Consider the following 51,465-nt stretch of genomic DNA (forward strand, 5'->3'; position numbering starts at 1 on the left):
ACGGGTTTCGCGGTTCTTCACGCTGGAGCCGTCCCACAACAGCAGCTCCTCGCGATGGCACACGATCTCCTCGCCCTCCTCACCAAGCTCGGCGTGACCGGCGCTGTACAGTCCCAGTTCGTAGCCCCTGGAGAGTTCCTCGATCGTCCACCGGTAGAGCCCGTTGCCAGAGGGGATCCCCCCTTTCAGGTGATGGGTCACCAGGGTGAGGAAGGTAGGGGCTTCCTTCGGTTTCGGTGAGGCCCAGACGGCAGAGAGCAGGTAAGCATCCACGAAGTCACTCCTCTTAGCAGCTCCAGGATCTTACGGTAACATGGATTAATCCATCTAGTTGGAATATCTGATAGATATGATTCTATCCGACTCACACGATGCGCGGGGAGTTCGATGGCTCAGGTGAACATCCGGCGGCACCGGCTCGGCCGCAAGCTCGCTGAGATCCGCAAACAGGCGGGATACACACAGGCCCAGGTGGCCGCTCTCCTGGAGACTCTCCAAGGATCCTTCGCACGCTACGAACGAGGCGAGCGCATCCCCAAGCGCACGGTGCTTCACCAGCTCTTCAAGATCTACGAAGTCTCGGACGACGTCCGGCAGGAGGTCATGTCACTCTTCCGTCTCGCGGAACAGCCGAGTTGGTGGCATCCCTACCGCGACCTCCTACAGCCCGAATACGCGGCCCTGTTGGACCTGGAAGTGGACGCCTCGGAGATCCGGACCTATCAGGTGATCGTCCCGGGGCTCTTGCAAACCCCCGAGTACACGCGTCAGATCCTGCTGTACGGCCCGCAGGAGCTCGACGATGAAGAGGTTGAGCGTCGCCTTGAGCTACGCATGGCACGGCGGCAGATCCTCTCCCGTGAGGAAAGCCCTCGCCTCTTGGCTCTCATGGACGAGGGTGCGTTACGCCGAATCGTGGGGAACGAACAGATGATGCGAGATCAGGTCCAGCACCTTCTGAACGTCTCAGGCCAAGCACAGACCTCGGTACAGATCGTGCCGTTCTCCGCAGGCGCCCACCCGGCCGTGGTAGGGGGCCTGACCCTGCTCGTCTGTGACGATCGTCGAGTGGTCTACGTGGAGACCACCGTGGGCGAGCTGTTCTTGGACAAACCCACCGAGGTCACCACCTCCGCACGCGCTTTCGAGAGCCTGCTGGGCTTCGCGTTGAGTGTGAAAGAATCCCGTGAGCTGATGGAGAAGTACGTCGAGGAGTACTCGTGAGGATCAAATCGAGCTTCAGCGGGCAGCAAGGGGATTGCGTGGAGGTGGAGCGGGTTGGCGACGAGTTCCACGTCACGGACAGCAAGCACCCCGAGCGTCCCGCCCACGTGTACACCCGTGGGGAGTGGCGTGCGTTCCTCCAGGGTGCACGTAACGGCGAGTTCGACTTCGACGTGTTCGATGAAGAGGGCGTTCAGGCCTGACATCCGGACCGAACAGGGCGGGGCATCCGAATAGGTGCCCCGCCCTCGTCTATCTCACCGCGAGGTAGACGACGAAGTTGTACCAGCGGAACACTTCGTCCACCCGGGAGAACCCGGCTTTGAGCAGTGCGTCGCGATTCTCCGAGACTCGGTACGGAACGAGGACGTTCTCCAGGGCTTCGCGCTTCTTGGCGATCTCGGTCCGGGAGTAGCCGCTGCGCTCCTTGTAGTCGTGGTAGAGGTCGATGTAGACCCGGGAGAGGTCGTTGTCGTCCCCGAGCACCTTCTCCCCCAGCAGTAACGCCCCGCCTGGTTCGATGGACGCACAGATCTTCGCCAGGACCGCGTCACGCTGAGGCGGTCGCACGAATTGCAGAGTGAAGAGCATGATGACGACTCGTGCCCCGGGAAGATCCGGCAGACATTCCACCGAATCCTCAAGGATGTCGATCTCGTGGCCGAGGCCCTCCGCTCGGATCTTCTCCCAACACCGTGCCCGCATCGCGGCTGAAGGCTCCACACCCACGAACCTCACTCGTGTCTTCGGGGATATCGCCTGCATCAGTCGAAGCAATGTGTTCCCCGTGGAGGAACCCACGTCATAGACGGTCCCACCCTCCTCTTCGAGAAAACTTCGGCTGAGCTCAACGGACATCCTCTGGATCTCTTCGTAGAACGGGATGCTGCGGTCCAGCATGTCGTCGAAGACGTCCGCCACACCCTCATCGAAGACGAAGTCGCCCACCCGGGTCCGGTCCACGAAGATCTCGTCACGCATCGCGCCCCCTCTCCAGGACCATGACCAGGAAGTACGGGATGCGGCTCGACTTGTCGAAGATGACGGGATCTCGTTCCGCGATCAGCTCGTCGGGCTCCGGTTCCAGTACTCGACGCATGAGAAACCCCTGGCCGATGAACTCTTCGAAGTACCTGGACAGCGTCCGGTGGTGCGTTCGGATCCCTTGGATCCTGACCTCGCCGTGCCGGTCCTCTCGATCCTTCAGGCATTCCCCCTCGACGAAGTAGTCATCGACGACGTAGTGCCGGTACTCCCACCCTTGTGGGCCGGGGACCTTGTACCAACCGCCGCGATCCTTCATCGGATGTGGGATCGACAGCACGAGACGGCCCCCGGGTTTGAGTGCTGTGCGAAGACTCCGAACACTGGCCGGCAGATCGGCGATGTGGTCCAAGACGTTGAGGCAACAAATGGTGTCGTAGCGTCCTTCAGCCTCGATGAGGACCTCCAGACCGGCGCGGTGCACCTCAACGCGTTCCCCCCACCCTTGGACACGGTCACGAAGGATCCGCTCCATCGCCCCATCTGGCTCATAAGCGTCAACGTTCGCTCCCAGAGCCACGAGTCGGTCCGTGACCTGACCGGAGCCCGCGCCGACGTCCGCGACCCAAGGTGAACGTCGGCCGGACGGTCGGCGGACAGTAGAACGATGTCCGATCGCGCGGCCACCCGTCCCGCCAGATCGGAAGAAGTGAACGATTCGGGGATCGTGACTACTTCCAGATCCGAACGGAGTTCAAGCAGCCTTTCCGCCGCGACGTCGACCTTGAGTCGGCCGACGTCCTTCTCCTTGAAGAGCGTTTGCCGGGTGAGGTTGGACAACTCCACCACGTCACCGTCCGACATCACCAGACGTCCGACCCCGGCGGCGGCCAGATGCGTCGCCACATGGGTACCTATTCCACCCATACCCACCAGACCCACCGTGACCTCGGAGAGCCGCTCCTGCGCACCCTCGTCGACCCCCATGAGCTGAAAGAAAAGACCGTGGCGGTCGTACCGGCCACGGTCTTCGGGTGCGGGGACAAGGACACGGGCCTGTTCCAGGTCAGCGATCACCGCTGTGGATTCGGCCCGTGTCCAGCCGGAAAGCTCGGCTGCCGCCTCTACCAGTCCTTCACGCTCCCTTGGCCGAATACAGCCTTGGAGCAACGAGATGAGGAACTCGGGTGGCTCCTCAAGGTGCCACGCGTTCGGTGGAAGGGTCCCTATGCGGAGACCACCATCGGTTCGACGAATCGAGAGGTAGGGCGGCAGCCAAAGCTTCATTTAACTCCCTTTTTTGTCTCCCTGAGGGATGACCGTGCGGATGTGCACGTCACTCAACTGCTTCTCCGAGACGGCCGCCGGGGCGCCCATCATCAGGTCCTGGGCGTTCTGGTTGAGCGGGAAGGCGATGGTTTCACGGATGTTGGGCTCATCGGCCAGCAACATGACGATCCGGTCGATGCCGGGAGCGATGCCACCGTGGGGCGGAGCACCGAACTTCAGGGCCTTGAGCATGCCGCCGAACTCGGCTTCGACGGCGTCCTTGTCGTAGCCGGCGATCTCGAACGCCTCGTACATGATCTCGGGCGAGTGGTTCCGGATCGCGCCGGAGGAGAGCTCCACACCGTTGCAGACGATGTCGTACTGCCAGGCCAGAATGTCCAGCGGGTCCTTGTTGAGCAACGCGTCCATCCCGCCCTGTGGCATGGAGAACGGGTTGTGGCTGAACTCGATGTCGCCCTCGTCGGAGCGCTCGAACATCGGGAAGTCCACGATCCAGCAGAAGCGGTAGACCTTCTCCTCCGCCAGGCCCGCGCGCTTACCGGCCTCGACACGGACCGGAGCCATGATCCGGTTGATCTCGGCCTCGTCCTCACTGGCGCAGAAGAACAGGCCATAGCCGGGACCGGCGCCGAGGGTGGTCAACAGTTCGTCGGAGATTTCGGTGACGAACTTGGCGATGGGACCGGTGAGTTCGTTGTTCTCCCCGACCTTGAGCCAGGCCAGTCCCTTGGCGCCCTGTTCGACGGCGAAGTCGCCGATGCCGTCGTAGAACTTGCGCGGCTGCCCGCCCACGTCCGGCACGGCCAGGGCACGGACCTTCTTGCCGGCGAAGGCGCGGAAATCGGTCTTGTCGAAGAGCGCGGTGACGTCGAGCATCTTCATCGGCACTCGCAGGTCCGGCTTGTCGGTGCCGTACCACTCCAGGGCATCCCGGTAGGCGATGCGCGGGTAGGGAGAAGTGATCTCCCAACCCGTGGAGAACTCGCGGAAGACGTCGGTCATGACCTTCTCGATCACCTCGAAGACGTCCTCCTGTTCGACGAAGCTCATCTCGACGTCGAGCTGGTAGAACTCACCGGGCGAACGGTCCGCGCGGCTGTCCTCGTCACGGAAGCAGGGGGCGATCTGGAAGTATCGGTCGAACCCGGCGATCATGAGTAGCTGCTTGAACTGCTGCGGCGCTTGGGGCAGGGCGAAGAACTCACCGGGGTGAAGGCGCGAGGGGACCAGGAAGTCACGAGCGCCCTCAGGGCTGGAGCTGGTGAGGATCGGGGTCTGGAACTCGTTGAAGCCCAGGTCCGTCATCTTCTTACGGATGGCGGCCACCACCTGCGAACGCAGCATGACGTTGCGGTGCATCCGCTCACGACGCAGATCCAGGAAGCGGTAGGTCAGGCGACGCTCTTCGGAGGTGTTGTCCTCGGGGAAGACCGTGAGGGGAAGCTCCTCGGTCGTTCCAAGGATCTCCACCTCCGCCGCCTCGATCTCGATCTCACCGGTGGGCAGGTTCGGGTTGACGTTCTCGGCGCTTCGCGCGGAGACCTGACCCGTGACCTGGATCACCGACTCCTTGGAGATGCGGCTGAGTTCCTCGAACACCGGGGATTCGGGGCGAGCCATGAGCTGCGTGACGCCGTAGTGGTCGCGCAGGTCGACGAAGAGCAGACCACCGAGATCCCGGCGGTTGTGCACCCAGCCAGAAAGGCGCACCTGCTGCCCGACGTGCTCCTTACGGAGCTGACCACACGAATGAGTCCTGTAACGATGCATGAGTTACCAAGTCCACTAACTACACGGCTGGGTGAGGATGCCGGGGAGCCCGCGGCCGGGCCCGGCTGAAGGCATGGCATGCCCTTGAACAACTGGGATCCTACCGCCAACCACGCCCCCTGGCCTCCTGGTTCGAGTGGCACACGGACCCCCGAAGGCTCGGGGCCCGATCCCGGCCGCTAGTTGGCGACCACGGTGGTGCTGCCCTTGACCTTGCGGACCGGGGTCATCGAGATACGGCGCATGCGGCTCTCCTCCGACTGTCTCGAACACCGCCGGGATCGAGCGAGGCGTAAGACCGGGTCAACCGGCGATATCGCGCAGGTAGGGGTTGGTGGCGCGCTCGCGCTCCACCGTGGTGGCCGGGCCGTGCCCGGGCAGGATCCGGGTGGCGTCGGGGCGGTTCAGAACGGCGCTGCTCAGGCTGCGGTTCATCGCCTCGGTGCTGCCGCCGGGAAAATCGGTACGGCCGATGGATCCGGCGAAGACCAGATCACCGGCGAACATGACCGGCTCCCCGTCCTCGGCGGTCACCGTGTAGACCACCGAGCCCGGGGTGTGGCCGGGGGTGTGCTCGACACCGAACTCCACCCCGGCCAGGGTGAGGCTCTGACCGCCCTCGACCTCACGCAGGTCGGCCGGGACCGGATAGGGCCCCGGGCCCAGCAGCATCTGCAACTGGGCGGCGAAACCGGCGTCCACTCCGGCTGCGGGCTCGGAGAGCAGACCGTGGTCGTCGGCGTGCAGGTACACCGGGGCTCCATGGGTCTCACCGAGTTCGGTGGCCGACCACACGTGGTCGAAGTGCCCGTGTGTGAGCAGGATCGCGGCCGGGGTCAGGTCGTGCTCGGCCAGGACCTTGTCCACCTGGGCGGTGGCCCCCTGGCCGGGGTCCACGATGACGCAATCGCCGCCCGGGGCCGGTGCGAGCACGTAGCAGTTCGCGGCGAGGGGCCCGGTGGGGAGAGCGGCGATGAGCACGGCGGTGGTCGTCCTGTTCGTGGAGCGTTCGTGGTCTGTGCGTGGTCGGCCCGGACACGGGTGCCACGGACCTGTCCAGGAGAGCCTACCGAGAGCGAGGAGGGGCGGCGAACCGAAAAGCACATATGAGAAGGCGTTTGATCACCATTCGATCACCCCGCACGCCCGGGCTCTTTGCCAAAGCGCGTGGTAATGCCATATTGGTCACCGTCGTCGTGTCGTGTCGGGCCGCGCGACCTGCGTCTCTTTTCCGAGGCGGCGGGATCGGACCGACCGGACGAGGACGAAAGCAGACCCGAAAGATCTGCTCACACGTTGAACACGGCGCGTCGTTGTCCGCCGGAGCGTGGGGATATCGTGCAGGACACGGTGGCCTTCCCCTCACGCAGAGGCCCGGACGCCGCCGCGACGACCCGAACCCGGCCCCGCCCGGCCCGGTTCACGACAGCAGGAGGACACGGTGACCACGGACCCTTGGGGCCGCGTAGACGACGACGGCACGGTCTATGTGCGCACAGGTGATGGCGAGAGGGTCGTCGGATCGTGGCAGGCGGGTGCTCCGGAGGAGGCTCTCGCCTTCTACCGGAACAAGTACGACGCCCTGGTGACCCAGGTGGGGTTGCTGGAGAAGCGGCTTCGCAGCACCGACCTGTCGGCCTCCGCCGCGATGAGCAGCATCGACAAGCTCCGTGACTCGATCAAGGACGCCAACGTCGTCGGTGACCTGGACTCGCTGATGAAGCGCCTGGACAAGCTGTCCGGCCGCGCTGAGGAGCGCAAGGTCGAGCAGAAGCAGGCCCAGGAGCAGGCCCGCGGCCAGGCCCGCCAGGTCAAGGAGCGCATCGTCGCAGAGGCCGAGCGCGTCGCCGCCGAGACGACCCACTGGAAGTCCGGTGGCGAGCGCATGCTCCAGCTGATCGAGGAGTGGAAGAAGGCCCCTCGGGCCGACCGCCCCACCGAGCAGGCGCTGTGGAAGCGCATGTCGGCGGCACGCAACTCCTTCTCCAAGCGGCGCAAGGCCTACTTCGCCAACCTGGACCAGCAGCGCGAAGGGGTGCGCTCCGACAAGGAGCAGATCGTCGCCGAGGCCGAGGCTCTGTCGAGTTCCACCGAGTGGGGGCCCACCGCCCGCGCCTACCGGGACCTGATGCAGCGTTGGAAGGCCAGCGGCCGCGCCGACCGGACGAGCGAGGACAAGCTGTGGGCGCGTTTCAAGGCCGCCCAGGACACCTTCTTCGACGCGCGCAACGCCACCTTCGCCGAGCGTGACGCCGAACTGAGGGTCAACGCCGACGCCAAGGAGAAGATCCTGGCCGAGGCCAAGGCGGAGATCCCCGGCATCTCGAACCCGCGTCGTGCACGCGCCCGGCTGCGTGACTTCCAGGAGGCCTGGGAGGAGGCGGGTGAGCTGCCGCGCGACACCCGCGACAAGTTGGAGGGCGCTTTCCGGCAGATCGAGGACGGTGTGCGCCGGGCCGAGGAGGCCGAGTGGGACCGCACCAACCCCGAGGCCCGCGCTCGCGCCAAGGACACCGTCGACCAGCTGTCGACGGCGATCCAGGGCCTGGAGGCCAAGCTGGAGAAGGCTCGGGCCGCCGGTGACGAGCGTCGGATCAAGGAGAACGAGGCCGCCCTGGAGGCACGTCGTTCCTGGCTCGCCGAGGCCGAGAAGGCCCTCGACGACATGAGCTGAGGCACCTCACCGCGAGGACACGCGAACGGGCCGCGCCCCCTCTCACCGGGGGTGCGGCCCGTTCTCGTTTGCGGTGTTCGGGAAGCGTTCTCTAGTCGCGCTGCTTCTCGGGGCCTCGACGGCGTCCCAGGAACATCGCGCCGATACCGGCGACGGAGGTCAACAGCCCGCCCAGTGCCGGGATCGCCACGGAGGCTCCGGTCTGTGCGAGAACCGGCTTCTCCGGTTCGGGCTCGGGCTCCGGCTCCGGTTCGGGCTCCGGTTCGGGCTCCGGCTCGGGCTCCGGCTCGGGCTCCGGCTCCGGCTCGGGCTCCGGCTCCGGCTCGGGCTCCGGCTCGGGCTCCGGTTCAGGCTCGGGCTCGGGCTCGGGCTCGGGCTCCGGTTCAGGCTCGGGCTCCGGTTCAGGCTCGGGCTCGGGCTCCGGTTCAGGCTCAGGCTCCGGTTCAGGCTCGGGCTCGGGGTAGTACCCCTCGTAACCGCCGTCCCCGTTCTCTTCCCGACTCTCTTTTTGGGCGCCTTGGGACTCGGAGTCCCGCACCGAGCGATCGGTTTGAAGATCGTCCGGTTCCGCCTCGACCGATTCCCGCTCTGGGAACGTGTTCGCGGTCTCCGAGGGTGACTCGATCCGAACCCGGTCCAGGACGTCCTTCTCCACCGGGTCCAGTGGTCGGGTACTCGGCCGCTCGACATACTCGACGTCGTCGGCGAGCACCGGGGTCGTCCCCCACAAGAGGGGTACGACGATCACGGTGCCGACGGAGACGGCCGCCATTCGGATCAGACTGCGAGCACCAACCGTGGTCTTGAACGCCTCGGACACGTACTTAGAGCAACAATTCATACACAGATCGTGCTATATCGACTACCCAGAGCAACGACCATTCGGTCAAGCGTACGGAAAACCGGGTAAATCCATCGATCGGTTCGCCCCACCCCTCAGCGGTGTGAGTCCAGGTGGAAGACGGGCGCGTGGCCGGGGGTGGTCCCGACCTCGGGTGTGGGCTCCGGGGTGTGGTCGTTGGGCGGTTCCGGTTCGACCCGTGGCCGGCGTGTACCCCGGTAGCGCAGGTAACCGCCGACGCCCGTGGCCAGGGCCACCACCAGCGCCACGCCGGCGGCCACCCAGACCGGGGGCGGCTCATGGTGCACTCGGTGGACGCTGGCGGTACAGGAGGCGAGTCGCGCGTCGGCGGCGGGGCGCATGCAGACGGTGGAGACCGGTTGTACGCCACGCTCGGGCAGGGCGGTGACCTCGGCGGTCACGGTGAGGACGTCGCGCTGTCCCGGCTCCAGTGGACGCTCCCACACGGCCCGGCCCTCCTCGACGCCTTCGGGGGCCCCGGAGACGTAACGCAGCGACTTCGGTAGGAACTGCACGATCTGGGCGTCGGGTACGGCCTCGTAGCCGGCGTTGCGCACCCTGATGGTGTACTCGACCCGGTCACCGACCTGGAGTCGTTCCTCGGAGCGCTCGCCGACGGTGACGTGCAGACTCCCCGCTCCGGGCACCGGCCCCTCCTCGTCCGGGGCCGGTTGCCCGGGAAGAGCGATCAGTGCGGCCAGTCCGACCGCGGACACCGCCGATGACACGGCCATGGTGTTCTCCCTCGCGAAGCATCACGTCGATGACTCAAAGCACCTATTTTGTAACACTGTGTAGTCGTCGAGTGTGGGAGGCATGCAGGGAAATGTCCGCGGACGCGACGAGGGGGCGTGTGACCGCGACCGGTCACACGCCCCCTCGGGGAGCCCTAGGCGCCGACGAAGGACCGCAGCGCGGCGGCCCGGTCGGTGCTCTCCCAGGTGAACTCCTTGAGCTCACGGCCGAAGTGACCGTAGGCGGCGGTGTTGGAGTAGATCGGACGCAGCAGGTCCAGGTCGCGCACGATGGCGGCCGGACGCAGGTCGAAGACCTCCTTGACGGCCTTCTCGATCAGCTCCGGGGCGACCCGCTCGGTACCGAAGGTCTCCAGGAACACGCCGACCGGGTGCGCCTTGCCGATCGCGTAGGCCACCTGGACCTCCACGCGCTCGGCCAGTTCGGCGGCGACGATGTTCTTGGCGACCCAGCGGGTGGCGTAGGCGGCCGAACGGTCCACCTTCGACGGGTCCTTGCCGGAGAAGGCGCCGCCTCCATGGCGGGCGTAGCCGCCGTAGGTGTCGACGATGATCTTGCGGCCGGTCAGACCGGCGTCGCCCATCGGGCCGCCGATCTCGAAGCGACCGGTCGGGTTGACCAGGAGGCGGTAGTCGTCGGAGTCCAGGCCGTAGGCGGCCACGACCGGTTCGATGACGTGCTCCCGGATGTCCGGGGTCAGCATCTCCTCAAGGTTGATGTCGGCGGAGTGCTGGCTGGAGACCACCACGGTGTCCAGCCGGACCGGGGTCTGGCCCTCGTATTCGACGGTGACCTGGGTCTTGCCATCGGGGCGCAGGTAGGGCACCGTGCCGTCCCGCCGAACACTCGCGAGCCGCTCCGAGAGCGCGTGCGCCAGTTTGATGGGCAACGGCATGAGCTCGGGGGTCTCACGGTTGGCGTAGCCGAACATCAGACCCTGGTCGCCCGCGCCCTGACGGTCGAGGGCGTCCTCTTCGTTCTCGACACGCGCCTCGTAGGCGGTGTCGACGCCCTGGGCGATGTCGGGGGACTGCGCGTCGATGGAGACGTTGACCCCGCAGGAGTCACCATCGAACCCCTTGGCGGAGGAGTCGTATCCGATCTGGAGGATCTTCTCGCGCACGATGGCGGGGATGTCGACGTAGGTCTGAGTGGTGACCTCACCCGCGATGTGGACCTGACCGGTGGTGATCAGCGTCTCGACCGCGACCCGGCTGCCGGGGTCGGTGGTGAGCATCGCGTCGAGGATCGCGTCACTGATCTGGTCGGCCATCTTGTCGGGATGGCCTTCGGTGACGGACTCGGAGGTGAAAAGGCGGCGGGACACGTTGCGTGACTCCTTGCAGCGGCTGCTGGCTGACATGGTCGGTGCGGTCCGGCTCGCCCCGGCTTCGCGCCGAGGGCGGTCAATGCCGACCGACGGGGTTGGTTATTCGTCCACTGTAACGGGACCAGTGGGGACGGTCGCCCGTTGGTCGACCTGGCAGGTCGCACACAGGGCCCGTTCGAAGTGTGACGTACTCGGCGGTAGGAATCTAGCGTAACGACATGGGGATTTTCACGCGTCCACCTCGAAGGAGACCGGATTCCCACCGGTGTTCGAGCACGCCCTCTCTCAGGGGGTCCGCCCCGGCGAACGTTCCACCACCAGGTCCCACACACGGTCGGCGAGGTCCTCCTTGGGACCGGTGGGGATGTCCACCACGGTGCCGTCGGCGCCCAGGACGGTCGCCTGGTTGTCCTCGGTGCCGAAGGCGCGTCCACCACCGACCTGGTTGACCACGAGCAGGTCGCAACCCTTGCGGGCCAGCTTGGCGCGGCCGTTGGCGATCACGTCGTCGGTCTCGGCGGCGAACCCCACGATGGTCTGGTCGGTGCCCTCCCTCTCCCGGGTGGTGACCAGACCGGCGAGGATGTCGGGGTTCTCGACCAGTTCGAGCGGGGCCGGGGCCGCGCCGGACTTCTTGATCTTGGACGCGGCGCTGTCGACCGGACGGAAGTCGGCGACGGCCGCGGTCATCACCACGATGTCCGCCGCCGCGCGTTCGGCCTCCATGGCCTCGGCCAGTTCCAGCGCCGAGGACACCCGCACCAGGCTCACGCCGGCCGGGTCGGGCAGGGAGACGTTGGCGGCCACCAGGGTGACGTCGGCGCCGCGCGCCGCGGCGGTGCGGGCCAGCGCGTAGCCCTGCCGTCCCGAGGAGTGGTTGCCGATGAAGCGCACCGGGTCGATGGCCTCGCGGGTACCGCCCGCGGAGATGAGCACGCGGCGACCGGCCAGGTCGGGTTCGGCGGTCCCACGACGCAGGACCAGGCGGGCGGCCTCGAACAGTTCGGCGGGTTCGGGGAGTCGACCTCGGCCGGTGTCGACGCCGGTCAGTCGGCCCACGGCCGGGTCGAGGACGATGGCGCCGCGCGAACGCAGCGTGGCCACGTTGGCCCGGGTGGCGGGGTGTTCCCACATCTCGGTGTGCATCGCCGGGGCGAACACGACCGGACAGCGGGCGGTGAGCAGGGTGTTGGTCAGCAGGTCGTCGGCGATCCCGGCGGCGGCCTTGGCCATGATGTCGGCGGTCGCCGGGGCGACGAACACCAGGTCCGCGGACTGGCCGATGCGCACGTGCGGAACCTCGTGCACCCGGTCCCACACACCGGTCTCGACGGGCTGCCCGGACAGGGCCGCCCAGGTGGGCTCTCCGACGAAGCGCAGGGCGGCTTCGGTGGGCACGACACGGACTCGGTGGCCGGACTCGGTCAGTCGGCGCAGGAGCTCGCAGATCTTGTAGGCGGCGATGCCACCGCCGACGCCGAGGACCACCTGGGGAACGTTCTCTGTGTCACTCACACCAGTTGTTCTACCAGGAGGCGCCCGTCGCACGCCCCTGGCGGGGTGTGCGACGGGCGCCGTGGTACTCGGGCACGTACTCGGGTCAGATGCCCTCGTAGGGCTCCGCGGTGAGCAGACCGGACTTGACCTCGCGCAGGGCGATGGACAGGGACTTCTCCTGGACCTGGGTCTCCACCAGCGGTCCGACGTACTCCAGCAGGCCCTCGCCCAGCTGGGCGTAGTAGGCGTTGATCTGGCGGGCCCGCTTCGAGGCCATGGTGACCAGGCTGTACTTGCTGTCCACCAGTTCCAGCAGGTCGTCGATCGGCGGGTTGGTGATGCCTTCGGCGACGGGCTCGGTACCAGCCACTTTGTTACCCCCAGGGACGGTCTCCGGCTCGTCGACAAGCCGTGACGTTGATTGGATGGAATGGTTCTCGGGGCCCGGTGAGGCGGGTGTGCGCCACCACCGATGTTCGGCGCGGCCGCTGTCACCCCAATTATCACACCTTGGGCGCGGTCATCAACGCTAGCAGCTCGTCGCACACGTCCTGTACGGACGTGTTGACCAGGGTCGTGTCGAATTCCTTCTCCGCGGCGAGTTCGACCTTGGCCACCTCCAGCCTGCGCTGGATGACCTCCTCGCTCTCGGTGCCGCGACCGGAGAGCCTGCGCACCAGCTCCTCCCAGGAGGGCGGGGCGAGGAAGACGTGCAGGGCGTCGGACATGGACTCGCGGACCTGTCGGGCGCCTTGGAGTTCGATCTCCAGCAGGACGGGGGTGCCGGAGTCCAGGCGTTCCTGGACCGGGCCACGCGGGGTGCCGTAGCGGTTGCCGGCGAACTCCGCCCATTCGAGCAGTTGGTTCTCGGCGACGAGGCGGTCGAACTCCTCGTCGGAGACGAAGTGGTACTGGACACCGTCGTGTTCGCCGGGGCGGGGGGCACGGGTGGTCACCGAGACCGACAGCCACACGTCGGGGTCGACCTCTCGCAGGTGCGCGACGACGGTGCTCTTGCCAACGCCCGAGGGTCCGGACAGCACGGTCAGCCGTTTCGCGACGGGGCGGGCGGGGTCCGCGTTCTGCGCAGGCATGTAGATCAGGATTCCATTCGGCGTGTTCGCCGCGCGGTGGGCCACCGGTCCGCCGGGACCGGCCAGGTCCGGCACGGTACCGCGCGGGCGGCTCACGCGGCCGCCGGTGGGCGGGCCGCGTACGGTCGCGGGAGATCCCTTTATACCACCGAGGCCGCGGCGCGATGGACGGAGTGTGACCTGGGGTCCACTCCTTGCCCGTCGGCCGCGGCCTCGGATCACGCTTCCCACCGATGAGACCCCACCGGATGCGGGGGCTCGTCACGCGTCTGTGGGGGACGCGACGTCCGGTGTTCGGCTATCTGCTCCGTACTTCCGAGCTACTTGGTGAGGTCACCGAACTCGCTCTCCAGGGCGGCACGCTGGTTGGTGCCCAGACCCCGGACACGGCGCGACTCAGCGATGTTGAGCCGCTCCATGATCTGCTTCGCGCGGACCTTGCCGACACCGGGGAGGGATTCCAGCAAAGCCGAAACCTTCATCTTGCCGATGACGTCGTCCTTGAGGCCGTTGGAAAGCACCTCGGACAGCGAGATGCCGCCGTTCTTCAGCTTGTTCTTGACCTCAGCGCGCTCTTTTCTGGCCTTGGCGGCTTTCTCGAGAGCCGCGCTGCGCTGCTCGGGTGTGAGGGGAGGAAGGGCCACGCCGGGTCACCTCGGATTTCTACTCGTTTGTAGAGGGCGGACGCCTGCGAAAGTTAGTAGGTCCGACCCCTGTTAGGCAACGTAAAGTGCCCTTTCAGAGGCTATTTCGTTGAAGGAACTACCCAGAGTAGTCGACCAATTGCGTGCAGGTACGAAAACCAGGACTTTCGTCCCGATTGCCGAGCAGGCGAAGCGCACGACCAGCGCAGGTCACACAGGGGTGACCCGGGTCACTCTTCGCCACGGCAATGGGGTTTCGGACACGCCTATTTGATCACCGTCTGTGACCCGCAACTGTGCGTGATGGGACGAATGCGAAGATCCGGAGGGCGATCCGTGCGGCCGGTTCCGGATCCGCGCAGCACAGCGGTTCCGGGACCGGCCACCGGATTTCAGACACGGGCCCCGGCACGCCGTACGGCCGCCGCGATGGAGGCCGCCGCCGCACCGGGGTCCGCGGCACGGGTGATCGGGCGACCGATGACGAGAAGGTCCGCCCCTGCCTCGATCGCCTCCTCCGGAGTCGCGACCCGGGACTGGTCACCCTTGTCCGCACCGGCCGGGCGCACGCCCGGCGTGATGAGGGTGATGTCCGGGCCCACCTCTGCGCGGACCGCCGCCACTTCCTGAGGCGAACACACCAGTGCGCGCGCTCCCGCGCCCACCGAGAGCGCCGCCAGGCGACGGACCGCGTCCCGTGCCGGACCGAGCAGCCCCACCTGCTCCAGATCCGTCTCGTTCATGGAGGTGAGCACCGTCACCGCCGCGATCTTGGTGTCCGGGGCGGCCTCGACCGCCGCTCGGACCATGTCCGCTCCCCCGCTCGCGTGCACGGTCAGGATCGAGGGCCGCAGCCCCGCCACGCTGCGCGCCGCACCGGCCACGGTGGCGGGGATGTCGTACAGCTTCAGGTCGAGGAAGACACCGACGCGGTTGGCCCCGCGTACGGCGCTGATCACCTCGGGCCCGTAGCGCAGGTACAGCTCCAGGCCCACCTTCACCGTGCTGACGTGCGGTGCGACGGCGGACGCCCAAGTGGCCGCGGTCTCGATGTCGCCGGCATCGATCGCGACGGCGATGGGCGCGGAAGGAGCGGTCATGTCGGTCTCTCCAATCGTGTGACCCGGCCGGAGCCCGGGGTCCGGCACTCGTCCGCCGTTCTTACGAACGTGCTTACGAATGCACATCCACTGTCATGTGCACACCGCATGGTGTGCGATTCCCTGGATCGAGCGCTTCATGCACCCGACCCGCGTCACTTCCCCGTAACGGCCTTCCAGTCGGCCGTAGGCGGCTGTTCCCCCTGATCCCTGCTCTGGATGCCGGGCGCGCCCGTTCAGCCACACAGAGCCATCTCAACGCTGTTCAGGCCGGTCAGGGCCTTGCCGCCCGGTGACCCGCGGATCACAACCCCGAGCGGTGCGCGGCGCCCACCAGATCCGAGGCCTTGGGCACCCCCAGAGTCTCCAGCGTCTCGGTGAACTCGCGCAGGACCCGAGTGCACGCGGAGGGGTCCGAGAAGTTCACCGTTCCCACCGCCACGGCGCTCGCGCCCGCCGCCATGAACTCCAACACGTCGGATCCGGTGCGCACACCCCCGACACCGACGATGGGCACGTCGGGGAAGGCCTCGTGGACCCGATAGACGCATCCCACGGCCAGCGGACGGATCGCCGGTCCGGAGAGTCCGCCCATCCCACCGGTCACCGCGGGACGCAACGTGCGGGTGTCCACGCTCATGCCCCGCAGGGTGTTGATCATGGTCAGTCCGTCGGCCCTGGCGCCGACGCAGGCCTCGGCCAGCTTCAGCACGTCCGGGACGTCCACCGCGATCTTGGCCAGCACGGGCAGATCGGATCGGGCGTGCGAGCGCACCGTCTGCACCACCGCGGCGGCCTGGGCCGGGTCGTCGGCGAAGTGTCGTCCGGCGGGGTCGGTCGGGTCGGGGCAGGACAGGTTCACCTCGATGGCGGCCACCCCTTCGGCGTCCGAGACCCGGCGGGCCAGCTCACCGAACTCCCCCACCCCCGAGCCCGCGATGGACACGATCGCCCGGCCGCCCCGGGACAGCAGCCACGGCAGGTCGCGTTCGAGGAACACGTCCACGCCGGGCCCCTGAAGGCCGATGGTGCTCAGCATCCCGCTGGGGGTCTCCGCCATACGCGGGGCCGGGCGGCCCGCCCGCGGCTCCAACATCAAGGACTTGGTGGTGATGGCGCCGATCTCCGCCACGTCGAAGAATTGCGCCAGCTCCCGTCCCGAGCCCGCACACCCGGCGGCGGTCACCACCGGGTTGGGGAGTTCCAGGGATCCGAGTCGGGTCCTGAGGTCTGCGTTCACGTGTCTTCGCTCGCTCGTGGTCGCCCGGACGACCCGCGCCCGGGACCTGGGGTGACTCATCATTGCCGGTCAGGCGATGTCACGGGTCGACTCCGCCGTGCCGGCGGCCCCCGACCCCTTCCAACCGGGTGCGCCCAAGGCGTCGAAGGGGATGGTGCCCACGTCGTCGAACCGCACCCGTTCGCCCCGGAAGACGGGGCCGTCCACGCAGGACCGCACCATCCGCGTGATCCCGTCCTCTCCCACCACCGGGATCACACAGGTCATGCAGATCCCGATGCCGCAGGCCATGGTCTCCTCGACCGCGACCTGCACGGGGACGCCGTGCTTGCCGGCCACCTGGGTGACGGCGCGCAGCATCGGCATGGGTCCACAGGCGTACACGGCGTCGGAGCGGGCGTCCTCGATCACCCGACCGAGGACGTCGGTGACCCGTCCGCGGGTACCGAAGGAACCGTCGTCGGTGGTGAACTCCGCGGTCTCCGCGATCCGGCGGGCGGTGATCGCGCTGAACACCCGATCGGCCGAGGCACCGCCCAGGACGAAGTCCACCCGGCAGCCGCGCCGACGCAGCGACTGCGCCAGTGGGAACAGCGGGGCGCTCCCCGATCCCCCGCCCACCAGCACGCAGTTGACGGGATCCCGGGGCAGGGGGAAGGGCCGACCCAGCGGGCCCACCACGTCGAGCAGGTCGCGCGATCTTCGTTCGGCCAGCCAGGCGGTGCCGGTACCGCGCACCGCGAACAGGAACTCCACGGTTCCGCCGTAGTCGGGTTTGACGTCGTGGATGGCGAAGGGGCGACGCAGCAACGTGCTGGAATGGTCGCCGCCCACCGTCACCGAGACGAACTGCCCGGAACGGAAGCGCTCGGCTATACCCGGGGCGACGACGGTGATGGCGTAGTAGGCGTCCACCCTGCGCACGTTCAGCACGGGGCACCTGACCTGCACCGGTCCGTTGTCGCTCATCTGTGGTGGCAGCCTCTCTGGACTCGCGGCGGTACGGTCCGGGTGCCGCGGGGGTGTTCCCACGGCACCCGGACGCTCCGCTACAGCCTAGGAGTCCTCGCGACTCGCCGTGAGCGCTCGGGCGTGCTCCTGCAAGGAGCGCACCCCCACGTCCCCGCGCACACCGGCCTCGATGGCCTGCACCGCGGCGGCCAGACCCTGGACCGTGGTGACGCTGGGAACGTTCCGGACGATCGCGGCGGTACGGATCTCGTAGCCGTCCAGACGTGGTCCGGCCTGCCCGGCGCTGCCGAACGGGGTGTTGACGATGAGGTCGACCTCCCCGTCGTGGATGAGCTGCACGATGGTGCGCTCGCCGTCGGGGCCGGGGCCCGCGCTGTGCTTGCGCACCACGGTGGCGCGCACGCCGTTGCGGCGCAGGACGACGGCGGTGCCCTCGGTGGCCAGGATCTCCAGGCCGAGGTCGGCCAGGCGCTTGACCGGGAAGATCATCGAGCGCTTGTCCCGGTTGGCGACCGACACGAACACCTTGCCCCGGGTGGGCATCGAGCTGTTGACCGCGAGCTGGGACTTGGCGAAGGCCGCCCCGAACTCCACGTCCAGGCCCATGACCTCACCGGTGGAGCGCATCTCCGGGCCGAGGATGGTGTCGACGCCCTCACCGTGCTTGTCGATGAAGCGGTTGAACGGCATCACCGCCTCCTTGACGGAGACCGGTGCGTCGGCGGGCAGGTCGCCACCGTCGCCCTTGGAGGGCAGCATGCCCTCGGCGCGCAGTTCGGCGATGCTGCTGCCGGCCATGACCCGGGCGGCGGCCTTGGCCAGCGGGACCGCGGTGGCCTTGGACACGAACGGCACCGTCCGGGAGGCGCGCGGGTTGGCCTCCAGGACGTTGAGGACGCCCGAGGCGAGCGCGTACTGGACGTTGAGCAGTCCCCGCACCCCGGTGCCGCGGGCGATGGCCTCGGTGGAGTAGCGGATGCGCTCGATGTCCTCGCTGCCCAGCGTGATGGAGGGCAGGGTGCACGCGGAGTCGCCGGAGTGGATGCCGGCCTCCTCGATGTGCTCCATGACGCCGCCCAGGTAGAGGTCCTTGCCGTCGTAGAGGGCGTCGACGTCGATCTCGATGGCGTCGTCGAGGAAGCGGTCGATCAGCACCGGGTGTTCGGGGCTGACCTCGGCGTTGCGCTCGATGTAGTCGGCGAGCATCGCCTCGCTGTAGACGATCTCCATGCCGCGGCCGCCCAGCACGTAGGAGGGTCGGACCATGACCGGGTAGCCGATCTCGTCGGCCGCGACCTTGGCCTGCTCGAAGGAGTAGGCGGTGCCGTACTTGGGCGCGGGGAGGCCGGCGGCGTCCAGGACCTTGCCGAACTCGCCGCGGTCCTCGGCCAGGTCGATGGCCTCCGGGCTGGTGCCGATGATGGGCACTCCGGCGTCCTTGAGACGTCGGGCCAGGCCCAGCGGGGTCTGACCGCCGAGCTGGACGATGACCCCGACGACCGGTCCGGCGGCCTGCTCGGCGCGCACGACCTCCAGGACGTCCTCCAGTGTGAGCGGCTCGAAGTAGAGCCGGTCGCTGGTGTCGTAGTCGGTGGAGACGGTCTCGGGGTTGCAGTTGACCATGACGGTCTCGAACCCGGCGTCGGAGAGCGCGAAGGAGGCGTGGACGCAGGAGTAGTCGAACTCCACGCCCTGGCCGATGCGGTTGGGTCCCGATCCCAGGATGATGATCTTGGGCTTGTCCCCGGTGGGGACCTCGGTCTCCTCGTCGTAGCTGGAGTACAGGTACGGCGTCTCGGCCTCGAACTCGGCGGCGCAGGTGTCCACGGTCAGGTAGACGGGGTGGATGCCCAGGGCGTGTCGGAGTTCGCGCACGACGTCCTCGGACTTGCCGGTGATCTCACCGATCTGGAGGTCGGAGAAGCCGAGTCCCTTCACCTCGCGCAGCAGCGCGGCGTCGAGTTTGGACGCGGCGGCCAGGGTGCGCGCGGCCTCCTCCAGACGCAGCATCTGGTCCAGGAACCACGGGTCGATCCTGGTGGACTCGTGCAGTTCCTCGACGGTGGCCCCGGCGCGCAGGGCCTGCTGGACCTGGCGCAGACGGTGCTCGGTGGGTCGGGCGGCCTCGCGCACGAGATCGTCCTTGTCGCCGGGCTCGCCCGCCCAGGTCAGGCCCACCCCGGACTTCTCCAGGGAGCGCATGGCCTTCTGGAGCGCCTCAGGGAAGGATCGGCCCATCGCCATGGCCTCGCCCACCGACTTCATGGTGGTGGTCAGGCCGGGGTCGGCGCCGGGGAACTTCTCGAAGGCGAAGCGGGGCACCTTGACCACGACGTAGTCGAGCGTGGGCTCGAAGCTGGCCGGGGTCTCCTTGGTGATGTCGTTGGGGATCTCGTCCATCGTGTAGCCGATGGCGAGCTTGGCGGCGATCTTGGCGATCGGGAAGCCGGTGGCCTTGGAGGCCAGGGCCGAGGAACGGGACACCCGCGGGTTCATCTCGATGACGATGATCCGGCCGGTCTCGGGGTGGACGGCGAACTGGATGTTGCAGCCGCCGGTGTCCACGCCGACCTCGCGGATGACCGCGATGCCGATGTCGCGGAGTTCCTGGTACTCGCGATCGGTCAGGGTCATGGCGGGGGCCACGGTGATGGAGTCACCGGTGTGCACGCCCATGGGGTCGAGGTTCTCGATGGAGCAGACGACGACCACGTTGTCCTTGGCGTCGCGCATCAGCTCCAGCTCGTACTCCTTCCAACCGAGGATGGACTCCTCCAGGAGCACCTCGGTGGTCGGGGAGAGAGCCAGTCCCTGGCCGGCGATGCGGCGCAGATCGTTCTCATCGTGGGCGAAGCCGGAGCCGGCGCCGCCCATGGTGAAGGAGGGGCGGACCACCACGGGGTAGTTCAGGTCCTCGGCGGCGTCCAGGCACTCTTGGATGGTGTGGCAGATGCGCGAACGCGCGGACTCGCCGCCGATGCGCTCCACGATGCCCTTGAAGGTCTCGCGGTCCTCACCGGACTGGATGGCCTCGATGTTGGCGCCGATGAGTTCGACGTCGTACTTGGCCAGGATCCCGGCCTCGTCCAGGGCCACGGCGGCGTTGAGCGCGGTCTGTCCGCCCAGCGTCGGCAGGAGCGCGTCGGGGCGTTCCTTGGCGATGATCTTCTCGATCATCCCGGTGGTGATCGGCTCGACGTAGGTGGCGTCGGCGATCTCGGGGTCGGTCATGATCGTGGCCGGGTTGGAGTTGACCAGGATGACCCGGAGGCCCTCGGCCTTGAGGACGCGACAGGCCTGGGTACCCGAGTAGTCGAACTCGGCCGCCTGCCCGATCACGATCGGGCCGGAGCCGATCACGAGGACGGATGAAAGGTCACTACGGCGCGGCATGCTCTGTACCTCTTACTACTTGGCAGCCGGTGCGGGCTGGGCGGACATCAGGTCGACGAACTCGTCGAAGAGATCGGCGGCGTCGTGGGGGCCCGCGGCGGCCTCCGGGTGGAACTGGACGCTGAACACGGGGCGGTCCAGCAACCGCAGGCCCTCGACGACCTGGTCGTTGAGGCCGATATGGCTGACCTCGGCCCGGCCGTAGGGGGTGTCGAACGGGATGTCGAGCGGTGCGTCCACGGCGAAACCGTGGTTCTGGCTGGTGATCGCCACCTTCTTGGTACGGGTGTCGATGACCGGCTGGTTGGCGCCTCGGTGCCCGAAGGGCAGCTTGTAGGTGCCAAGGCCCAGGGCGCGGCCCAGGATCTGGTTGCCGAAGCAGATGCCGAAGAGCGGCTTGTCGGCGTCCAGGATCCCTCGCATGGCCTTCACGGGTCCGTCGGCGGCCGCGGGGTCGCCGGGGCCGTTGCTGAAGAAGACGCCGTCCGGGTCCAGGGCGAGGATGTCCTCGGCGGTGGTGGAGGAGGGCACCACGGTGACCCGGCAGCCCCGCTCGGTCAGGCGCTGGGGCGTCATGGACTTGATGCCCAGGTCGACGGCGACGACGTGGTGTCGGGCCTCGACGCCCTCGGGCGGCAGGATCTCGTAGGCGGTGTCGGTGCTGACCTGGCCCGCCAGGTCGGCGCCGGCCATGGGGGGCTGTTCGAGGACGCGCGCGAGCAGCGCCTTCGGGTCGGTCTCGACGCTGCTGATCGCGGCGCGCATCGCACCCTTGTCGCGCAGGTGGCGGGTGAGGGCGCGGGTCCCGGTCAGGGCGATGCCGACCACGTCCTGGCGGTGCATCTCGTCGTCCAGGGTGCCCTTCGAGCGCCAGCTGGAGGTGATGCGGGAGGGCTCGCGCACCACGAAGCCGGCGACCCAGATGCGGGTCGACTCGGGATCGTCGTCGTTGACCCCGGTGTTGCCGATGTGCGGGGCGGTCATCACGACGATCTGGCGGTGGTAGGAGGGGTCTGTGAGCGTCTCCTGGTAGCCGGTCATACCGGTGTTGAAGACGGCCTCGCCGAAGGTCTCACCGACGGCGCCGAAGGATCGGCCGTGGAACACGCGACCGTCCTCGAGCACCAGAATCGCCGGTCCACCGATCTCCTCGGACACGTTTGCCCCCTCTGTCGTGCCAGGTCCGGCCTGGGCTTGGTAACTCACTTGATCTTCCCTTCCAGGACGGTCGGTGCGCCGCGCAGGAACGTGGCGATGATCCGACCGGGCAGGCTCATGCCGCGGAAGGGCGTGTTGCCGCTCTTGCCGACCATGGCGGCCGCGTCGACCTCGACGGGCGCGGCGGGGTCGTACAGAACGATGTTGGCGGGTTCGCCGACGGCGAGCTCACGACCGTGCCCGCCGACGCGACCGATGCGGGCGGGAGCGGTGGACATGCGGTCCGCGACCTGTTCCCAGGTGAGCAGACCGGTCTCGACCATGGTCCTGTGGACCACTCCGAGGGCGGTCTCCAGTCCGATCATGCCCATCGCGGCGGTGGACCATTCGGTCTCCTTGGCCTCGACCGGGTGGGGGGCGTGGTCGGTGGCCACGATGTCGATGGTGCCGTCGGCCAGTCCCTCGCGCAGCGCCTGGACGTCCTCGGCGGTGCGCAGCGGCGGGTTGACCTTGTAGACCGGGTCGTAGCTCTCGGCCAGGTCGTCGGTGAGGATCAGGTGGTGGGGGGTGACCTCCGCGGTGACGTCGCAGCCGCGTTCCTTGGCCCAACGGATGATGTCGACCGAGCCCTTGGTGGAGACGTGGCACACGTGCAGACGCGAGCCGACGTGCTGGGCGAGCAGGCAGTCGCGGGCGATGATCGCCTCCTCGGCGACCGCGGGCCAGCCGGGCAGGCCGAGGCGGTCCGAGACGCGACCCTCGTTCATCTGGGCGCCCTCGGTCAGGCGCGGTTCCTGGGCGTGCTGGGCGATGACGCCGTCGAAGGCCTTGACGTACTCCAGTGCGCGGCGCATGAGCAGCGCGTCGGAGACACAGATGCCGTCGTCGGAGAAGACCCGGACCCGGGCGGCGGAGTCGGCCATGGCGCCGATCTCGGAGAGCCGTTCGCCGGCCAGACCGACGGTGACGGCTCCGACCGGACGCACGTCGCAGTATCCGGCCTCCTCGCCCAGGCGCCAGACCTGCTCGACCACCCCGGCGGTGTCGGCGACGGGGTCGGTGTTGGCCATGGCGTGCACGGCGGTGTAGCCGCCCATCGCGGCGGCGCGGGAGCCGGAGGCGACGGTCTCGGCGTCCTCACGGCCGGGTTCGCGCAGGTGGGTGTGCAGGTCGACCAGGCCGGGAAGGGCGATCAGACCGGTGACGTCCACGACCTCTGCCCCGTCGGGGGTCGGCAGGTCGGGACCGATCGCGGTGATCTCGCCGTTCTCGAACAGCAGGTCGACCGGGTCATCACCGAGCGGGCGTGCGCCGCGGATCAGGTGGGTTCCCTGGTTTTCGGGCATGGAGATGTCGGCTTTCTCGTGTTCGTTGAAGTTCGTGGGCGGCGGGAGGGACCGACGAACGCGCGGTGGCGTGTTCGGGCACCCGTTCCGCTAGGAGCCGCCGAGCAGCAGGTAGAGCACGGCCATGCGCAGGCTGACACCGTTGGCGACCTGCTCGGTGACGGTGCAGCGGGGCGAGTCGGCGACCTCGGCGGAGATCTCCATGCCGCGCACCATCGGGCCCGGGTGCATGACGATGGCTTCCTGCGGCATCCGACTCAGGCGTTCGCCGTCCAGGCCGTAGTTGCGGCTGTATTCGCGCACTGAGGGGAAGAAGGAGTCGTGCATGCGCTCGGCCTGCACGCGCAGCATCATCACCACGTCGGACTTGGGCAGTACCTCGTCGAGGTCGTAGGAGATCTCGCAGGGCCAGGTGTGCACCGAGACCGGCAGCAGCGTGGGCGGGGCGACCAGGGTCACGTGCGCGCCCAGGGTGGTGAGCAGCAGGACGTTGGAGCGGGCGACCCGGCTGTGCAGGATGTCGCCGACCACGACCACGCGCAGCCCTTCGAGCCGGCCCAGACGCTCGCGCATGGTGAAGGCGTCCAGCAGCGCCTGGGTGGGGTGCTCGTGGGTGCCGTCGCCGGCGTTGAGCACGGAGCCGTCGACCCAGTTCGCCAGGCGGTGGGGCGCCCCGGAGGCGCTGTGTCGGATGACCACGCCGTCGGCGCCCATGGCCTGGAGGGTGAGCGCGGTGTCCTTGAGGCTCTCCCCCTTGGAGACGCTGGAGCCCTTGGCCGAGAAGTTGATGACGTCGGCGGACAGGCGTTTGGCTGCCAGTTCGAAGGAGGTGCGGGTACGGGTGGAGTCCTCGTAGAAGAGGTTGACCACGGTGCGACCGCGCAGGGTGGGGAGCTTCTTGACGGAGCGGTCCCCCACCTGGGCGAGTTCGCCGGCGGTGTCCAGGATGAGCGTGGCCTCGTCCCGATCGAGGTCACCGGCGGAGAGCAGGTGGCGCATCAAAGGTCCCCTTCCGTGTCCTCGGAGCGCTGGAGGGAACCGGGCCGCGTTCCTTCCTTGAGGGTGGCGGCGGGCGAGGGCCCGAGGAGGACGGCGTCGAGGCCGTCGCTCTCCCGCAGTTGGACGGTGACGCTCTCGCGAAGGGAGGTGGGCAGGTTCTTGCCCACGTAGTCGGCGCGGATCGGCAGTTCGCGGTGGCCGCGGTCGACGAGGACGGCGAGCTGAACGGCGCGGGGGCGGCCGAGGTCGCCGAGGGCGTCCAACGCGGCGCGCACGGTGCGGCCGGAGAAGAGGACGTCGTCGACGAGGACGACGACGCGGTCATCGAGGCCACCGGCGGGGATCTCGGTCTTGCCGAGGGCGCGGGCGGGAGCGAGCCGCAGGTCGTCGCGGTACATGGTGATGTCGAGGGAACCGGCGGGAACGTCGAGGTCCTCGACCCGCTCGATCCGTCGTGCCAGGCGTTCGGCGAGGGGGACGCCTCTGGAGGGGATGCCCAGGAGGGTGACGTCCTGGCCGCCCTTGGTGCGTTCGAGCACCTCGTGGGCGATCCGGGTCAGCGCCCGGTTGATCTCGTTGCCGTCGAGGACGGCTCGTGTGCCTTCGGGTACCTCGGGCACCGACGCGGGAGGTGCGGTCTCGTTGTCGTCCCGCGCGGGTTTTCGCGCATGCAAAGTAGTGACCCCTTCCCTGCCTCACAGAACAGGTCGTTAAAGGATGTCGATCGGGCCCACGCTACCAGCGAGGACTCCGGCACCTTCGGGCGCGCCCCCACCCCCGAAAGCACAAGTGTGATGCTCATCACATCACATGCCACGGATTGCCCAGCAAAGAGTATCCATTTCATGACACTCCGGAATCGCACCCAATCCGTGGGAAACACGAAATTCCCTGCAGGAGTGGGCTTTGCGACCCCCGAGAGCGCCCCACTCGTCCCGACCCCTCCACAAATGAGAGGCGTCTCACCTACGCACGGTTTGGCCACTGATTAGTCGCGTTTCACACCAACGGCTTGACCTGGACACCGACCCCCCTCTACCGTCACTGTCTGTAACCACTACCGGGTGGGGTTGCACCCCGTGACCATCCGCTGGACCGCCCAGGCGGCCCGCCGAGTACGAGCGGACGTCTCCCCCACTCACGCCAGCCACCGTCACGGCCGGGAGCGACAAAAAGATGCCATCCGAATACGCCAAGTCCCTCGGTGCGCGACTGCGTGCCATCCGCACCCAACAGGGCCTTTCCCTGCACGGAGTGGAGGAGAAGTCCCACGGACGCTGGAAGGCCGTCGTGGTGGGCTCCTACGAGCGCGGCGACCGCGCCGTCACCGTCCAGAAGCTGGCCGAGCTCGCCGACTTCTACGGCGTGCCGATGTCGGAGCTGCTGCCCGGCGGCGCCGCGCCCACTCCGCTCGGCCCGACACCCAAGTTGGTGATCGACCTGGAGCGTATGCAGCAGCTCCCGCAGGAGAAGGCCGGTCCTCTCTCCCGCTACGTCGCCACCATCCAGAGTCAGCGGGGTGACTACAACGGGCGGGTGCTGTCCATCCGCCAGGAGGACCTGCGCTCACTCGCGGTCATCTACGACAAGTCCCCAGGCGACCTCACCGAGGAGCTCATCAACTGGGGCGTCCTCGACCCCGAGGCCCGCCGCGCCGTCGACGCCTTCTGACCCCGGGCGCGAAACAAGCACGATCACTCACGAAGAGCCGGGTGCCGTCCGAAAGGGCGGCACCCGGCTCTTCGTGGGTCCGGCCCGGTCGGGCGGCGGCCGGAACGTACGACGAGGCCGGGTAAGGGCTTCCCCTCCCCGACCCGGCCTCGCCTCACCCGCACATCGGCGGGCGTATCGAACTCCTGTTCGATAGACACCAGTTAACACCCCCACGCGCGGAGCGTCAAGGAGAGCCGGGGGGAACAACGGGCGCATCGGCCCCGGGAAAACCAGGTCGAACGGCGGTGCCACCGCCTACTCTGGACCCGTGGCAGTCGACACCGAGTTACGTGAACTCGCCCCCGGCGCCTTCGCGCACGTCGTTCCGGCGCTTTTGGAGGTCTACGAGGCCGCCATGCGACCACCCCCGGAACAGTTGCCGGGCCGGGCCTCCGTCATGCACGGTCACACCCGCTATCCGGGGTTCCGCGCCATCCTGGCCGTCCAGGACGAGCGCGCGGTGGGATTCGCCTACGCCTTCCACGGTGCGAGTGGCCAGTGGTGGCACGACGTCGTCACCACGGGTATGCGCGTCCGGGGGCGGCGGGGCCACCTCAAGCGCTATCTGAGCGACCCCCTGGAGATCGCCGAGGTGCACGTACACCCCGACGCCCAGAACCTGGGCATCGGCCGCCGCATGCTGCACCGACTGTGCGAGGGAAGGCCCGAACGCACGGCCGTGTTGTCCACGCGTTCGGGCCCTTCGGCGGCACGCCACCTCTACCGCTCGTGCGGGTTCGTCGAGGTGCTGGACCCGTTCTCCTTCCCGGGGAGCCCGGACCAGCCCTTCTCGATCATGGCCGCGCGTCTGCCGCTGACGGCCCCTGCCGCTCCGGAGCGATCTCCCGGTAGATCTCCCTGGTGGCCGTGGACTGGTTGAAGGTGATGAAGTGGATGCCCGGCGCGCCCTCCGCCAGCAGCCGCTCGCACATCTTCTGGGCGTGCTCGATCCCGAACGCCCGCACCGCCTCGGCGTCGTCGCCGAAGCTCTCGAAACGCTCGGCCAGCGCACGCGGGAACGGGGCGCCCGACAGCATCTCCGAGCGCCGGATCGAGGCCGTCTTCACCACCGGGAACACCTCGGGGATGATCGGGATGTCACAGCCCCGGGCGGCCACCCGGTCGCGCAGCCGTAGGTAGTCCTCGGCGTCGAAGAACATCTGGGTGATGGCGTAGTCGGCGCCCGCCCGGCACTTGCGCACGAAGTGGTCGGTGTCGACCTCGACGTCGGCCGATCTCGGGTGCTTGTAGGGGAAGGCGGCCACGCCCACGGAGAAGTCGCCGCTCTCCTTGAGCAGGCGGACCAGTTCCTCCGCGTAGGTGAGTCCCTCCGGGTGCTGGACCCACGCGCCGTCGGGGTCGCCGGGCGGGTCACCGCGCACGGCCAGCATGTTGGACACACCCGCGTCGCACAGGCGACCGATGAGGTGGCGCAACTCGGCGACGGAGTGGTCGACCAGCGTCATGTGCGCGACCGGCATCAGCGTGGTGTCGGTGGCGATGCGCTCGGTGGTCTCCACCGTGAGGTCGCGGGTACCGCCGCCGGCTCCGTAGGTGACGGAGACGAACGAGGGACCCAGCGCCTCGATCTCCCGGATGGCCCGCCACAGACGCTCTTGCGAACGGGCGTTGCGGGGCGGGAAGAACTCGAAGGAGAACAGCGGCTCGCCCGAGTCGAGCAGGTCTCGGATATGGCGCGGCCTGGGGGCCGGGCCTCGGGGCGCCACGAGGCGCGTGGGTGCAGCGAGCATGCTTTCCACCCTAGGCCAGGACCTCCGATTCGCGGACACCTCATCTCATGTTTCAAGATACCTATCGGCGACATCGTCTCACGTACCATCATGTGAGACAGGGGGATTTTTACCGGAAACCTCCTGTTCGACCCAGATCTGAACCAAAAGTCCCTATTATGGCGGGTTTTCGCTGATCCGAGACCCCACTCCGAGGGGTGCGCCCGCATCACGACTTGTCCACATTTCGGACACCGAGAATTCCATCACCGGGAACCGGCCCTCACACCCTTGCCCGGCCGCCGAACACCCGGGCCCCTACCCTCTCGACCAGGGACTAACCTGCTGGGTATGGCCCCTTCTACTGCCTTTTCAGCCGTGTCCGTCATCCGTTCCGACGTGGACCGCGAACTGTCCGACTTCTGCGCCGAACACCGTGTCCGGCTGCTGGAGATCGGCCCCGAGCTGGCCCCCGCCATGGATTCCTTGGAGGCGATCGTCTCCAGCGGCAAGCGGCTGCGTCCCACCTTCGCCTACTGGGGGTGGCGCGGCGCGGGCGGGGCCGAGGGCGACGCCAGGATGATCCGCGCGGCCGCGTCCCTGGAGTTCCTCCAGGCCTGCGCGCTCGTGCACGACGACGTGATCGACAACAGCGACACCCGGCGCGGCGCCCCCGCCACCCACAAGCGCATGGCACGGCTGCACGCCGACCAGGGCTGGAGCGGCGACAGCGACGGATTCGGTCGTGGCGCCGCGATCCTCATCGGTGACCTGTGCCTGACCTGGTCCGACGAGATGTACCAGGCCTGCGGGTTCGTGCCGCGGACGCTGCAGGACGGGCGTGCTCCCTTCGACGCGATGCGCACCGAGGTCATGGCCGGGCAGTACTTGGACACCTTGGAGCAGGTCCGCGGCATCGAGACCCGTGAGGCCGCCCTTCGGGTGATGCGGTACAAGACCGCCGCGTACACGGTGGAGCGTCCGCTGCACCTGGGGGCCGCGTTGGCCGGGCGGGGCGAGGAGCTCGCCCGGGTCTACACCGACTACGGCGTCCCGCTGGGGATCGCCTTCCAGCTGCGCGACGACCTGCTGGGCGTGTTCGGCGACCCGACCACCATGGGCAAGCCGGCCGGTGACGACCTGCGCGAGGGCAAGCGGACCCTGGTGGTGGCCGAGACCCTGGCGCGGTCCGGTGAGACCGACGCCGAGCGCTTCCGCTCGCTGCTGGGCGTGCCCGACCTGTCGACGGACTCGGTGGAGTGGATGTGCTCCCTGGTGGAGTCCAGCGGCGCCCTGACCGCCTGTGAGTCGCTGGTCGAGGAGTACTCCGAGCAGGCGCTCGCCGCACTGGAGGACCCGGAGCTGGACGAGGGCGCGCGTGACCCGCTGCGCGAGTTGGTCGTCGCGGCCACCCGCCGCTCCCACTGATCGGCGATCCGCCCGAACCCCGAACCCCGAAGGATTGATTTTGGGGTCTTCGGGGTTTTTTATACCCTTTTTCAAATTACGCCCACAGCCCGATTCCGGCATGAATCGGAATCCACGATAGACCTTGAAACCGGAGCGCTCCCTCCCATGGCCAGAAACACCGCCCCTCTCGGGCCGACCACCACGGCCGAACGGGCACTCGCTCCGGACCTCGCCCGCGGCTTCATGCTGCTCTTCATCGCCCTGGCCAACACGGTCTGGTACCTGGGGGCCGCACCGAACACCGGCATCACCGCGCACCCCACCCCTGAGGGCGCACTGGACGATGTCGTGCAGTTCTTCACGGTCATGGCCGTGGACATGCGCAGCTACCCGATGTTCGCCTTCCTGTTCGGGTACGGCATGGTGCAATTGGCCAGGCGCCAGGAGGCGGCGGGTGCCGACGTCAAGGGCGTCGACGCCCTGCTGCGCCGCCGCAACCTGTGGCTCCTCGTCTTCGGCTTCTTCCACGCACTGCTGCTGTGGATGGGCGACATCCTCGGCGCCTATGGCATGCTCGGGCTGGTCCTGGGATGGCTGTTCCTCCGGCGCAAGAGCGGGACACTGCTCGTGTGGGGCGCCGTGCTGACCGGCCTGCTCGCGCTCCTGTCCGTGATCGTCCTCCTGCTCCTGCCGATCCTCGGCGAGGTCGACATGGGCGATCAGGACGTTCTGGTCACGGCCGCCGACATCGCCGAGACGTCCATCCTGTCCGCCGCGGTCATGCGAATGCTGGCCTGGCCCCTCAGCGTCGGGCAGGGGCTGCTGATCCCGGCCTTGCCCGCCGCAGCCCTGTTCGGGTTCTGGGCCGCGCGCCGCCGGATCCTGGAGGAGCCGGAACGGAACCTGCCCCTGCTGCGCGGGGTCGCGATCGTGGGCATCACCGTCGGCTGGCTCGGCGGTCTCCCCCTGGCGTTGGCCCAGATCGGCGTGTGGGACCTGGCCCCGATCCAGGGGCAGGCGCTGGCCATCCCGCACATGTCGACCGGCCTGTTCTGCGGGCTCGGGTACGTCGCGCTGATCGCCCTGGTGGCGTACCGGGTCCGGGAACGGGGACGAACCCGGGGCATCCTGGTGAGCGCCCTGAGCGCGACGGGGAAGCGCTCCCTCAGCGCCTACCTGGCCCAATCCGTGCTGTGCGCGCCGCTGCTGGCCGCATGGGGCCTGGGGCTGGCCGCGCACATGTCCTCGTGGACGATGTTCCTGTACGCGGTCGGGGTGTGGCTGCTCACCGTGGTGGGCGCCTACGCGCTGGAGCGCGCGGGGCGTCGTGGCCCGGCCGAGGTGCTGTTGCGCCGCCTGACCTACCGGCGCATCACCCGTACGATCGCCCCTGTCACGGGTGGGAACGAGGAGGCTCCCCAAGAGCACACCACCCGCTGACCGATGAGCTCAAAAAGGGGCGTGCCGATGAGCGGCCGGCACGTCCCCATACTCCAGGATGGCTGTCATGGGTGACGATCACATGACAAACCACACCATAGGGGTGACCGGAGCCACGGGAGCGGTGGGCGGGCGCGTGGCCGCCCGGATCGCTCGGCTCGGGTCGACACAGCGATTCATCGTGCGCGACATCAATCGCGCCCCGGAGTACCCGGGCAGCAGCGCGTCGATGGCCGACTACGAGGACGGGGCCGGGTTCACGCGGGCCTGTCGGGGGGTGGACACCCTGTTCCTGGTCTCGGCCACCGAGTCCGAGGAACGAATGGAGACCCACGTCAGCGCGGTGGACGCGGCGGTCGAGGCGGGGGTCTCCCGGATCGTGTACCTGTCGTTCCTCGGTGCGGGCCCGGCCTCGACCTTCACCTTCGCCCGGACGCACTTCTTCACCGAGGCGCACATCAGATCCACCGGTGTGTCCTACACGTTCCTGAGACCGAGCCTGTACCTGGACCTGCTGCCCCATTGGGTGGACGACGAGGGAGTGGTGCGCGGCCCGGCCGGTGACGGTCGGGCCGCGTGGGTGTCCCGGGACGACGTGGCCGACGTGGCCACCGCCGTCCTGACCGACCCCGTGGTGATCGCCGCGTCGGAGCGGACCACCTACGACGTGACCGGCCCGGAGGCGTTGTCGGTGGGCGCCACGGTGGAGAAGCTGGGCAGGCTCACCGGCCGCACCATCCACTACGTGCCCCAGAACTGGGAGGAGGCGCTGGAGTCACGCCGGCGCACCGGAGCCGCGGAGTGGGAGGTCGAGGGGTGGGCGTCGTCGTACGCGGCGATCGCGAACGGGGAGATGGACGTGGTGGCCGATACCGTGCCGAGCCTGACCGGGCACCCGGCGCAATCCATCGAGGGTTTCCTGCGCCGTCATCCGAGCGCGTTGGCGCACGTCGCGGTCTGACATCGGCGGTCTCTTCCCGACCACCGCCGTGCGGAGTGCGCGGTCGAGTTCGGCGGACCCGAGGTGCTGATCCCCGGGAGGTTCCCCGTCACCGGGTCCGGTGAGGCGTCGCCTCGGTTCAGGCCCGCGCGGTGAGCCGTTCCTTGAGGGCGACCGCCGCGGCACGGGGGTCCTCCGCCTCGGTGATGGCGCGCACCACGACGACACGCGAGGCGCCGGCGTCGAGCACCTCGTCGATGGTGGTCAGGTCGATGCCGCCGATGGCGAACCAGGGTCGTTCGGTCCCCAGTGCGGCGGCCTTCTCCACCAGGGCCGGGCCGGCGGCAGGGCGTCCCGGCTTGGTGGGGGTGGCCCAGGTCGGTCCGACGCAGAAGTAGTCGCTGCCGGCTTCCTCGGCGGAGGCCATGGCGGCCTCGACGTCGTTGTTGGATCGCCCGATGACGGGGTCCGCGCCGATGATGTCCCTGGCCATGGACACGGGCAGATCGCGCTGTCCCAGATGCAGAACGTCGGCGCGCACCGCGCGGGCGATGTCGGCGCGGTCGTTGACGGCGAGCAGCGCGCCGTGGCGTTCGCACGCCTCGCGCATGACCTCCAGCGCGGCGAGTTCCTCGCGGGCCTCCAGCCCCTTGTCCCGGAGCTGGACGATGTCCACCCCTCCGGCCAGGGCCGCGTCCGTGAACTCGGCGAGGTCACCGCGCTCGGTACGGGCGTCGGTGCACAGGTACAGAAGGGATGCGTCCAGGCGCTCGCGCAGGCTGGTTCCGTGGTTGGTCCTCACACCCGACACATTAGGCCCTGGTCGTCGAGAGACCCAAGGGCGCACCCCCCGGTGCGCCCCATGGAGCGAACGGCGATCACTCAGAAGGCCATGGCCTGGGCGCGGCGACGCACCTCGGTGCCCCGGTTCTCGCGCATGGCCTGGATCGGGGTCCCCGGAAGGGTGTCGTCCGGTGTGAAGAGCCAGCGCAGAGCCTCCTCGGTGGAGAAACCCGCGTCGGAGAGCAGCACGATGGTGCCGGGCAGCCCCTTGACGAGGTCGTCACCGTCCAGGAAGGCGGCGGGGATGGAGAGTTCTCCCTTGCGAACCACGCCCATGAGGCGGTTCTCGCGGATGAACGTCTTGATCCGGTTCGGGCTGACGCCCAGCGGCTCGGCCGCCTCGCGCAGGGTCAGCCAGTCGCCGACCAGTTCGTCGATGTCGAGGTCTTTGTGTGTCACCCTCCCAATCTGCCACACCCCACCGGCCACCGAGGACCGCCCGAACCCGTGCGGGGTCACCTGGCCTAGGATGGCGGGGAGCGAACAGACATGTCCCGCGGGAGCCGGGTGGACCCGGCTGAGAGGGAGACCGAGCAGTCTCCGACCGCACGAACCTGATCCGGATCATGCCGGCGAAGGGAGGGGAGCGCGCACCATGCGCGACTTCGAGGATTCCCGCTACAGGACCGGTTCCGACACCGATGGTGTGGTCGTCGTCGGTGGCGGCGTCATCGGGAGGGTGGTCGCCTGGCGGGCGGCCCGACACGGTCTGGACGTCACCCTGGTCGAGCCCGATCCCGTCACCGAACCCGCCGACGCGCGTTCCTCCTCCGCCGTCGCGGCGGGCATGCTCACGCCCGCCACCGAGGCGATCTTCGGTGAGGAGGAACTCATGGGACTCGGCGTCCGCTCCGCGCGGATGTACGACTCCTTCGTCGCCGAGGTGGAGGCGGACTCCGCCATGTCGGTGGGCCACCACCGCACCGGAACGCTCCTGGTCGCCTTCGACCGGGACGACCTGGCCGTCCTCGATGAACTCCACGACCTGCAACGACGTCTGGGCATCGCCACCGAGCGGTTGAACAGTCGAGAGTGCCGCCGGTTGGAACCCCACCTGGCCCCTTCGGTGCGGGGCGGGGTCCTGGCCCCAGAGGATCACTCCGTCGACCCCCGCCGTCTACTTCCGGCCCTGGCCCGGGCCGCCGAACGCGCGGGCGCGCGCGAGGTGGCCGGGGCCGTGACCGAGGTCTCCTCCCCCGGTCCCGACGGGGCCCGGTTGGGAGTGCACCTGGCCGACGGCACCGTTCTGCCGACCCACCAGGTCGTCCTCGCCGCGGGTTGCCTGAGCGACCGGATCACCCTGCCCGCGCCGGTGCTGCCTCCGATCCGGCCGGTCAAGGGACAGTTGTTGCGCGCCCGGGTCCGTGAGGGGGAGCCCCCGCTCGTGGAGCGGACGGTGCGCGGCCTGGTCCGCGGCTTCCCGGTCTACCTGGTGCCCCGCGCCGACGGCGAGGTCATCGTGGGCGCGACCCAGGAGGAGCTGGGGTACGACACCGCCCTGACCGCGGGCGGGCTCTGGCAGGTGCTGCGGGACGCGCGCGAACTCGTTCCCGGGGTCACCGAGCTGGAGGTCACCGAGACCTGCGTGGGCCTGCGCCCCGGGTCCCCCGACAACCGACCCCTGCTGGGCCCCACCCGGGTGCCGGGACTGCACCTGGCCGTGGGCCACTTCCGGCACGGGGTGCTGTTGGCCCCCGTGACCGGAGAGGTCATGGTGCGGGCGCTCACGACCGGGGCCCTGCCCGAATACGCGCATGGATTCGCCGCCGACCGGCCGCTGTCCGATGGCGGCGCGTGAGACGAACCGACGACGTGGGAGTGACTGTGGAACTGATCATCAACGGCGAGAGTCGCCAGAGCACGGCCACCACGGTCGAGGCGGTCGTACGCGACCTCACCTCGGCCGGCGACGGGGCGATCCCCGGCGGGATCGCGGTGGCGATCAACGACGAGGTGGTGCGGCGCACCGCGTGGGCCGGCACGGACCTGACGCCGGGCGACCGCGTGGACGTCCTGACCGCCGTACAGGGAGGCTGAACCATGACCGACATCCTCGACACCCGCCCCGATGTCGACACCGTCGAAGACCCCGTGATCATCGCCGGCGTCCCCTTCGGCTCCCGCCTCATCACCGGAACCGGCGGCGCGCCCTCCCTGGAGGTGCTGGAGGAGGCCCTGCTGGCCTCGGGGACGGAGCTGACCACCGTGGCCATGCGCCGGGTCGCCCCGGGCACGCAGGGATCGGTGTGGGACGTCCTGTCCCGCAACGGCATCCGTCCACTGCCCAACACCGCGGGCTGCTTCACCGCCGTGGAGGCCGTGCGCACCGCCAGGCTGGGGCGCGAGGCCTTGGAGACCGACTGGGTGAAGCTGGAGGTCGTCGCCGACGAGCACACGCTGCTTCCCGACCCGGTGGAGCTGTTGGAGGCCGCGGAGACACTCGTGGACGACGGTTTCACGGTGTTGCCCTACACCAACGACGACCCGGTGCTGGCCCGGCGTCTGGAGCAGCTCGGCTGCGCCGCCGTCATGCCGCTGGCCGCTCCGATCGGCTCCGGTCTGGGCATTCGCAACCCGCACAATCTGGAGCTGATCGTCGAACAGGCCGGCGTGCCGGTCATCGTCGACGCCGGCATCGGTACCGCCAGCGACGCGGCCCTGGCCATGGAACTGGGGTGCGACGCGGTGTTGTTGGCCACTGCCGTGACCCGTGCCCAAGACCCGGCCCTGATGGCGCGGGCCATGCGCGACGCGGTCCGGGCCGGTAGGGACGCCCGCCGTGCCGGGCGCATCCCGATCCGGCGGCACGCCCTTGCCTCCAGTCCCGACGTGGTCTGAGCGAAGTACCACTCGACCTGCCCGTCCGAGGTCCGTGTCCGGGCAGGTCGGAGCGGTCGCCGCGGCCCTCGGTCAAGAGCCGGCCGGTGCGGCGCCAAGCGAAGGTTTGGTGTCGTCCCCTACCTTGGATGGAATGTGTGTGCCGTGAGAGGGCACCGCACCCACCGAGACAGCCCAGGCGCGCGCACCCCCCGAGCGCACACGGACGGCCCGTGTGTCGCACAGTGCGGGGCCGCCGCGACCATGAACCGCGGGGCAGAACCGACTCCGGATTCCGCTATCGTGTCGGTTCGACATCTGGTGTCGGGTACGCGCCATCGGCCGCGATCTCCCGCGCTCCCCGCAGCAAGGACACAACTCCGCCGTGGACATGACGACTTCCGACCCGCTTGTAGGCGCGACGCTGGACCGTCGCTACTTCGTCGAGTCCAGGATCGCCGGTGGTGGTATGGCGACGGTCTACGTCGCCCACGACCTCAGGCTGGACCGCAGACTCGCTCTGAAGGTCATGCACCCGTCCCTGGCTCAGGACCCCTCCTTCGTCCAGCGATTCATCAACGAGGCGCACTCCGTCGCCAAGCTCTCGCACCCCAACGTGGTCCAGGTCTTCGACCAGGGCGAGGACCAGGGACACGTGTTCCTGGCCATGGAATACGTACCGGGGCGCACGCTGCGCGACCTGCTCAAGGAGCGCGGCCGGCTGACCGCCCGTCAGGCGCTGAACTTCATGGCCCCGGTGCTGGCCGCCCTGGGCGCCGCGCACCAGGCCGGCATGGTGCACCGTGACGTCAAACCCGAGAACGTCCTCATCACCGAGGACGGTCGGGTCAAGGTCGCCGACTTCGGTCTGGCGCGCGCGGTCGAGCAGTCCAACCAGGGGCTGACCCGCACCGGCACCCTGATGGGCACCGCCGCCTACCTGGCGCCCGAACAGATCGAGAAGGGCGTGGCCGACGCCCGCAGCGACGTCTACGCCGCGGGCATCATGTTCTACGAATTGCTCACCGGTGGCCAGCCGCACACCGGTGAGACCCCCATCGCCATCGCCTACCAGCACGTGAACGAGGACGTGCCGAGACCCTCGCACTTCCTGCCGGGGCTCTCCCCCGATGTGGACGCCCTGGTCACCAAGGCCACCGAGCGCGACCCCAGGTACCGGCCCGGTAACGCCGGTCAGTACCTGTCCAAGGTGCTGGAGGTCCTGAGCACTCTGCCCGAGTCGCCCTCGGGCGCCCAGGAGCGCATGACCCCGGTCGCGCCCACCGGCGCGGCGGGCGTCACCATGACCGCGCCCCAGCTGATCGCGGGTGGCGCGGGACCGGGTACCGAGAACGCCACGATGGTCGTCGACATGAACGCCGCCGCCGACTACGACGACGACTACGGCCCGGACGACGAGGGCGGCTCCTGGTTCTCGCGCAACCGCCTGTTGGTGGTGGGCGCGGCCGCCATGGCGCTGCTCGTGGGCGTGGTCGGCTGGTGGTTCCTGCTGGGCCGCTACGAACCCGTCCCCGACGTCGTCGGCGCCACGCCCGAGGTCGCCCGGGACGAGATCCGGTCGGCCGGATTGATCTACGACCTGTCCGACGATCAGGTCTACAGCGACGTCGCCGTGGGCGAGGTGGGCTCCACCGACCCCGAGGTGGGCGAGCGGCTCTCCCCCGGCGACCCGGTGACCGTGTACGTCTCCAAGGGGCCGCAGGAGGTGGAGATGCCCGACATCGCCGGGCAGAACATCGCCGACGTCCTCAAGGACCTGGAGGACCTGGGCTTCGTCGCCGACCGGATCGAGCAGGAGGAGGTCGAGTCGCCCGACGTCGATCCGGGTCAGGTCATCTCCAGCGAGCCCGAGGCGGGAGCGACCGCCGACCGTGAGGAGACGGTGACGCTCACCGTCAGTAAGGGCATCCCCGTGCCGAGCCTGGCCGGTGAGGAACGCGCGGACGCCGAGTCCACCCTGGAGGAGCTGGGCCTGACGGTCGAGATCGTCGAGGAGGACAGCGAGAACGTCGATGAGGGTCAGGTCATCGACCAGACACCCGACACCGGCACCAACGTGGGTCCCGGGTCCACCGTCACCCTGACCGTGTCCACCGGCCCGCCGGACGTGGAGATCCCCGACGTGGTCGGCGAGAAGATCAAGGACGCCCGCGAGGCCCTGGAGGACGCCGGCTTCAAGGTCGAGGTGGAGCGCATCCTGGGCGGCCGGATCATCGGTCATCAGTCGCACTCCGGGGAGGCCCCGGAGGGCACCGAGATCACGATCACGGCGACGCCCCGCGGTGTGGTCATCGACGGGGACGACGAAGACGACGACTGACCACCGAGGTGGGTCCACCATCGCGGGGAGGGGCGGGGAGCGTGTGCTCCCCGCCCCTCCCCGCGTTCGGACCGAAGCGGCCGGCCCGCTGTGTTCCCGGGCCCACTCCCGCTACGCTCGGCGGCATGGACGGCGAGAACATCCGGGTACTGGTGGTCGACGACCACCCCATGTGGCTCGACGCGGTCGCCCGAGACCTCGGTGAGGCGGGGATGACGGTCGTGGGCACCGCCGGCGACGGCGCCAAGGCGATGCGCATCGCGCCCGCGGCCCGCCCCACCTTGGCGGTGGTGGACCTGCACCTGCCCGACACCACCGGGGTGGAACTCACCGCCGCCCTGGTCGCCCTGCCCGAACCCCCCAGGGTGCTGGTGCTGTCCGCGAGCGGGGAGAGCGAGGACGTCCTGGCCGCGGTCAAGGCCGGCGCCACGGGCTATCTCGTGAAGTCGGCCGGGCGCGAGGAACTCCTGGACGCGGTGCGCCGTGTCGACGCCGGGGACGCGGTCTACACCCCCGGGTTGGCCGGTCTGGTCCTCGGCGAGTACCGCAGACTGTCGAGCGAACACGATCGTTCGCGGGAGGGGGACGACGGCACGCCGCGGCTCACCCCCCGCGAGACCGAGGTGCTGCGTCTGGTCGCCAAGGGGTTGGCCTACAAGCAGATCGCGCGGCGGCTGACCATCTCCCACCGCACGGTGCAGAACCACGTGCAGAACACCCTGACCAAACTGCAGCTCCACAACCGCGTGGAGCTGGTGCGTTACGCCATTGACCAGGGGCTGGACGACTGAGCGCGTCCCGGTCGGTTCCCACCGGCCGGGACGTCCGGCTCTTTCGGACATCATCGGCCCCTGATGGGGTGTGGATTTCGGAAAGGCCACCGCCCTTCGGGGTTGGCCCGGACTCCCCGCTCCCACTATGGTCTAGACCATATGGTGCCGAGCACCAGAACACATCCAACGTCGAGGAGAAGTCGAATGCGAGTCGGGGTCCTGACCGGTGGCGGAGACTGCCCTGGTCTGAACGCTGTCATCCGCGCCGTGGTCCGTAAGGGCATCAAGGACTACGGCTACGAGTTCATCGGCTTCCGGGACGGCTGGCGTGGGCCCCTGGAGGGCGACACCATGCCGCTGGACGTCAGCGCCGTGCGCGGCATCCTGCCCCGCGGCGGGACCATCCTGGGCTCCTCGCGCACCAACCTGATGAAGATCGAGGGCGGCGTCGAGCGCGTCAAGGACAACATGGCGGGGCTGGGCGTGGACGCCCTCATCGCCATCGGCGGCGAGGACACCCTCGGGGTGGCGCGTCAGCTGCACGACCGCGGCGTCAACGTCGTGGGCGTGCCCAAGACCATCGACAACGACCTCAACGCCACGGACTACACGTTCGGGTTCGACACCGCCGTCAACATCGCCACGGAGGCGATCGACCGGCTGCACACCACCGCCGAGTCCCACCACCGCGCCCTGGTGGTGGAGGTCATGGGCCGGCACGCCGGGTGGATCGCCCTGCACTCGGGCATGGCGGCGGGCGCCAACGTCATCCTCATCCCCGAACGGCCCTTCGACATCGACGAGGTCGTCAAGCACGTCCAGAGCCGATTCGAGACGCAGTACGCCCCCATACTCGTGGTCGCCGAGGGTGCTCACCCCAAGGAAGGCCAGATGGAGCTCGCCACCGGCGAGAAGGACTCCTTCGGGCACGTGCGCCTGGGCGGCATCGGCCAGAACCTGGCCGAGGAGATCGAGCGGCGCACCGGCAAGGAGGCCCGTTCGGTGGTGCTGGGCCACGTCCAGCGCGGCGGCACCCCCAGCGCCTTCGACCGGGTGCTCGCCACCCGCCTGGGCGTGAACGCCATCGAGTCCGTGCACGACAAGGCCTTCGGCAAGATGGTGGGCCTCCAGGGCACCGACATCGTCCGGGTGGACCTGGCCGAGGCCACCGACACGCTCAAGACGGTCCCGGCCGAGCGTTTCGAGGAGGCCGAGGTCTTCTTCGGCTGATGCCCTATCGCTGAGCGCCTCCGCTAGCGCTTCGGCGTGTTCGGGCGTTCGCGCCGGCGTTCCACGGCCCCTTCCGTGCCGGGAGGGGCCGTTCGTGTGTCCGGCGACCGGTCCGGGAATGTACCGAGCGCTCCTTGGATTGTTCGATACTGGAAGACAACGGTGGGCACGCCCGGTCCCACCACCCACCCCCTCCCGCCTCACCGGGCACGAAGGCATCATCTTTTCCGGAGGTAAGCACCATGTCCGCGTCGCTGGAGTCCGCGCCGATCCCCGCAACCGAGGTCGGAGCCGACGCCGGGCTCGGCGAGCTCTGCGTGCTGATGAAGCTCGGAGAGATCGTCCTCAAGGGTTCCAACCGCAAGCTGTTCGAGCGCCGGCTGCACAACAACATCCGTTCCTCGGTCCGCGACCTGGGCGACATCCGCCTCTCCCAGCGCGGCGCCGGCGTGATCATCGTGCGCAAGCCCGAGGCGTCGGACCTGGAGATCGCCGAGATCGCCGACCGCATGGCCAACGTCATGGGCGTGGTGTGGGTGCACCTGGTGCGCCGGGTCCGCAAGGACCTCGACGCCATCGTGGACCTGTCCGTGCGTTCCATGGCCGACCGCGAGGGCACCTTCGCGGTGCGCGCCCGCCGCCGGGACAAGCGTTTCGAGATGAACTCCGGTGAGCTGGCCGGCTTCCTCGGTTCCAAGATCATCGAGGCGCACGGCTACAAGGTGAACCTCAAGCGCCCCGACAACACCCTGTACGTGGAGATCGACAAGGACGAGGCGTTCGTCTTCACCGACGGCGTCCCCGGCCAGGGCGGTCTGCCCGCCGGGATGAGCGGTCGTGGCCTGGTCCTGATGTCGGGCGGCATCGACTCGCCCGTGGCCGCGCACCGGATGATCCGGCGCGGGCTGAAGGTCGACTTCCTGCACTTCTCCGGGATGCCCTTCACCGGCCCCGAGTCGATCTACAAGGCCTACAGTCTGGTCCGGCAGATCGACCGCTACCAGGTGGGTTCGCGCCTGTTCGTGGTGCCCTTCGGCAAGGCCCAGCAGCAGCTGAAGAGCTCGGGCATCGAGCGCCTGCAGATCGTCGCCCAGCGGCGGCTGATGCTCAAGACCGCCGAGGCCCTGGCCGACGACCTGGGCGCGGAGTGCCTGATCACCGGCGACGCCCTGGGTCAGGTCTCCAGCCAGACCATGACCAACCTGACCGCGCTGGACGACGCGGTGGACATGCCGATCCTGCGGCCGCTCATCGGCATGGACAAGACCGAGATCATGGACCAGGCCCGCAAGATCGGGACGCTGGCCATCTCGGAGTTGCCCGACGAGGACTGCTGCACGATGCTGACCCCGCGTCAGGTGGAGACCGCCGCCAAGATCGCCGACCTGCGCACGATCGAGAAGCGGATGGACGCCGAGGAGCTCGCGGAGTACCTGGTGACCACCGCCCAGATGCACAAGCCCAGCTTCCTGGGCGACGCGGCGCCCAAGAAGGGCGTCGTGCCGGCCGCGGCCACCGCCGTGCCCACCGTCTGACCGACCGAACACGAGGGGAGCGGCGCCCCCGAGGGCACCGCTCCCTTTCTCGTACGCGCTTCGACCGGGTTCCCTGGGAACGCGTCTACACGTCGGCGAGCTCGCGCGTCGGGGCCGGGGTGAGTGTACGTCCGCTCAGGGTGGCCAGCGTGCCGGCGACGTCGCGCAGAACGCCCAGGTCCTCCTCTACCAGGGCCTGGGGGCCGTCGCAGAGGGCGGTCTCCGGGTTGGGGTGCACGTCGACGATGATGCCGTCGGCGCCGATGGCGATGGCCGCGCGGGACAGCGGCAGGACCAGGTCGCGCTTGCCACCGGAGTGGGACGGGTCGACGATCACCGGCAGGTGGGTGAGGTTCTGCGCCACCGGGACCGCGCTGATGTCCAGGGTGTTGCGGGTGGCCTTCTCGAAGGTGCGGATGCCGCGCTCGCACAGCACGACGTCGAGGTTGCCGCGCTGGGCGATGTACTCGGCGGCCATCAACCATTCCTCGATGGTGGCGCTCATTCCGCGCTTGAGCAGGACGGGCTTGCCCGCGTCACCGGCCGCCTGCAGGAGCGCGAAGTTCTGCATGTTGCGGGTGCCGATCTGGAGCATGTCCGCGTGGGAGGCGACCAGGTCGACGTCGGCGGCGTCCACGACCTCGGTGACGATCGGCATGCCGGTCTCGTCGCGCACGTCGGAGAGGATCTTCAGGCCCTGCTCGCCCAGTCCCTGGAAGGCGTAGGGGGAGGTGCGGGGCTTGTAGGCGCCACCGCGCAGAAGGGCGGCGCCGGCGGCCTTGGCCATGTGGGCCGCGGCGAGGGTCTGCTCGGGCGTCTCGACCGCGCAGGGACCGGCGATGACGGTCATGTTCTCGCCGCCGATCGGCACGCCCCGGACGCTGACGACGGTTCGGCTGTCGTGGTTCTCGCGGCTGACCAGCTTGTACGGGGCGGAGATGCGCAGCACGTCGCCGACCCCGGGCTTGGCGCGCAGACCCAGGTCCTGGAACCGCTCGACGTCGCCGACCAGACCGATGATCGTCCTGCTGACACCGCGGGTCACGTACGCCTCACCCCCGGAGGAGGTGATCAGCTCGACGAGTGCGTCGATGTTGTCGGCGGTGGCGTCCGGTGCCATAACGATGACCATGTGGGTTGTCCTTGTTCGTCGGTTGGGCGGCAGTGCCGCTGAGTCGTCTCGCCTGGCCGGTCCGGTCCGGTGGAACACAAAGGAGCCCCGGGCCTTTTCCGGCCCGGGGCTCCTGGTAAGTCGTCTGTGTCAGCGCAGGGCTTTACAGGCGACCGGGGAGATGGGCCGGTAGCCATAAAAGCGCCAAAAGTTCCGCTGCATGGCTGTGACTATAGCGCACGGCCATGGCGGGCGCGCACGTCCGGGGCGAGTGATCTGGCTCTCGTCGGCGCCTGACAGGATGATGGACGCCGCGCTGCCACATCGGTGTGGAGCGTGTACGGTCCGTCGGCGGACGCCGGCGGGCGAGCGAGTCTTGCGGGGGGAGCCCAGTGTCCGAGGGGTCGGAGGCCGAGGGTACGGGGGGCGACCGGGACGGGTTGCCGCCGGGACAGGCGGTGCGCCGCGAGCACAAGCCGCTGCACTACGGGCGGGTCCCCTCCTTCCGACCGGGGCGGTGGGACTTTCGCGTGTTCGGCGCCACCGAGTCGTTGGGCACCTATCGGTGGGACTGGAACGAGTTCTCCGAGCTGCCCCGTGCACGGGAGGTGCGCCACTTCCACTGCGTGATGCGGTTCACCGTCCCGGACGTGCACTGGGGCGGGGTACGCGCCACCGACCTGGTGCGACTGGCACCGCCCGCCCCCGAGGCCACACACGTGATGGCCTGGGGCGAGTACGGCTACAGCGCCAACATGCGCATGGACGACTTCCTGTCCGAGGGGGTGCTGCTGACCACCCATCGTGACGGAGCCCCGCTCGCCCCCGAACACGGCTTCCCCCTGCGCCTGGTGGTGCCGCACCTGTACGGGTGGAAGAGCGTGAAGTGGCTTCGTTCGGTGGAGTACATGGTGGGCGATCGCCGCGGGTTCTGGGAGGACCGCGGCTACCACAACCGCGCCGATCCCTGGGGCGAGGAACGCTTCTCCCACCAGGAGGAACCCGGTGCCGGCCCGCCCCTGTGAGTCGGAGCGTCGTGCCCGCCGATCATCGGCCCCTCGTGGGCCTCGGCTCCCGGGCTCAGGTGCCCGGTCGGGGCACGCGCATCTCGAACTCGGTGCCCTCCCCCGGATCGCTGTGGACCTCGGTGCTCCCACCCAGATCGCGCACGCGTCCGAGGATGGACTGGTCGACCCCCAGACGGCCCTCGGCGCGCGCCCGCTCCAACCGGTCCGGTGGGATGCCGGGGCCGTCGTCGCGCACGGTCACCACGACCGCGTCGGGTTCGTCCTCCACGAGCACCCAGACCCGGGTCCCCTCCGGACAGTGCCGTTCGACGTTGTCCAGGGCGGCCGCGACCGCGGCGGTCAGCTCACGGGCGGTGAGGTCGGGCAGTTCGACGCGGGTGGCGGGCGCGGCGACGGTGACCCGCACCGTCTCCAGCGGACGCAGCAGGTCGCGCAGGTCCAAGGGGCCCGCCGCCCCGGCGGGGGCGGCCGGGACCGCCGCCGTGGCACCCAGGCCGTCCGCGACCAGTGACCGGAGCCGGACCTCCTGCTCGCCTGCCATCCGCCCCAGCTCTGCGGCCTCTCCCCCGATCTCGTCACCGCGCCGCCGCACCAGGGCCAGCACCTGAAGTACCGAGTCGTGGATGGAACGGGCGAGTTGCTCCCGTTCCCGGATACGCGCCTCCAGGGTGACGGCCTGGGCGAAGCGCTCCTCCGCCTGTTCGGCCACCCGCGCCATGTAGCCCACGGCCAGGCCGGTCAGCAACAGCAGGACCACGCCCCGGGCGGTGGCCCCGGTGATGGCGGCGTCCATGATCACGCGCAGGGTGAGGTCTGCGATCCCGTAGGCGATGGCGACCGTGGCGGCGCCTCGACGGCCCCAGATGACGCTCGCGGCCAAGGCGGCCCCGGCGAACCAGTAGGCGCTCAGCGGCGGGGCCTGGGTGAGGTAGAAGGGGGCCGCGGCCGGGGCGGTGGCGAACAGGCAGCCGAACGCGACCAGCAGGTCGGCGCACAGGAATCGGGAGGTACGGCGGGAGGGGACGGCGTAGACCTGGTGGGTGACCACCGTCCAGATCGCCATCATCACCAGAGTGAGCCAGGCGACCCAGGGGCGCTCCAGGTACTCGTGGTGTTGGGCGACCAAGACCAGCGCGTGGACCAGGGTGATGGCCCGGTAGAGGGCGAAGGTGCGCCAGAGGGGGACGTCGAAGCCCAGGGCTCAGACCACCGCCCCGTCGTCGGGACCGTTGTCGCCCGGGGAACGGGAGTCGGTCATGCGCAGGATCAGAACCACGAAACTGCCCAGGAACACCAGGACGCCCAACAGCATCGACCAGTCGGGCAGGGAGACGCCCAGGAAGGCGGCGCCGAACAGCAGCGCCGGCACACCCAGGAGACCGAACCAGGCGGCGATGCCGACCCGGTCCCCCTGGATCAGTGGAGAGGGCTGCGGGGGTTCGTAGTGGCCCTCCCGTTCGGCCTCCGCCCGGCGCCGGTCCTCCTCACGGGCCTCATCGTCGTCGTCCTCGGTATCGCGGGGCAGACCGGCGAGGATGTCGCCGAGTTCGTTGTCGCGCTCGTCGGGTGCGTCGAGGTTCTCCGCGTCCGGCCAGGCGATCCGACCGCGCTGTTCACCGGCGGATTCGTCCTCGTCGTAGAAGCGGGCGACCAGGTCGTTCCAGACCGCGTCGTCGTCGGAGCGCCCGGTCCCCTCGGCCAGGTCGGTGGCGGGACCGTCCAGGAGGTCGCCGCCGATCGGGGGTTCGGGGCCCTCCTTGACGACGGAGGCATCCGGGCCGGGCTCGTCCTCCCCGCCGGCACGGGGGTCGGAGGGTGGTGCGAGCAGGTCGGTGCCGTTCAGGTCGGGCAACTCGGAGCCCAGCACCTGTTCGGCTGCGCCTCGTTCCTCGGCGTCGACGTACAGGTGGTCTGTCGGCGGGTCCTCGACCTGGCCACCGGTGGGCTCCAGGACGTCCTCCTCCAAGGGGACCGCGTAGGCCGCGATACCACTACGCCGGAGCGCCTCCAGCATGAGGTCGGCGTGGGACGGCGCGAGGAGGATCAAAGGGACGTAGGCGTCGGCGAGCAGGCCGTTGCCCCGACGTTGCGTCATCGGTCGGCTCCTTCCTCGCTTCTACCGAGCTCTCGCACGAAGGCGAGGCTGCCCTCGAAGATGGTGGCGGCGTCATGGTCGAGGGTCGCCACGTGGTAGCTGTCGTGGAGCAGGTGGATCGTCAGCCGGGTGTTGACCGCCCTCCTTGCGAGGATACGCAGACTCTCCGGTCCCACGACGTGGTCCTGTGCGCTGCGGTAGGCCAGGATCGGCGCGCGCAAACCGGACATGCCGTCCTGAACCTCGCGCCACAGCTTCGGGAGTGTCGCAGCGGCCGCGGTGGGGACCCGGTCGTATCCGCCCTCACCGGCCGGCGCCCCGGCCGGTGCGAGGGCCACGTCGCTGCCGACCCCGGGCGTGGAGGGTAGGAGGCGGGCGGCGAAGTGACGGATGGGCGCGATGAACGGGAGCCGCCGGTCCTCCACCGTCAGGGACGGGTTGACCAGCACGACGCCCCGCACCACGTCGGGGTTCTCCTGGGCCAGGCGCAGGCTGAGGGCGCCGCCCATGGACAGCCCCATGACGTACACCTCGTCGCACCGCGCGGAGAGGTCGAGGAGGGCCGCCTCCACGGCGGCGTACCAGTCGTCGCTTCCGGTGGTGGCCATGTCCTGCCAGGTGGTGCCGTGACCGGGCAGTCGGGGCAGTTCGACGGTGAGGCCGTACTCGGCCAGATACTCGGCCCAGGGGCGCATCGAGTAGGGCGAGCCGGTGAACCCGTGGCAGAGCAGCACACCAGTGCGGGACCCGACGTGACTGTAGGGGTCCGCCCCCGGGATGAGGGGATGGGTGCTGGTCGGTCTCACTGGGTGTCTCCCGGGGATCGTGCGGCGGGGGGATCGGGATGGTGGACTCCCCAGCCGTGAGGCTAGTCGCTCGGACGAGCGTTTGTCATCGAGTGCACGGTAACGTTCCCTTGCCCGAACCACGCGCGGGCCGGGCGTGTTCCCGGGTTCGCGTGTTCCCGTGGCGTGGGTCGGCCCCCGACCGGGCCGGACCGGTGAGTATCCTCGATGGTGCCCCGCGGTACGGCCCCTCCCCACGACGGACACCGGCGTCCGGTTCCGGACACGTTGGTGGTCACTCGTGCGTGGTGGGAGGATGACCCGAGTCAACCTCCCCCGTCGCCGTGTGGGGGTGTTCGTTGTCGGCCGAGCGGGACAGTGAGACGTGGCAGACCCTGCCCCAATGCTCCCCGCGTGTGCAGGGGTGATCTGAAGCGATGTTCTACTGGGTGGTCAAGGCGATCCTGGGGCCGGTCCTGGCCGTGTTGTGGCAGCCCCGCGCCGAGGGCGTGGAGAACGTGCCGAGGCGCGGTCCGGCCATCATGGTCAGCAACCACCTGTCGTTCTCCGACCATTTCTTCGGGCCCTTGCCCCTGCCCCGTAAGATCACCTTCCTCGCCAAGGCCGAGTACTTCACCGGCACCGGCGTGAAGGGGTTCGTCAGCAAGGCGTTCTTCACCGGCGTGGGCCAGATCCCGATCGACCGGTCCGGCGGCAAGGCCAGCGAGGCGGCGCTGCGCACCGGTCTGCGCGTGCTCAAGCGCGGTGACCTGCTCGGCATCTACCCCGAGGGCACCCGTTCCCCCGACGGCAAGCTCTACCGCGGTCGCACCGGTGTGGCCCGGCTGGCGCTGGAGGCCAAGGCCCCGGTCGTCCCGATGGCCATGATCAACCTGGACAAGATCATGCCCCCCGGCCGAACCGTCCCCAAGCTGGGCGTGCGCCCCAAGGTCGTGTTCGGTAAGCCGCTCGACTTCTCCCGCTACTACGGGATGGAGAAGGACCAGCGGGTCCTGCGCGCGATCACCGACGAGATCATGTACGCGCTGATGGAGCTGTCCGGCCAGGAATACGTGGACCGCTACGCCCAGTCGGTCAAGACCGAGCTGGAGGCGGAGGCCAAGGAGGCCCGGCGCGAGGAGCACGCCGACGCCAAGGACCGTCGACGGTCCCTGCGCGCGGAACGCAAGGCCGAACGCAAGGCCCTAAAGGAGGCCAAGGCGGAGAAGGCGAAGGGCGACCCCGAGGACGTCTGAGGCTCCGGGCAGAGCACGAGGGGGCCGGTACCGAAGGAGATCCTTCGATACCGGCCCCCTTCACGTGTGTCCGGGCCCCGACACCGTCTCGGCGGGTCGGAGGGGCCGTTACGGACCGATCAGTGCCGGGCCAGGTCGCCGGCGCCGACGATGCCGGCGGCACCGCCGAGTTCGGCCACCCGGACCTCGGCCAGGCGACGCCCCGGCCGGCCGGAGACGTGTCGGGCGAAGGACGCCCGGACGGGGTCGAGGATGATGTCGCCCGCGTCGGAGACGCCTCCACCGAGGACGAAGCACTCGGGGTCGAGGATGGCGGCGAGGTCGGCCAGGCCCAGTCCCGCCCACTCCCCCACGATCCGGAAGCAGTCCAAGGCGGCGGCGTCGCCCTCCAAGGCGGCCTGGGTGATGCACTCACCGCCGATGCCGTCCACGGTCCCGCCCGCGATTTCGAGCATGCGACGAGCGTGTTCGGGGTCGGTGCGGGCCAGGTCCTGGCCCTCGGCGACCAGCGCACGGCCGCTGGCGTACTGCTCCCAGCAGCCGTGGTTGCCACAGGCGCAACGACGTCCGTGCGGCACCATCCGGTAGTGCCCCACCTCCGCGGCCACACCGAAGCGTCCACGGTGCAGTTCTCCCCCGAGGACGAGACCGCCTCCGATCCCGGTGCCCAGGGTGACGCAGACGACGTGGTCGCTGTCGCGGCCGGCGCCGAAGCGGAACTCGGCCCACGCGGCGGCGTTGGCGTCGTTCTCGATGACCACGGGCAGTTCGACCCGTTGTTGGACGCGTTCCTTGAGGGGTTCGTCGCGCAGCCCCAGGTTGACGGCGACCTGGACGGTGGATCGGTCCTCGTCGACGAAGCCCGCCACACCCACACCGACCGCCTCGATGGGCGTGTCCGGGATGCGGCCGCGCAACTCCTCCACCGCCTTGGCGACGGTGTCGGCGAGCTGGCCGGGGTCGTTGGCGGGGGTCGGGTACTTGACCTTGTCCAGGATCTGCCCGTCGTGGTCGACGACACCGGCGGCGACCTTGGTTCCACCGATGTCTACGCCGATGGTCGGCATGGGGGCGGCTCCTTCACACTTTCGCCCAAAACCTGACATAAGTAGCGGGCTTGATGTCATCAGGTTTTCAAATGGTGCAAACCCCTCGATTAAACCAGGCTCCACACGCCGCGAACACCCCGGTGACGACTACGCCTCACCTCGGTTCTCGCCCTCCTCGACGGCGGAGGGGTCGTCGGCCGAGGACTCACGGCGCATCCGCTCGTCACGCGCACGGTCGTGGTGCTCGCGTTCCTCTCTCTCGGCGCGGGCACGCTCGGCCTCCGCGCGCCCCTGTTCCAGACCGCGCTCGACCACGCCCCAGGTCCGCCCCAACGCGCCGGCCAGGGACAACCCCGCTCGCCCGAGGTGACCGGCGACCTCCGGAGCGCTCTTGCGCACGATGTCGGCGAGCTCCTCCAGCGGAGGACGTTCCTGTTCGCTCTCCATCCGGATGGCCTCCTCCCACACGTCGCCCTTCGGTTGTGGGTTGGTGACCGCGTTCACGCCGCGCCGCACGCCCGCCGCGAGCAGCTTGCGCTGGAGCGTGTCGACCAGCCGCAAGGCATCGTCGATGAGGTCGGGGCCATCGTTGCGGGAGCTGTTCCGTCCACCGTTGTTCTCGGTCATGTCTGGCGAGCCTCCTGTCGTCCGTGGCATCACGTTAACCGCACGGGGAAGGCGCGTGCGGGGCACTCAGGGCAGGTTCAGGGAGGAGTCAGGGATGACTCGGGGCCCCGACCACGTTGGGAGGGTCGAAAGGGGTACACGCCGGCGGGAGCGCCGAGTAGCCGAGCCGACACAAAGAACTGCTATGTACAGGATGTGCACGAGGGTCACGGCAGGCGATAGTCTCTTGCCCCGCGTGAGGAGCGACCCTGGCCGCCCGCCTGACCTGCATACATTCAAGAGGGGCGCCGGGCCTGACCCCGCACGGGCACCGACACGGAAAGGGTCGGGAAAGCGACCTGAGCAGTGTTTTCCCCAAACCCCGCACGTCAAGCCCGGATCACCGTTGGATACCGAACGACAACCCTTCCTACTCACGAGTAGGATCGTGTTGTTACGGTCGTCACGTCCCCATCCACCACACCCGTACATGTCCAGGAGCACCACGTGCGCGAATACAGCTCTCCCGCGAAGCCCGAGATCTCCGACGAGGCACGGCTGACCGACACGCTCTTTGCGCGCGCGGCCACCGAGCCGAAGGCCGTCGCCGCCCGCCGTCAAGAGCAGACCGGTGCCGGCCCCTGGCGCGACGTGACCGTCGAGCAGCTGCACGGTGACATCGTCGGATACGCCAAGGGCCTCATCGGTGCGGGCATCGGGCAGGGCGACCGCGTCGCCATCATGTCGCGCACCCGCTACGAGTGGACCGCCATCGACTACGCCGTCTGGGCGGTCGGCGCCATCGTCGTACCGATCTACGAGACCTCCTCCGCCGAGCAGATCCAGTGGATCCTCTCCGACTCCGCGGCCAAGGCCGTCTTCGTGGAGACCGACGCCCACGCCGAGCGCATCGAGTCCGTCAAGGGCGAGACTCCCGAGCTCGCCAACGTGTGGAGGTTCGACGGCGACGACCTGAAGACCCTGCGCGCCGGCGGCTCCGAGGTCACCGACGAGGCCCTGGAGGAGCGCCGCACCGCCGTCAAGGCCGACGACCTCGCCACCCTCATCTACACCTCCGGCACCACCGGCCGCCCCAAGGGCTGCCAGCTGACGCACCGCAACTTCCTCTTCATCGCGCACTCGGCCCTGGAGGGCCCCGCCAAGCCCATCATCAAGGAGCACGAGGGCGTCCCCTCCACGATGCTCTTCCTTCCCCTGGCGCACGTCTTCGCGCGTTTCGTCCAGGTCATGGTCATCGAGGGCAAGGCCGTCCTGGGTCACTACCCCAGCACCGGCCCGGACCTGATCGACGAGTTCTCCGTCTTCAAGCCCACCTTCCTCCTCGCGGTCCCTCGCGTGTTCGAGAAAGTCTTCACCAAGGCCCAGCAGAAGGCCGAGAGTGAGGGCAAGGGCAAGATCTTCAACCTCGCCGCCGACACCGCGATCGAGTACAGCCAGGCGCTGGGCAAGGGCAGCGTGCCGTTCACGCTCAAGCTCAAGCACGGCCTGTTCAAGAAGCTCGTCTACAGCAAGCTGATGGACCGTCTCGGCAACGAGGCCAAGTACGCGGTCTCCGGTGGTTCCGCCCTGGGCTCGCGCCTGGGTCACTTCTTCCGCGGCGCCGGCCTGACCATCGTCGAGGGCTACGGCCTCACCGAGACCACCGCCCCGACCTCGGTCAACAGCCCCGGCTTCAACAAGATCGGCACCGTCGGCCAGCCGATGCCGGGCACCACCGTCCGCATCGCCGACGACGGCGAGATCCTGCTCAAGGGCGACCACATCATGGTCGGCTACTGGCAGAACGAGAAGGCCACCGCCGAGGCCTACGAGGACGGCTTCTACCGCACCGGTGACCTGGGTTCCCTGGACGACGACGGGTTCCTGAGCATCACCGGCCGCAAGAAGGAGATCATCGTGACCGCGGGCGGCAAGAACGTCGCCCCGGCCGTCCTGGAGGACCGGATCCGCGCCCACGCCCTGGTCAGCCAGTGCATGGTCGTCGGTGACAACCGCAAGTTCATCGCGGCGCTGGTCACGATCGACCCCGAGTCCTTCCAGCTCTGGAAGGAGCAGAAGAACAAGAGCGGTGAGATCTCCGACCTGACCGGGGACGCCGACCTCAACGCGGCGATCCAGGAGGCCGTCGACGACGCCAACAAGGCCGTCTCCAAGGCCGAGGGCATCAAGAAGTTCAAGATCCTGCCGCAGGACTTCACCGAAGAGGGCGGCCAGATGACCGCCTCCCTGAAGGTCAAGCGTCACGTGGTCTCCAAGCAGTGGAGCAAGGAGATCGACGACATCTACGCGGGCTAGGCGACGCGTAGGTTCCAAGGATCTTCGAGAGGGGGTGGGCGCCCCGGGGGGGGGGGGCCCCCGGCGCGCCCCCGCGGTTTGGTGTGCGGGCGGGGCGTCCCGCAGCCGGTCGGC

At 68.9% G+C, this 51,465-nt stretch carries 46 protein-coding genes, 2 pseudogenes and 1 riboswitch; of the genes and pseudogenes, 18 read left to right on the forward strand and 30 right to left on the reverse strand.

The window, feature by feature from the left end; all coding sequences use genetic code 11:
- Positions 1-273, reverse strand: a 273-nt coding sequence (locus ACWGKS_RS12110) for a hypothetical protein (protein WP_452522599.1), incomplete at its 3' end; no start/stop codon positions are given.
- 114 nt (positions 274-387) lie between these two features.
- On the opposite strand from ACWGKS_RS12110, the gene ACWGKS_RS12115 reads away from it, so the two are divergent.
- Complete coding sequence (locus tag ACWGKS_RS12115) at positions 388-1,224, forward strand: helix-turn-helix domain-containing protein (RefSeq protein ID WP_358508180.1); 837 nt, start codon at positions 388-390, stop codon at positions 1,222-1,224.
- A complete protein-coding gene (locus tag ACWGKS_RS12120) occupies positions 1,221-1,427 on the forward strand; it encodes a DUF397 domain-containing protein (RefSeq protein ID WP_358508182.1) in 207 nt (68 codons plus the stop codon). The genes ACWGKS_RS12115 and ACWGKS_RS12120 overlap by 4 nt, the downstream gene beginning before the upstream one ends.
- Positions 1,428-1,476: 49 nt before the next feature.
- Here ACWGKS_RS12120 and cmoA read toward each other — a convergent pair whose 3' ends face one another.
- The 5 genes and pseudogenes from cmoA to ACWGKS_RS12145 all read right to left on the reverse strand — a co-directional run bounded on the left by cmoA (position 1,477) and on the right by ACWGKS_RS12145 (position 6,249).
- The gene (gene cmoA / locus ACWGKS_RS12125; protein ID WP_452522602.1) at positions 1,477-2,172 is read right to left on the reverse strand and encodes a carboxy-S-adenosyl-L-methionine synthase CmoA; all 696 of its coding nucleotides are present in this window, start codon (positions 2,170-2,172) and stop codon (positions 1,477-1,479) included.
- A 25-nt stretch (positions 2,173-2,197) separates the two neighbouring features.
- Positions 2,198-2,794: pseudogene (locus ACWGKS_RS12130) on the reverse strand (class I SAM-dependent methyltransferase); the annotation flags it as partial.
- A pseudogene (locus ACWGKS_RS12135) lies at positions 2,686-3,495 on the reverse strand (HesA/MoeB/ThiF family protein); the annotation flags it as partial. The pseudogenes ACWGKS_RS12135 and ACWGKS_RS12130, both read right to left, overlap by 109 nt.
- A complete protein-coding gene (gene aspS / locus ACWGKS_RS12140; RefSeq protein ID WP_358508188.1) occupies positions 3,496-5,268 on the reverse strand; it encodes an aspartate--tRNA ligase in 1,773 nt (590 codons plus the stop codon).
- 303 nt (positions 5,269-5,571) lie between these two features.
- Positions 5,572-6,249 carry an MBL fold metallo-hydrolase gene (locus tag ACWGKS_RS12145; protein ID WP_358508190.1) on the reverse strand — a complete coding sequence of 226 codons (678 nt, stop codon included), beginning with the start codon at positions 6,247-6,249 and terminating at the stop codon, positions 5,572-5,574.
- A 460-nt stretch (positions 6,250-6,709) separates the two neighbouring features.
- On the opposite strand from ACWGKS_RS12145, the gene ACWGKS_RS12150 reads away from it, so the two are divergent.
- Positions 6,710-7,942: a DUF349 domain-containing protein gene (locus ACWGKS_RS12150; RefSeq protein WP_358508192.1), complete on the forward strand. Its 1,233-nt coding sequence runs from the start codon at positions 6,710-6,712 to the stop codon at positions 7,940-7,942.
- A 91-nt stretch (positions 7,943-8,033) separates the two neighbouring features.
- Here ACWGKS_RS12150 and ACWGKS_RS12155 read toward each other — a convergent pair whose 3' ends face one another.
- From ACWGKS_RS12155 to pyrR, 15 genes are all read right to left on the reverse strand, one after another.
- The gene (locus tag ACWGKS_RS12155; protein WP_452522605.1) at positions 8,034-8,714 is read right to left on the reverse strand and encodes a hypothetical protein; all 681 of its coding nucleotides are present in this window, start codon (positions 8,712-8,714) and stop codon (positions 8,034-8,036) included.
- 164 nt (positions 8,715-8,878) lie between these two features.
- Positions 8,879-9,538, reverse strand: a complete 660-nt coding sequence (locus tag ACWGKS_RS12160; protein ID WP_358508195.1) for a hypothetical protein — start codon at positions 9,536-9,538, stop codon at positions 8,879-8,881.
- Positions 9,539-9,693: 155 nt separating this feature from the next.
- Complete coding sequence (gene metK, locus ACWGKS_RS12165) at positions 9,694-10,887, reverse strand: methionine adenosyltransferase (protein ID WP_358508196.1); 1,194 nt, start codon at positions 10,885-10,887, stop codon at positions 9,694-9,696.
- 288 nt (positions 10,888-11,175) lie between these two features.
- Complete coding sequence (gene coaBC / locus ACWGKS_RS12170) at positions 11,176-12,378, reverse strand: bifunctional phosphopantothenoylcysteine decarboxylase/phosphopantothenate--cysteine ligase CoaBC (RefSeq protein WP_067606423.1); 1,203 nt, start codon at positions 12,376-12,378, stop codon at positions 11,176-11,178.
- Positions 12,379-12,490: 112 nt separating this feature from the next.
- Entirely contained in the window at positions 12,491-12,757 is a 267-nt protein-coding gene (gene rpoZ, locus ACWGKS_RS12175) for a DNA-directed RNA polymerase subunit omega (RefSeq protein WP_358508198.1), read from the reverse strand.
- Between the two features lie 133 nt (positions 12,758-12,890).
- Positions 12,891-13,481: a guanylate kinase gene (gene gmk, locus ACWGKS_RS12180; protein WP_358508200.1), complete on the reverse strand. Its 591-nt coding sequence runs from the start codon at positions 13,479-13,481 to the stop codon at positions 12,891-12,893.
- Positions 13,482-13,801: 320 nt separating this feature from the next.
- A complete protein-coding gene (gene mihF, locus ACWGKS_RS12185; RefSeq protein WP_017546565.1) occupies positions 13,802-14,125 on the reverse strand; it encodes an integration host factor, actinobacterial type in 324 nt (107 codons plus the stop codon).
- 392 nt (positions 14,126-14,517) lie between these two features.
- Positions 14,518-15,225: an orotidine-5'-phosphate decarboxylase gene (gene pyrF, locus ACWGKS_RS12190; RefSeq protein ID WP_358508202.1), complete on the reverse strand. Its 708-nt coding sequence runs from the start codon at positions 15,223-15,225 to the stop codon at positions 14,518-14,520.
- Positions 15,226-15,529: 304 nt separating this feature from the next.
- Positions 15,530-16,465 carry a dihydroorotate dehydrogenase gene (locus tag ACWGKS_RS12195; RefSeq protein ID WP_358508204.1) on the reverse strand — a complete coding sequence of 312 codons (936 nt, stop codon included), beginning with the start codon at positions 16,463-16,465 and terminating at the stop codon, positions 15,530-15,532.
- Positions 16,466-16,534: 69 nt separating this feature from the next.
- Positions 16,535-17,434 (reverse strand): dihydroorotate dehydrogenase electron transfer subunit, encoded by a 900-nt coding sequence (locus ACWGKS_RS12200; RefSeq protein ID WP_358508205.1) that lies wholly within the window; start codon positions 17,432-17,434, stop codon positions 16,535-16,537.
- A gap of 87 nt (positions 17,435-17,521) precedes the next feature.
- Entirely contained in the window at positions 17,522-20,830 is a 3,309-nt protein-coding gene (gene carB, locus ACWGKS_RS12205) for a carbamoyl-phosphate synthase large subunit (protein WP_358508207.1), read from the reverse strand.
- 15 nt (positions 20,831-20,845) lie between these two features.
- Positions 20,846-21,988 (reverse strand): glutamine-hydrolyzing carbamoyl-phosphate synthase small subunit, encoded by a 1,143-nt coding sequence (gene carA, locus ACWGKS_RS12210; protein ID WP_358508209.1) that lies wholly within the window; start codon positions 21,986-21,988, stop codon positions 20,846-20,848.
- Positions 21,989-22,032: 44 nt separating this feature from the next.
- Positions 22,033-23,334 (reverse strand): dihydroorotase, encoded by a 1,302-nt coding sequence (locus ACWGKS_RS12215; RefSeq protein WP_358508211.1) that lies wholly within the window; start codon positions 23,332-23,334, stop codon positions 22,033-22,035.
- A gap of 90 nt (positions 23,335-23,424) precedes the next feature.
- Complete coding sequence (locus ACWGKS_RS12220; protein WP_358508213.1) at positions 23,425-24,333, reverse strand: aspartate carbamoyltransferase catalytic subunit; 909 nt, start codon at positions 24,331-24,333, stop codon at positions 23,425-23,427.
- Positions 24,333-25,007, reverse strand: coding sequence for a bifunctional pyr operon transcriptional regulator/uracil phosphoribosyltransferase PyrR (pyrR, locus tag ACWGKS_RS12225; RefSeq protein WP_358508215.1), 675 nt, complete (start codon positions 25,005-25,007; stop codon positions 24,333-24,335). Before pyrR ends, ACWGKS_RS12220 begins: the two co-directional genes overlap by 1 nt.
- Positions 25,008-25,509: 502 nt before the next feature.
- Here pyrR and bldD point away from each other — a divergent pair.
- Complete coding sequence (bldD, locus tag ACWGKS_RS12230; protein ID WP_013154123.1) at positions 25,510-26,004, forward strand: transcriptional regulator BldD; 495 nt, start codon at positions 25,510-25,512, stop codon at positions 26,002-26,004.
- A gap of 310 nt (positions 26,005-26,314) precedes the next feature.
- Complete coding sequence (locus tag ACWGKS_RS12235) at positions 26,315-26,926, forward strand: GNAT family N-acetyltransferase (protein ID WP_358508217.1); 612 nt, start codon at positions 26,315-26,317, stop codon at positions 26,924-26,926.
- Here ACWGKS_RS12235 and metF read toward each other — a convergent pair.
- On the reverse strand, positions 26,841-27,773 hold the full coding sequence (metF, locus tag ACWGKS_RS12240; protein ID WP_358508251.1) for a methylenetetrahydrofolate reductase [NAD(P)H]: 933 nt from the start codon (positions 27,771-27,773) through the stop codon (positions 26,841-26,843). The two genes, ACWGKS_RS12235 and metF, sit on opposite strands and share 86 nt — an antisense overlap.
- 354 nt (positions 27,774-28,127) lie before the next feature.
- Between metF and ACWGKS_RS12245 the strand changes: the two genes are divergently transcribed.
- The 3 genes from ACWGKS_RS12245 (at position 28,128) to ACWGKS_RS12255 (ending at position 31,587) form a co-directional block, all read left to right on the forward strand.
- Entirely contained in the window at positions 28,128-29,204 is a 1,077-nt protein-coding gene (locus ACWGKS_RS12245; protein WP_358508219.1) for a polyprenyl synthetase family protein, read from the forward strand.
- A 147-nt stretch (positions 29,205-29,351) separates the two neighbouring features.
- Complete coding sequence (locus tag ACWGKS_RS12250) at positions 29,352-30,626, forward strand: DUF418 domain-containing protein (RefSeq protein WP_358508221.1); 1,275 nt, start codon at positions 29,352-29,354, stop codon at positions 30,624-30,626.
- A 67-nt stretch (positions 30,627-30,693) separates the two neighbouring features.
- Positions 30,694-31,587 (forward strand): SDR family oxidoreductase, encoded by an 894-nt coding sequence (locus ACWGKS_RS12255; RefSeq protein ID WP_358508222.1) that lies wholly within the window; start codon positions 30,694-30,696, stop codon positions 31,585-31,587.
- A gap of 118 nt (positions 31,588-31,705) precedes the next feature.
- Here ACWGKS_RS12255 and thiE read toward each other — a convergent pair whose 3' ends face one another.
- Together thiE and ACWGKS_RS12265 are read right to left on the reverse strand one after the other, a co-directional pair.
- Positions 31,706-32,368 carry a thiamine phosphate synthase gene (thiE, locus tag ACWGKS_RS12260; RefSeq protein WP_358508224.1) on the reverse strand — a complete coding sequence of 221 codons (663 nt, stop codon included), beginning with the start codon at positions 32,366-32,368 and terminating at the stop codon, positions 31,706-31,708.
- Positions 32,369-32,448: 80 nt separating this feature from the next.
- Complete coding sequence (locus ACWGKS_RS12265; RefSeq protein WP_358508226.1) at positions 32,449-32,808, reverse strand: Rv2175c family DNA-binding protein; 360 nt, start codon at positions 32,806-32,808, stop codon at positions 32,449-32,451.
- A gap of 87 nt (positions 32,809-32,895) precedes the next feature.
- Positions 32,896-33,007: riboswitch (TPP riboswitch) on the forward strand.
- On the opposite strand from ACWGKS_RS12265, the gene thiO reads away from it, so the two are divergent.
- From thiO to thiI, 7 genes are all read left to right on the forward strand, one after another.
- Positions 33,005-34,207 carry a glycine oxidase ThiO gene (thiO, locus tag ACWGKS_RS12270; protein ID WP_358508228.1) on the forward strand — a complete coding sequence of 401 codons (1,203 nt, stop codon included), beginning with the start codon at positions 33,005-33,007 and terminating at the stop codon, positions 34,205-34,207. (Overlaps the previous riboswitch by 3 nt.)
- A gap of 26 nt (positions 34,208-34,233) precedes the next feature.
- On the forward strand, positions 34,234-34,446 hold the full coding sequence (gene thiS / locus ACWGKS_RS12275; protein WP_358508253.1) for a sulfur carrier protein ThiS: 213 nt from the start codon (positions 34,234-34,236) through the stop codon (positions 34,444-34,446).
- A 3-nt stretch (positions 34,447-34,449) separates the two neighbouring features.
- On the forward strand, positions 34,450-35,247 hold the full coding sequence (locus ACWGKS_RS12280) for a thiazole synthase (RefSeq protein ID WP_358508229.1): 798 nt from the start codon (positions 34,450-34,452) through the stop codon (positions 35,245-35,247).
- Between the two features lie 364 nt (positions 35,248-35,611).
- Positions 35,612-37,567, forward strand: coding sequence for a Stk1 family PASTA domain-containing Ser/Thr kinase (pknB, locus tag ACWGKS_RS12285; RefSeq protein WP_358508231.1), 1,956 nt, complete (start codon positions 35,612-35,614; stop codon positions 37,565-37,567).
- A gap of 125 nt (positions 37,568-37,692) precedes the next feature.
- Entirely contained in the window at positions 37,693-38,358 is a 666-nt protein-coding gene (locus tag ACWGKS_RS12290; protein WP_358508233.1) for a response regulator transcription factor, read from the forward strand.
- A gap of 186 nt (positions 38,359-38,544) precedes the next feature.
- Positions 38,545-39,570, forward strand: coding sequence for a 6-phosphofructokinase (locus tag ACWGKS_RS12295; RefSeq protein ID WP_358508234.1), 1,026 nt, complete (start codon positions 38,545-38,547; stop codon positions 39,568-39,570).
- Positions 39,571-39,812: 242 nt separating this feature from the next.
- Positions 39,813-41,105: a tRNA uracil 4-sulfurtransferase ThiI gene (gene thiI, locus ACWGKS_RS12300; RefSeq protein ID WP_358508236.1), complete on the forward strand. Its 1,293-nt coding sequence runs from the start codon at positions 39,813-39,815 to the stop codon at positions 41,103-41,105.
- 85 nt (positions 41,106-41,190) lie between these two features.
- Here thiI and aroF read toward each other — a convergent pair whose 3' ends face one another.
- Entirely contained in the window at positions 41,191-42,237 is a 1,047-nt protein-coding gene (aroF, locus tag ACWGKS_RS12305) for a 3-deoxy-7-phosphoheptulonate synthase (protein WP_358508238.1), read from the reverse strand.
- Between the two features lie 371 nt (positions 42,238-42,608).
- Here aroF and ACWGKS_RS12310 point away from each other — a divergent pair, with 371 nt between their 5' ends.
- Positions 42,609-43,241, forward strand: a complete 633-nt coding sequence (locus tag ACWGKS_RS12310; protein ID WP_358508240.1) for a molybdopterin-dependent oxidoreductase — start codon at positions 42,609-42,611, stop codon at positions 43,239-43,241.
- A 55-nt stretch (positions 43,242-43,296) separates the two neighbouring features.
- Here ACWGKS_RS12310 and macS read toward each other — a convergent pair whose 3' ends face one another.
- Genes macS through ACWGKS_RS12325 form a run of 3 tightly spaced genes read right to left on the reverse strand, consistent with a single transcriptional unit; the run spans position 43,297 to position 46,145 of the window.
- Complete coding sequence (gene macS / locus ACWGKS_RS12315; protein ID WP_358508255.1) at positions 43,297-44,442, reverse strand: MacS family sensor histidine kinase; 1,146 nt, start codon at positions 44,440-44,442, stop codon at positions 43,297-43,299.
- A gap of 3 nt (positions 44,443-44,445) precedes the next feature.
- On the reverse strand, positions 44,446-45,339 hold the full coding sequence (locus ACWGKS_RS12320) for a hypothetical protein (protein ID WP_358508241.1): 894 nt from the start codon (positions 45,337-45,339) through the stop codon (positions 44,446-44,448).
- The gene (locus ACWGKS_RS12325; RefSeq protein ID WP_358508243.1) at positions 45,336-46,145 is read right to left on the reverse strand and encodes an alpha/beta hydrolase; all 810 of its coding nucleotides are present in this window, start codon (positions 46,143-46,145) and stop codon (positions 45,336-45,338) included. Before ACWGKS_RS12325 ends, ACWGKS_RS12320 begins: the two co-directional genes overlap by 4 nt.
- A gap of 416 nt (positions 46,146-46,561) precedes the next feature.
- Here ACWGKS_RS12325 and ACWGKS_RS12330 point away from each other — a divergent pair, with 416 nt between their 5' ends.
- On the forward strand, positions 46,562-47,380 hold the full coding sequence (locus ACWGKS_RS12330) for a lysophospholipid acyltransferase family protein (protein ID WP_358508244.1): 819 nt from the start codon (positions 46,562-46,564) through the stop codon (positions 47,378-47,380).
- A 119-nt stretch (positions 47,381-47,499) separates the two neighbouring features.
- Here ACWGKS_RS12330 and ACWGKS_RS12335 read toward each other — a convergent pair whose 3' ends face one another.
- Together ACWGKS_RS12335 and ACWGKS_RS12340 are read right to left on the reverse strand one after the other, a co-directional pair.
- Positions 47,500-48,447, reverse strand: coding sequence for an ROK family glucokinase (locus ACWGKS_RS12335; RefSeq protein WP_358508245.1), 948 nt, complete (start codon positions 48,445-48,447; stop codon positions 47,500-47,502).
- A gap of 129 nt (positions 48,448-48,576) precedes the next feature.
- Positions 48,577-49,056, reverse strand: a complete 480-nt coding sequence (locus ACWGKS_RS12340) for a hypothetical protein (RefSeq protein WP_358508247.1) — start codon at positions 49,054-49,056, stop codon at positions 48,577-48,579.
- A gap of 486 nt (positions 49,057-49,542) precedes the next feature.
- On the opposite strand from ACWGKS_RS12340, the gene ACWGKS_RS12345 reads away from it, so the two are divergent.
- Positions 49,543-51,351, forward strand: a complete 1,809-nt coding sequence (locus tag ACWGKS_RS12345; RefSeq protein WP_358508248.1) for an AMP-dependent synthetase/ligase — start codon at positions 49,543-49,545, stop codon at positions 51,349-51,351.
- The last annotated feature ends 114 nt before the right edge of the window (positions 51,352-51,465 follow it).

The organism is Nocardiopsis sp. NPDC055879, from assembly GCF_053615935.1.

What these genes read in the sequence shown, in the direction of transcription:
- ACWGKS_RS12335 (WP_358508245.1), bottom strand. Translation starts at nt 48,447, where the DNA reads ATGCCGACCATCGGCGTAGACATCGGTGGAACCAAGGTCGCCGCCGGT.
- carB (WP_358508207.1), bottom strand. Translation starts at nt 20,830, where the DNA reads ATGCCGCGCCGTAGTGACCTTTCATCCGTCCTCGTGATCGGCTCCGGC.
- ACWGKS_RS12220 (WP_358508213.1), bottom strand. Translation starts at nt 24,333, where the DNA reads ATGCGCCACCTGCTCTCCGCCGGTGACCTCGATCGGGACGAGGCCACG.
- ACWGKS_RS12155 (WP_452522605.1), bottom strand. Translation starts at nt 8,714, where the DNA reads ATGGCGGCCGTCTCCGTCGGCACCGTGATCGTCGTACCCCTCTTGTGG.
- ACWGKS_RS12330 (WP_358508244.1), top strand. Translation starts at nt 46,562, where the DNA reads ATGTTCTACTGGGTGGTCAAGGCGATCCTGGGGCCGGTCCTGGCCGTG.
- ACWGKS_RS12295 (WP_358508234.1), top strand. Translation starts at nt 38,545, where the DNA reads ATGCGAGTCGGGGTCCTGACCGGTGGCGGAGACTGCCCTGGTCTGAAC.
- ACWGKS_RS12200 (WP_358508205.1), bottom strand. Translation starts at nt 17,434, where the DNA reads ATGAGCGACAACGGACCGGTGCAGGTCAGGTGCCCCGTGCTGAACGTG.
- ACWGKS_RS12290 (WP_358508233.1), top strand. Translation starts at nt 37,693, where the DNA reads ATGGACGGCGAGAACATCCGGGTACTGGTGGTCGACGACCACCCCATG.
- ACWGKS_RS12255 (WP_358508222.1), top strand. Translation starts at nt 30,694, where the DNA reads ATGGGTGACGATCACATGACAAACCACACCATAGGGGTGACCGGAGCC.
- ACWGKS_RS12280 (WP_358508229.1), top strand. Translation starts at nt 34,450, where the DNA reads ATGACCGACATCCTCGACACCCGCCCCGATGTCGACACCGTCGAAGAC.
- ACWGKS_RS12160 (WP_358508195.1), bottom strand. Translation starts at nt 9,538, where the DNA reads ATGGCCGTGTCATCGGCGGTGTCCGCGGTCGGACTGGCCGCACTGATC.
- ACWGKS_RS12340 (WP_358508247.1), bottom strand. Translation starts at nt 49,056, where the DNA reads ATGACCGAGAACAACGGTGGACGGAACAGCTCCCGCAACGATGGCCCC.
- thiI (WP_358508236.1), top strand. Translation starts at nt 39,813, where the DNA reads ATGTCCGCGTCGCTGGAGTCCGCGCCGATCCCCGCAACCGAGGTCGGA.
- ACWGKS_RS12245 (WP_358508219.1), top strand. Translation starts at nt 28,128, where the DNA reads ATGGCCCCTTCTACTGCCTTTTCAGCCGTGTCCGTCATCCGTTCCGAC.
- ACWGKS_RS12250 (WP_358508221.1), top strand. Translation starts at nt 29,352, where the DNA reads ATGGCCAGAAACACCGCCCCTCTCGGGCCGACCACCACGGCCGAACGG.
- aspS (WP_358508188.1), bottom strand. Translation starts at nt 5,268, where the DNA reads ATGCATCGTTACAGGACTCATTCGTGTGGTCAGCTCCGTAAGGAGCAC.
- ACWGKS_RS12215 (WP_358508211.1), bottom strand. Translation starts at nt 23,334, where the DNA reads ATGCCCGAAAACCAGGGAACCCACCTGATCCGCGGCGCACGCCCGCTC.
- gmk (WP_358508200.1), bottom strand. Translation starts at nt 13,481, where the DNA reads ATGCCTGCGCAGAACGCGGACCCCGCCCGCCCCGTCGCGAAACGGCTG.
- thiO (WP_358508228.1), top strand. Translation starts at nt 33,005, where the DNA reads ATGCGCGACTTCGAGGATTCCCGCTACAGGACCGGTTCCGACACCGAT.
- bldD (WP_013154123.1), top strand. Translation starts at nt 25,510, where the DNA reads ATGCCATCCGAATACGCCAAGTCCCTCGGTGCGCGACTGCGTGCCATC.
- ACWGKS_RS12320 (WP_358508241.1), bottom strand. Translation starts at nt 45,339, where the DNA reads ATGACGCAACGTCGGGGCAACGGCCTGCTCGCCGACGCCTACGTCCCT.
- aroF (WP_358508238.1), bottom strand. Translation starts at nt 42,237, where the DNA reads ATGGTCATCGTTATGGCACCGGACGCCACCGCCGACAACATCGACGCA.
- pyrF (WP_358508202.1), bottom strand. Translation starts at nt 15,225, where the DNA reads ATGACCGCTCCTTCCGCGCCCATCGCCGTCGCGATCGATGCCGGCGAC.
- ACWGKS_RS12115 (WP_358508180.1), top strand. Translation starts at nt 388, where the DNA reads ATGGCTCAGGTGAACATCCGGCGGCACCGGCTCGGCCGCAAGCTCGCT.